Genomic DNA, 57671 nt, shown 5'->3' with positions numbered 1-57671 from the left:
TGGAGTCGACATTAAAAAGCTGTATATAATCCACATCACATATATCTTTTATTTCGGGGATATAAGATATAAGTTCCTCCGAGGAAGTATTTGGTTTCATTCCGTTTTTTGTCTTTATGGAAGCAATGGTGCCTCCGGTTGCAATAAGAAGTATTTTTTTCATTTATTTGATCCTTGTTTTTCATTTATTATAGACGTATTTAAAAACAATATTCCTGATCAATTTATATTATTATTTTTGCTCATAAAAACCAACATTATAAGAAGTCTTTTGTATTATTTTATCAAAAACAACAAGAACAGCAGGTAAAATAACTAAAACAAGTAAAAATGAAAGAATAGCACCTCGTCCTATCAAAGTACCAAGCTGACTCAGCACCAGATTTGTTGAAAATATACCTAAAATAATTCCCGCAACAGCCAAAATGGAAGCTGACGTAATAATCGATAATATACAAGATTTGATACTATTAAAGGCCGCTTTTTCTTTAGACATATCTTTTCTCATGACCATATATCTGTTAGTTAGTAAAATGGCATAATCTATTGTTGCTCCAAGCTGTACCGAACTAATTATTAAATATGAAATATAATGCAAGGTCGTATTCGTAAAAGCTGGTATAGCCAAATTAATCCAAATCGAAGCCTCTATTATAAATGTTAGGATAACGGGAAGGCTTAATGATTTGAAATTAATAAGCAGTATAATAAATACAAAACCAACCGCTAAAATATTTACTCTTATATTATCCTGCATTATGGTAGTCTTCAAATCCTTGGTGCTGACCAAATCTCCCGCTATCAAAGCTTTATCATCATAATATTTTTTACTTATTTTTTGTATATCATCTATCTTACTATCCCAACCGTCTATTTCTTCACCAATAAACAAAGTTAAAACGAAACGACTGTAATTAGTTGAATAAAGCTTTTCAGATTGATTGTTAGGTAAAATTTCATAAGGTATTGAAGCATCCAATGTATTTACATAACTGACTACAGAACTTACATAATTTAATTTTTTAAACTCATTACTTAAAGCAACTTCTTTATTTGTACTGTCCTTCGGTACCATAACAACCACAGGAGTAGACTGTCCGTATTTGGTGTTTATAGCATTTGTATCTTTTCCCATTTGTATAGCGTTTGTTTTATATATTTCACTTGCTCCGTAATAAAATTTATTGTTATTTTGAGCAAAAATACACGGTACCATAATAATAAGCAATAACGTCAATGCAGGTATACGAAGCCTCATAATAAATTTAATAAGTTTTGTGAAATCAGGATAAAAAGCCCTATGCGGAGTTTTGTCTATTAATTTATAAGTTTAAATGGAAAGAGCGGGAAGGAAACAAAGGACGCATATCAAACTGATTAGAATAGCCTTTACCATGACCCATCCCATATCGGGACCTATTTTAAATCTCATTAAAATCAATGCAGCAAATCCCGTAACCGTCGTAAGTCCGCTGGATAGCACAGAACTTAGAGATTGCTTAACGGCATTGACCATAGCATATTCTACATTCATCCCATTATCTCTGTTTTCACCAAATCTATGAAGCAAAAATATAGAATAATCCATAGATACTGCAAGCTGAAGTATACTTCCCGCTGCATTTGTTACAAAGGAAATAGTTCCGAACATCAAGTTCGTACCTCTGTTAATTATTATCGCAACCCCTATGGTTATCATAAATAATACGGATTCAAACCAAGAATTTGTAGCAAATATCAATAGAACAAAAACAATAGGTATTACAAAGATAATTATTTTCATTATATCTTTTGATGTATTAACGGGAGAAAGAACATCAGTAACGGCAGTACCGGACATTGCATTGTCACTGCCTATGATATCTCTGATATCTTCAACGGCTTCTGCTTTTTTATCCTCACTTAAAGTAATAGAGTAAAGAGCATTTTTATCCTTATACCATTCATTGATCAATTTATCATCGGCCATTTCCATAGGAGCGGAAATATTAAACTTATCATCCAGCCAAATTACTTCTTCAACCCCTTCTACATTTTCGATTTTATCTTTATATTCCAATGCATCTGCTATTGAAACATCATTTATCATAACTCTCATGTTTGGAACATTTTGCTTATACTCATCCTCCATAACATTGAGTGCCTTGGTCGAAGCAGCATCATCCGGTAAATAATCCGCAAAATTATAATTTACACCGACTTTGGTAGATAAAAATGCACATAACAAAGCTGATATAAAAAAGATGCCAATTACTAATTTTTTATGTGAAATTATAAAATTTGTATATTTATTCATATTATAGTCTCCTTGAAATGAACACTTGTATATTTTATTATTTATGTTATTATAAGAAAAATAGTCAATCGATACAATAATTAATATTTACTCATATGACTAATAATCAACAAATATTTATTTTTAGTTTATAGAAAGGATATTTTAATATGAATAAATCAAATAACAGAAGTGTAATAAAAACAAAAAAACTCTTAAAAAACGGACTCTTGGAATTACTTGACAAAAAAAGCATAGAAAAAATCACAGTTAAGGAACTGACTGATTATGTGGATATAAACAGAGGGACCTTTTATTTGCATTATAAAGATATATATGACCTTTTGGAAAATACTGAAAATGAAATGATCGATGATTTTTATGATATTTTACAATCTCATCAGGCAATGGAATTAAATGGAAAACCCTTTGAACTTCTTAAAGATATCTTCATATTTTTAAGTGAAAACGTTGAATTCGGAAAATTAATCCTGGGCAAAAACAGAAATTATAATTTTATAAACAAGCTAAAAAATATACTCAGAGAAAAATGTTTTAAAGACTGGGATTATTTTCTTACCAAAGAAAATAACGATTTATATGAAGATTATTATGAATTTATAATATCCGGAAGTATCGGTATAATAGAAAATTGGTTATTTTCCGATATGAAAAGACCCCCGAAAGAAATGGCTTTAATCACAGAAGATATCATACTTAAAGGAATAGATGCTTTAAAAAAATAAATATATAAAATAAACACATATTTATATCTATCTCAAATCTTTGATTTTTTAATTTTCTTCCGGCTCAGCCTGTAAAAGTTCGTGAAATATTTCAAATTTATGAATGAAAACCGCAAGAGTTTCTATCCTTTGAAATTTATTGATTTCGGTATAAAAATTGACAACGACTCCCGTTATTATTGCTGTCACAATAATAGAATACATATCAAGAAGGAACGAAAGTATTTTACCTATAAGAACAACGGCAAGTATATCACAAAATCACACGATAGAAACAACACTGTACGAATACCACAGACCGGATACAACAGAAGTTATACCCGGTTAAAATTTATATAATGATAAGCTTATATTTATATAAAAACAAATACTATGAGTATCTTATCTGATTTCGTCCTTTTTAATAAAAATTTTAATTTTATTATATTATTATCCCTTAAAATAAATAAAATATATCCAATATACGGTTTATAATGTAATCTCCATTGATTTATCCTATGATTTTTGTATATATATTTATAAATCCGGTAACAGTAACTATCAATACAAGAACAGGGGTTATATATCTAATGCAGAAAAGCCATATCTTTTTAAGCTTAAAAGGATGTCCCGAAGCTTCCATTTCGTCTATCAGTTTAGTCGTATCCCATTTCCAGCCTACATAATAACACATAAATATACCCCCTAAAGGAAGAAGTATGTTATCGGTTATCATACCTATAAAATCAAAAAATGTGTAGCCCAGTATACTTACATCAGCCAAAGGACCGAAAGACAGCGAAGAGAATATCCCAAGGAAGAATATCACTACAGTCAAAATACCTATTGATTTCTTTCTATCCCATTTAAGACTGTCTATAGTAAAAGAAGTGCTTACTTCTAAAAGTGCAATTGCACTGGTAAGAGCCGCAAAAAACATTATAAGGAAAAATAAAAGTGCGAATATGCTCCCCCCGCTCATGGAAGCGAACACTTTGGGAAGAGTCCCGAATATAAGGCTCGGTCCCTGTCCGGGTTCAAGTCCGAATGAAAAAACCGCAGGAAAAATCGCTATACCTGCAAGTATAGCCATACATGTGTCAAGCAAAGCAACATTGAGGCAGCTCTTTTCTATGTTCTCTTTTTTTGATAAATAACTTCCGTAAGTAATGGTTATCCCCATACATAAACTGAGAGAATAAAAGACCTGACTTAGAGCAGTATTTATGGAATCAAAAGTAAAGTTACCGAAGTTGGGTTTAAATATAAATTTAAGCCCCTCAGACGCTCCCGGAAGAGTAAGCCCCCTTATGATAACTATAATTATCAAAACAAATAACGTAGGCATCATTATTTTACTTGCTTTTTCTATACCGCTGACGCCGAAGAAACAAATCACTCCCGTAAGAAGCATGAATATAAAATGCCAAATGATAGGCTCAACGGGACTTGAAATAAACGCTTCAAAGCTTTCCGGAGCATTAAATGTAGTAAGATAGCTAAAGAAGTATTTTAACATCCATCCCCCGATAACACTGTAGTAAGAAAGGATCAAAAAAGCAGACAAAACCCCAAGTATCCCTACAATCTTTGCTCTTGGATTTATGATTTCATATGCCCTTACCGGATTATGTCTGCTCATACGTCCTATCGACATCTCCGTTATCATAACCGGTATACCCAGTATCAATATAAAAAATAAATATGCGAGAAGAAACGGAAATCCTCCGTTCTTACCCATTAAATATGGAAATTTCCATAGATTACCAAGCCCTATAGCAGCTCCTGCTGTCGCCAGCAGGAAACCGATCTTGCTTGCCCATTGATTGTTATTATTTTTCATTTTCGCCCTCCGAATTTTACACTAACATCTATTATACATAAACCGACAAAAAATGACAGTAAAACATCATAAATATATACATTTTTAAATAATATTTAGTATTCCTTGAAGGGTAGGATTAATTCTAAATGAATAATTTAAAAGATAAAATTTTTTATACAATCTTAATGGTATCAATAGACAGCTGAACACTATCTTAATGCATAAACGGATATAATAGTAAATGTAAAAAGGAAGTGAAAAAAGATGAAACATTTAAATTTTACTTTAAAGAATAATGAAGAAAGAAATATTATGATACATCCCTATATATCATATATATTAGCTGCAATATGCATACCGAGCTTTATAATCATAGGAGTTATGATAAGCGTTACATTAGTTATGTATCCATTATCCATAATATTTGGATGGGTATAATTATAAATTTCATTTTCCCCTAAAGGATATAGATAAAGCCTATATCCTTTTCATTATTTATTATTTCAATAAAATCCTCTCTCTGCTAAGGGGAAATTCATTCTCATCTTTGAATATATTACTTAACGACATTATCACAGGCAAGATAATAAATAATACGATAGAAGCCTCAGAGATAACAGCAGCAATGGAAAAGACTAAAACTATATAAAAAACCATCAATAAAAGTCTTTTAATATCGGTTTTATTTCTGTCCCTTTTAAATTTTCTAATAAATAACGAGCCATTCTTTTCTTTTAATATATTTATAAATAATACTCTCATAATAAAATCATTTAATAAATATATAAACGCATATAAAAGTGCGGGTATGACCGATTTAGGATAAATCAATACCCACTTCATGAATAATGGGATCAAAGAAAGAGTAAACAGCCAAACTATATTTTTCCATACGAAACTATTTGACACATATTCTATATCATCAAGCATTTTATGATGTCTGTTCCACTGCGAACCTACGATTATAAAGCTTGCAAAATATATTAAAATAGATTTTAAAAATCCAAACATCGTATCTAAATTTATAATACTCGGAAGAGGTATCTCCAAAACCATTAACGTCATTACTATTGCGATCAACGCATCCGAAAATCCTTCCAGTCTCGAAACCGATATTTTCATATATTATCTCCTATTATTAATTTTTAAAAAATCATTTCCAATTTAATAAGGTACCTTATTTATCTAGTATACATATTATTTTGTTAAAGTCAATATATAAAGGTACCTTTTTAATTGTTTATAAATATTAAAATAAAAAAGAAGATAATTTATCTTCTTTCATTCAATTATTTATTATTTAAAATAGTAATTTATAGCAAGTTCAAAACTTAAGAATATCACATTTAAATCAGCTAAAAATATTTATGAGGTGATAAAAAATGAGATATAAAAATTTAAATGACTTGATAGCATCAAGCTCCAGTTCCAGAAAATACTTCTTGTCTTTGCCTACTTCGGTACAACTTGGACTGCATGACCAAAACGATTATATTCATAGCTTGAACGATCTATGTACAAATGCGGAATATATATCAAAATCGGAATACATTTCAAAACCCGATTTACGTTAATATAATTCGTTATTACAGTAAGCTCATTTGATTTTCTTTTAAAGATTCAACTCTTCTTTCATATATTTTGTCACCTTCCCTTATTTCATCACATAATATTGGAGAAGCAACGTCATATAATTTAAGATTATCCACTACCATATTTTTACTAAAATTAGCATAACAATATCTGCATCCGTTCAAACATGTATTATATGAACCAATATCAATGCTTTCCATACATCCGCATATAGGTCTTTGATTTTTATTTTTATTTGCTTTAATTTTACAGCCAATAATATTTTCAATCAAGTCCTTATCTATGCAGTGACCGTGCCCTACTCCAAATTCACTTAAATCAATTTCTTCAGCACATGTTTCAATCATCATATTATTTTTTTTTGCTGTTATAGATAAATTTTTTGCAAAGAACATCATATCTTCTTTATTTAGTTCTTTCAAATTCAAATCTTTGGTATTTCTTATAGTCTTATCATATAAATCAATAAAACTTATAATTACCTTATTGGTATATCCTTTTAAATTATTTGATATTTTTTCAAAAGCTCTCAAATGATATTCCTTGTCATATTTATCACTCAGTAAAATAGGGTCATATCTCCAAATTACTTTATCTTTTCCTATCTTATAGGATAATCTTTTAAATACAGATATCAGTTCTTCGCTCTTATTAGGTAAATTAGGCTCTATATCCTTCCCGTAAGATGTCAAAGTAAACTGAAAATAATAATCATAACCGTTGAGTTCATCAAGCTTATCTATCATATTCTTAGGATTTTTAGTCCAAAAGACTATGCAGTCCACTGCATCTTTGGATAGGCTGACTTTGCTTATTTGCTTTTTATTAAACGGATTTCTGATATACACATATCCGTCTTTAATCCTATTTATAAACCAATCGGAATAGTAACTTGGTATATCCGTCCTCCTGCTGGCACTTATGATCATTTTACAAACTCACTCTCTTATTTTTTAATATGATAACACATTTATCATTTACATTAATTCAATTTTCAAACATATGAAAATTAAAATCTTATTTTATATTTAAAACTATTATATTTTGGAATTAATTACATAAATTATAATAACGATATTTCTACATATAGGAGCATAAAATGAAAAACAATATAAAAACTTTGATAATATCCATACTTATACCTCTTCTAACGGGAGGACTTGCGGGGTTATTGACAAGTAAAAGCATGGTCATATATAAACATTTAAATCTTCCCCCACTATCCCCGCCGGGATTTATATTTCCAATCGTATGGACGATTTTATATATTTTAATGGGAATAGGAGCATATTTTATAATTATATCAGATTCAAGCACAAGGACAGAAGCTCTCAGGACATATGCCCTTCAGCTGGTACTTAACTTTCTTTGGACGATAGTATTTTTTAATATGAGAAATTTCTTTTTGGCTTTTATAATACTGATTGCTTTATGGGCTTTAATAATAAAGATGATTATAACATTCAAAGAAATCAAACCACTGGCAGGATATCTGCAAATCCCATATTTACTTTGGGTCACTTTTGCGGGGTATCTGAATTTTATGGTGTTTATTTTGAATTAAAATAAAAAAAGGATAAGTTTTGAGCTTATTCTTTTTTGTTTTAATCATATATATTAATAAATTTTAAGTAATAACTATACTACACTAAGTACAAATATATAATTTAAATATCAATTCTTTAAAAATTTCCTAATTATCTATATATAAGTAATTAAAATACAAATATATTATTTTAAAATATAATAAACCTTTTAACTGTAACAAATAAAGCCAATAAAACAGTATTCTACTTCCAAGCAACAGCGCAGATAGTTTCACTGGTGCCTGAATAAGACTTACCTGTGACATCATCATATAAATCAATATATCTAAATCCCGCATTTTTAATTTCGGAAACTATAGAATCTTTTGTATATACCTGATTCCAAATATTATAGCATTCAAGATTTTCTTCGGTTAGAATCAAATACTGTTCTAAAGTATTTAACGTTTCTTTATATATATAATTTCGCTGAATACACACATGTTCTTTCTCCGACCAAAAACCCTTTTTATTGTATTCAATAATTTCTTTCTCTTCAAAATCATCAATAAATTTCTTTGTAAATCCGTCTAAAATCAAAATGCCATCTTTCTTCAAAGCTTTCCTTGTTTTATTTAATATTACAGCTCTGTCTTTAGGATGTAGAACTCCTAAGTCACAGTAAATCAAAATCGCAATATCAAACTCAGCTTCATAATCTATATCCAAATAATTTTGATAATGATATTCTATATCCATACCCTTTTCTTTTGCATGCTTTTTCGCATATTCAATTGAACGTTTTGAAAAATCTACTCCTGTAACATTAAATCCTTTTTTACAAAATAGTTCATCATATATCCCAGGTCCGCAACCTAAATCCAATAACTTTTTATTTTTAGTGACACTTAATAATCCGCTGATCCAATCAGCTGATTTCTTTATAAACTCATGATTCCTGGTCGCACCTTCGGACTTTGGATTTAAATGCTCTTTTAACATATATTTAGAAATATTTTCATCATTCCAAAACGCTGATGTGCTCTTTTCATATACATCAGGTTTATTCTTTATGTAGTTTATTAGTTTTTTATTTGTATTGCTCATGGTTGAGTTCCTTTAAATAATTTATTTTAATTTTATATTTATTTATTTATTAAGTAACACCACCGTCTCCACATGCCCCGTCTGAGGGAACATATCCACCGCTCTTATTTTTTCCACTTCATATCCCGCTTCGATAAAGAAAGGTAAATCCCTGATTAGAGATGTGGCTTTACAGCTTACGTATACGAACTTATCGGGCTTAAAAGAAATAATTTTATCTATTGCCTTTGGATGAATTCCAGCACGTGGAGGATCCAAAATTATAAGGTCGGATTTTACATCTATTTTATCTACTTCTTCGAGAACATCTCCGCAAATAAATTTACAGTTGTCTATACCGTTGAGCTGTGCATTTATCTTTGCCGCGTCAATAGCTTCTTTGACTATTTCTATCCCGTAGACTTCTCTTGCTTTGTCGCTTAAAATCTGAGTTATCGTTCCGGTTCCGCAGTATAAATCCAAAATCACATCATTATCTTCTTCGCCTATAAAATCTTTGACTACGGAGTATAGCACTTCACTTCCTAAAGTATTGGTCTGAAAGAATGAAAATGCAGAAATCTTAAAATCAAGTCCCAAGCATTTTTCCATTATATAATCTTTTCCATAAATTAGTTTTACTTTATCTGCTATTACGGCATCGGAAAAAGAGTCATTTATAGTATGAAGAATTCCGACTATTTCTCCGTCTAAATTTAAATCAAGAAGCAAATCTTTGTACTCGTTTATATTTATTTTTTCCTGTGATGTGGTAACTAGATTCACAAGTATCTGCCCGGTATACATAGCTTTCCTGATAACCAAATGGCGAAGTGTACCCTCTTTTGAAAATTTATTGTAATGCTTTATTTTCTTATCGGTAAAATATTTTAGCGTCATATTTAGTATACTTCTGTAATCTTTATCAACTATATGACAGTTATCGGTTGAGACTATATTATGATGTTTTCCCTTTTCATGCATACCAAGGCAAAGTGGACCGTCCTTTTCCATATCCCCGAAAGAAAACTCCATCTTATTACGATACTCCGTATCTTTCGGAGAAGAAAGGATAGGAAGAAACTCTTTGTATTCAATTCCCGTCTTATCGAATAAGCCTTTTATATAATCTTCTTTAAACTCAAGCTGTTTTTCGTAAGTTATATTTTGAAAAGAACATCCTCCGCAGACATTGAATTTATCGCACATAGGCTCTATTTCATAGTCCGCCTTTTTTATTATGCTGTTTATATTCCCTTCGGCTCTGTTCTTTCTTACTTTCTTTACGAACACTTCCGCAGTCTGCCCCGGTAGTCCTCCCTTTACAATAACTTTTTTATCCTCATAAAATCCCATGGATTTTTCCATAGAAATCTTTTCTGTTATATTAAGTTCAATAATATCTTTTTTCTTCATGTTTACCTCATTTAATTCAAATTCATTAATATATTTTACATTATAAGCAGAAAAAAGTAAAACTTTATAACAAAAAAACACAAGGGTCATCTCCCCTTGTGTTTTTTCTTCTTTTTCATCTGTCTGAGTTCAAAAAGTCTTTCTTCTTTTTGTTTTTTCTCTTCTCTGTTTTTACTCTTGACTTCAAGCTTTCTTTCTTCATACTGCTTTTTAAGTAAATCCTGAGATTTTGTAGAAATACTCTTCTTCTTCATTTCCTTACCGACCATACGCTTTAATCTTTTAGGGCTTAGTTCACTAATGTCTTTTTTAATATAAGTATCATCAGCCTTAATAAATTTAAGTTTGGAATAATTATTATTTAAATATTCCAATATTTCCCCGTCGGTCGGTTCTTTGCCGAAAGTCACTTTAACAACTTCCAGTCTCTTCTTGTATTTTCTTTCGATGACCCCCACGTAAAACGGATCTTCAAAGAAAACAGTAAGCTTTGATTTGACTTCATCCAAAGAAATCCCTCCTTAATTTGTATTAACAAAGAAGGGACAACCAAGGAGGCAGGTTACTTATAACTATAGTTACGTCCGGACTACCAACCGAACAGTGTTTTTATCTTTGCAACTTAAATATTATCCATTTATTTATGTAATGTCAAGATGAATATTATTCCCACCTAAAATACCTTATTGAAATTACACTGCATACTGTCATAATACCTACCATAATAATAAAAGGCAGTAATACATTTTGAAATTCCAAACCGAGCACAGCCGCTTTCAATATCTTTATCCCCTGTGTCAGAGGCAAAAAATTGACAACATCCTGCATGACTTTAGGCATTATTTCATAAGGAAGGGTTGCTCCGGAAAATATAAGCATAGGGAAATATAAGATGCTGGCAATTACCGAAGCCGTCTGAGTATTTGGAGCAATACCTCCTACCATTATCCCTATACTGAACATCGTAAACATCACAAGGGTAAATCCGCCAAGAAAAGCAAATATTGAGCCCTTGATTTCAAAGTCGAAGAACAGTGATGAACAAATATAAATCAGTATCAAGGATACAAAAGAATATATTACATAAATACTTACCTGCACCAGTAAAATAGTGACTTGACTTATGGGGGTTACTTTAAATCTCTTGAGTATCTTCTTATTCCTGTAATCTGAAATTACCAACGGAAGTCCCATCAATCCTCCGGCACATATCCCGATAGTAGAGATTGAACCGAAGGACTGTGATAAAAATGTATAATCAGCTCCCTCATAAGCCGGTTTATCTCCCAACACCAAACCCAAAACAACCAGTATAACAAGAGGCATGCATATTGAAAAAATAAACATATCCATTCCCCTTAATGATAATTGAAACTCCGTCTTGAGCATTTTACCAAATGTTTTCATGTTAATTCTCCTCCCCTGAATACCATAAATACGCATCTTCAAAATCTTCATAAGGACTGTTTTTAACGGCATCATCTACACTTCCGCTATAAACTTCCTTTCCGTTTTTTAGTATCAAAATATTATCACAAAGTTCTTCGACTTCATCCATAAAATGGGATGTAAGGAAAATCGTAAGTCCTTTTTTCTTTAAATCAAGAAGACATTTCCAAACATCTCTCCTCGCCTTTGTATCCAGTCCAGTGGTAAGTTCGTCTAAAAAAACCGCTTTAGGATCCGGTATCAGCGCCAAAACTATAAACAGCTTCTGTTTTTGACCTCCGGAAAGTTCGGCAATATAATTTTTCCTCTTATCATATAATCCGAACTCTTTTAAAAGGATATTATAATCCTTTGTATTTTTGTAAAGACTTTCTGTCTCTTCACAAAGTTCCCATACTTTTATCTTATCCGGATAATTTGTCTCCTGAAATTGAACTCCGACCGCTTCAAATATTTTCTTCCTCTCGCTTTTTGCTTCCATACCCAGAATAAACGCACTGCCGCTGTCCATGGGACGAGTACCCAGTATACATTCTATCGTAGTACTCTTACCCGCTCCGTTAGCACCTAGCAGTCCGAACACTTCTCCTTTTTTTACATCAAAGCTAAGACTTTTTACTACACTGACTCCGTTATAACTTTTGCTTAAATTTTTAACTTCAATAGTTTTTTCCAATATATATTTCCTCCTATATTTTTACAAAATAATAACACCATATAAAACTATGGTGTTAAAGTGGAGGGTTTTTTATATTCAGTTTTAAGTTTGATAATTTCCTTTTTTATAATCAACGCATTTTTCTTTGACTCACTCAAAGACTTAAGGAGTTTATCACAAGCTGTGATTATATCTTCATCGTTCTCTCTCATCCCTATTACTTCTTTTATATCTATATCAGGATCAGCAGACAGTTCATTAAGCATTCTTAAAATCGAAGACAAAGAATAATTTGCACATCTCAAGGTTCGAATTATTTTAAGTCTTTTTATATCTTCATCATTATATATCCTATATCCGTTTTCTTTCCTCTTTACCTTTATCAGTCCGTTCATTTCCCAGTTTCGCAAGGTATCTATGGAAATATCGAGAAGAGCGGATACTTCTTTTCTTTTTAGGACTTTTCCGCCTTCTTCATAGCCTTCTTTTAAAAGCTTATTGGTTATTCCAATGGCTTCTTCCGCATTTTTAATTTCCATATCTATCTGATTCAGATATTCTTTTACTAAAATTAATGATTTATCATAATTCATTTTGGCAGAAGTTTTTATGATTTCTATTGCTTTCTTCCTAAGACCATTTTGTAAAACCTCTATATTTAAAGCTCTTCTGGCAATTTTAAACTGTCTGATATGTAAATCCGTAAATACTCTATATCCGTTTTCGAGCCTGTTTACTTTAGGAATAAAGCCTATTTCTTCATAAAGCCTTACGGTATTCGGATGTATCCCAACTATTTTTGCAATCTCAGATGTTTTATAAATCTTCATTAATAACCTCCTTTTAGAACATTTTATCATCTATTCAAACTTAGGTGATATAGTGGAGGGTTTTAAATATCAAAGTATTTCGTCATAATCTTTTTTACATTCACTGCAAATCCTGTCATGAACGGATATTATCCCACCGCACTCACTGCACTTATATTTTTCTCTCTGTTCAAGGATAAATACTTCAATTCCTTTTTCTCTGACATTTAGGTTGTTTTCTATCAAACTTACCTTATATTTTTTATAGCTTCTCTCTAAATTTTTTATAAGTTTACATGGAAAATCACCGCATTCATAACAGTAAGAATATTCTTTTTCTTTTACACAATCTTTGATTTTACAAATTCTACAGTGGTTCGGTTTATACCTGTCCCCTTTTAAACAGCCATCGCATGCTCTTTTACTGAAACAGTGTCTGTAACAGACCATGCAGTTCATCCCGCATGGTGAAAACATTATTTCATCTAATACTTCATACATTTTCATAGCATAATCTCCTTTAGCGAATTATATCATAAAACAAATAAAATAAAAAAAGGTGCGATATTAAATCACACCTTAATAATTATTAATTTTCAAATTTACCGAGGAATTCTTTCATCCTTAAATTTTTAGAAGCAAAGACTTCGTCAGGGCTTCCCTGTTCAACTATATATCCATTTTCCATAAATATTATATAGTCTGCAACATTCTTTGCAAAATTCATCTCATGAGTAACTATGACCATGGTCATGTCCTCTGCCGCCAAGTCCTTTATGACTTTGAGTATCTCTCCCGTAAGCTCGGGATCCAAAGCCGATGTCGGTTCATCAAAAAACAAAATGTCGGGGTTCATGGCAAGCGCCCTTGCAATAGATACCCTCTGCTGCTGTCCGCCTGACAATTCGCAGGGATAAGCATTCTCTTTATCTTCAAGACCCATTTTTTTAAGAAGCGACTTTGCTTCTTTATAGACTTCGTCTTTATCTCTCTTCTGAACTTTTAAAGGAGCATTTACTATATTCTTCATAACAGTATGATGAGGGAATAAATTGAAATTTTGGAATACAAGTCCGTAACTTCCCTGATAATTTATCTCTCCGCTGTCTTTTGTTTCAAGGTTAGTCGCACACCTTAAAAGAGTGGATTTACCGGACCCCGAAGGACCGATTATACAAAGAACCTCACCCTTTTCTACTTTTAGAGAAATATCTTTTAATACTTCTACATCATCAAAACTCTTTTTAATATTTTTCATTTCAAGTAAACTCATGATATTCCTCCTTATTTATAATAGCTTAACTTCTTTTCTATACCTTCCATTATAAAGGCAACGATGAAGTTAAATATGTAATAGAACAGTCCCGCAGCAATAAAAGCAGCAACCGAAGACTGTGCAGCAGCGATTTGTTTCGCCATAGTAAACATTTCGGGTATCGCTATGACGAAAGATAATGAAGTATCCTTTACCAAAGTTATGACTTCGTTTGTCGTAGCGGGAAGGATCCTCTTTATTACCTGTGGGAATATGATAATAAAGAAGGTCTGAAACTTATTATATCCGAGTAATTTTGCGGCTTCATACTGTCCGTCGGGCATAGATTCTATACCTCCTCTGTATATTTCCGCAAAATAAGCAGCATAGTTCACGGCAAATCCTATAAGTACCGCAACCATTCTATAACTGCTGGAAATCTGCATACCGAATATATAATACGGTCCCCAAAATACAACCATAAGCTGTAACATAAGGGGGGTTCCTCTCATTATAGATATATAAATTTTAAACAGCCACCTTATAGGTGCTATTTTTGACATCCTTCCAAAGGCAACTATCAGCCCAAGAGGAAGGGAAAAAAGCAAGGTAAGCACAAATATTTCTATAGATGTTACCATACCGCTGCTTAAATCGGTAAACATTGCTCCTAAATTCATACAGTTATACTCCTAAATACTTTTTCAAGCTTATTTATTACTCTTCTACATACGTCTATTATAAATGCTTTAAAAATCATATTTTTCATAATTACACTATTTAAATTATAATATTTTTTATATTGATAAGTCCATTATCTAAGCCAAATCACCATAAAACAAAAAATATTAAAACCCTATCCCATAACAAATTTCACCCAAACAATTTAATAGTACTTATAAAAAACAACACTCATCATGCCAAATCCATAACTAATTCTCAATTAAATAAATAACAAAAGCAAATTTATAATTCTTCACTTTTATATAAACTCGTAATATACTTTAAATATAAATACTCAATATATGTAAATTTTTTATTCTCTTTTTATTATCGTTATATTTAACTTTTAATAGATATCTGTTAAATATAAATTTAATCATTTATATTCTTTTTATGTTATTAAAATAACACATATATAAACTATTTACCGATACAAAGTGAACCCGGAACACCGAAGTCTGCATATTTATCTGCAATCTTATTTACTGTTCCGTCTTTAGCCATTTCATCCAAAGTTTTTTGTACTTTATCTCTAAGTTCGGTATTACCTTTTTTGAAACCGACCGCATATTTTTCTGAAGAAATAACTTCATCAAGTACCATAAAATCAGAAGCATTCTTTCTTGAATTTATTTGATAATTTGCAACGCCTATATCCATTGCTATAGCATCACATGCACCTGATTCAAGATCCATAAATGCAGAATTATAATCCGCAACTTCGGTCAAAGTAGCAAAAGTAGAAGCCAGTTTCTTTTGATCTCCCTGTAGTGCAGCAAGTGCAGAAGAATCTTTTTGAGTTTCTACAGTTTTACCTTTAAGACCTTTGAAATTTTTGATCCCTGTTTTCTTATTTACTACTATTATTTGCTTATTATCTATGTATGGTTTTGTCCATGTATAATCATCTTCTCTTCCGTTCATTGTAAATCCGTTCCAAATACAATCAATCGTTCCGGAATCGATTTCCATATCCTTTGAATCCCAGTCAACAGGTTGTTTTTTCAGCGTCCAACCGTTACGATCACAAACTTCCTGAGCTAAATCAAGGTCAAAACCTATATAGTTTCCGTCATCATCTTTATAACCGTATGGAGGGAATTCCGCATCGAATCCTACCACAAATGTTTTGTCATCATTTTTTGCATTTTCGTCTTTGCTTCCGCATCCGAATAAAGTAAGTCCGGCTACCATGAATAAAGCAAGTACCAAAGCTAATTTCTTTTTCATAATCTTAATATCCTTTCACCCTTAAAATTTTATACGCCTAAAATACTTAAGCTCTTTTATATTAGCATAATCTCACATTTTTTTCAATATTCAAAATATTTATTAAATTAAAGTTTTGATATATATAAAAAAAGAAGATAACTTTAAAGTTACCTTCTTTCAATCTACCACAAATAATCTAAATTATTTATTGAATTTTTTCTTTTTTAAAAGAATATACATAACGGTTAAAGCCGAAATTGAAGAAACTGTAAATAGAAAATGCCATAAGCCGAGATTTCCTTCATCTGCTGTTTTTACTGATTTAACATTATCTTTATTACTTGAAGAATCTTCTTTCTCAGAGGAATGACCTACAGAATCTGAACTGTTTTTTATAGATTTTTCTTCCGATACAGAAGAAGTTTCATTACCATCATTTTTATCGGTTACTGCAGAATCGTCACTTTCGTTTTTATCTATACTACTTGTCCCTTTGTTACCGGTATTGTCACAAGAAGTATCACTGTTTTTATCACTATCAATATTGCCATTAGTATTTGTATTATTCTCAGCATCGTCCAACGCTATAACGTAAGGCGAAAATCCACTGACGTCTATAGAAACTTTACCGTCTTCTACTGTTGATTTATAAGTTTCTGTAAAAGTAATACCATCGTTTTCCTTATAATGAAGAATTATTACATCTTCTCCGTTATATTTTTCATCTACATTAAAACCAAGCTTGATACTTTTACCTTCTGATAATTCATTGCTTAAAGATATATCATAAACACCAAGTATAGTATTACCTTTTACTTGTTCGATTAATTCATCATAATTTTCATTATCCTTACCGATCTCTTTTACAGATAAATCAGTGTTCTCAGGAAGTAATCCTTCAACCCATATACCATTTTTATCATCTTCAAGCTTTTGACTTTTATCTTCAGTAACATTTTCATCGGGATTTTCTATATCACTTCCCCCTTGTTCATTGTTATCAGAAGGGTCTTTATCAGGATCGGTAACTTCCGGAGTATCATCCTTTACTTTTACGTTTACTGTTGCTGCGGCACTTTTTGAAGTATCAATAGTGGAAGTAGCTTTAACAGTAAGAGTTTCAGCACTTTCATCTTTTGAAATACTTAACGATCCCACACTGCTTATTTTCGTATCACTGCTATTTTGTCCGCTTACACTCCATTTTACACTTTGGGAAGGATTTCCTTCACCAGTTACAGAAACTCCAAAAGTCATGCTGTCTCCTCTGTATAAATCTATTTTAGAAGGATTTACAGATACTTTATCGACAGTAACTTTAATATTTTCTTTTACGATTATCTTTTGAGTTGCACTCTTGGTAACACCGTCATATGTATATTTAATTGTAATACTAGTCGTACCTGCACTCAAAGTATCCGTAGAATACTTGATACTCTTGGTTACATCGCTTGTTGAACCGTCGCTCCATTTAGCCTTTACCACCATACCCGAAGCATCAAATTTTTCACCTTCATTATAAGAGATTTTATTCGGAGGAGTCGTTATTGAAATTGAAGACAGAGATTTAGCCGCCTCTTCTATTTCATCTCCCTTATGTACGATTTTTACATAATCAGATGATATATATGCATACATATTATCATAATCGTATTTTCCGGATGTACTCAAATCAGTTCTTCCGGAATTTAATACTGCATCACTTTGTATTTTATAGAAGGAGTTTACAGCTTTTGTATTTAAAAGCAAAACTGCATAATTTGAATGTGTACCAGTATTATAAAGTATCTTAGAACTTGATGAAGTACTCGCACTATTTCTTACATTAACACTGTTATGAGTTGTGCATATCGTATCCTTTATCCCTATCGTATATTTTCCGTAATCTTTATTACTACCGTTTTTATCCAATGTCCAAGCAAGATTTGCAGCTTTTTCTCCCCAATAAGGGTCAGAAGCATAACTTACGTTAATACCGCTTCCTTTATTACCCAAAAACCCTCCCTTACTTCTCCAATCAGAAGGGTCTAAATATCCTTTAGACATATAAGATTCAGCAAATTGTTTAATACATTCATCTATACTTGCGTATGTATTGGCACTGGTTCCGGGAGATGAGTCCACTGCATTAAGGCCAAAAAGATTATTCTTATCTTTACATATAGAGCTTGTTCCCCAAGCACTTTCATTTCCCGCTACTCCTGCCATAACAAGAGCGTTTACACCATATTCATTTTGATACTTAATAAAGGTAGATGCGGTATTCTTCATCTTGGAAGAAGAACTTACTTTATTATTTATCAATGTATTAAAAGCACTGCTGCTATAATTGATCTTACTTCTAAGAGGAAGATACTGGTAATAATTATAATAAGGATCATCCTTATTTACAGAATTAGAACGAGTATTATTTTGATAATCAGAAATCATTTTGCTGTAACCGGTATAAAAATAATGTCCGTCATAACTATAATACGTAGTTGAACTCTTTAAATATGAAGGCGCAGGTCCGTTATCAAGAGACGTAGCATGTCCCGGTGTTGTCATATCCTGAGTAATATAATGAAGAAGTCTTCCTGATGATACTTTATAACAGCTTGAAGATTCTACACTTGAAAAATCTACTATCTGCACTTGATCTGCATTAACTTGACCAACCACACCGGAAAGCATAAATTTGACCTTGCCGCCACTCGTTCCCAGATACGCAGCATCTGCTCCGTAAGCACCGTTGGTATAACCTGATACCCCGGTGGAAACTTCGGTATAACTTGTTGTTGCATTTCCTTTGGTTCTAAAATTAACAATTTTATCAGATGTACTTCTTGAACTGTAAGAAGAAATATTTTTCTTATTTACTTTTCCATCAGAGTTATCTTCAATATCAAAAACATTTCCATTTTCATCCATACCGGTTATCTCTTCCAAACGATTTGGATTTTCATCTTTAAGAATAGACTCTGAAGCTTGGACTTCCGAATAATTTCCAAGCCCTAATACCAACGAAAAACATAATGGAATAGTAATAATAAATCCAGCAATTTTTTTTAATTTTGTCAATGTACTACCTCCTGCTAAAACAACTAAAATTCGACATATTTATGATTTAAATATACCAATTTTTACATGAATTATCAATTATATACATAAAAAATCACATAACTATCATCAAAAACACTATATTTTCAGAATATATAACTTTAGCATGTAATATTTTTAGTATAATTGATACACAAATATCTTTATATGAAAAACACATTTATTATCGAATATTTCCAAATATTTCATATACATAGATAAAATTAGATTTATTAAATTCATATGTATTTAAGGACTTTTCGGTAACAAAAAAGACACCTATATAGGTGTCTTTAAACAATTTACTTAAGCATTGGCATTTTTTCTCTTAAAGAAATATAATACACAAATCATTAAGATTATACCTACAGGAAGTGATATCAATGCACTTTGTGTAAATCCTGCCACTATGTAAGTTACAAAAGATATTACAGCCGCAGTAATAGCATAAGGAAGCTGGGTGGATACATGGTTGACGTGATTACACCTAGCCCCGGCTGACGCCATGATAGTAGTATCTGAAATAGGAGAACAGTGGTCTCCGCATACTGCACCTGCCATACAAGCAGAAATGGAAATAATCATAAGTGTAGGATTATTTGCAAATACATCAACGACTATAGGTATCAATATACCAAATGTTCCCCATGAAGTACCTGTCGCAAAAGCAAGGAAACAGCCAACCAAGAATATGATTGCAGGAAGGAAATTCATAAATCCTTTAGCACTGTGCTGAACAAAGTCTGCAACGAATACACCGGCTCCCAAGCTGTCTGTCATAGCCTTTAATGACCATGCAAATGTTAAAATCAAGATTGCAGGAACCATAGCTTTAAATCCTTCCGGTATACAATCCATGCATTCTCTGAAATTAAGTACTTTTCTGAATACATATAAAGCAATGGTTATTACAAGAGCAAACATACTTCCAAGAGATAATCCTACCGAAGCGTCACTGTTAGAGAAAGACTCTACAAAGCTTGTACCTTCAAAGAAGCCTCCGCTGTAAATCATCCCAATCAAACAGCAGACAATTAGAGTCAAAACAGGTATCACAAGGTCGATTACTCTACCTTTTTCATTTACTTCGTCCTCAACTTCATCGACATATCCGGAATTTAATATAGAATGCAAATCTCCCTTTGAAGCATTATCTTCATGCTTCTTCATTGAACCAAAGTCCACTTTCATAAGTACCAAGCTGATCATCATTACTATAGTAAGAAGTGCATAAAAGTTATATGGAATTGCCTTTATAAATATGGAAAAGCCGTCTGCACCTTTTACAAAACCCGTAACTGCTGCCGCCCAGGAAGAAATAGGAGCAATTATACAAACAGGTGCTGCGGTAGCATCTATAAGATATGCAAGTTTTGCACGGGAAACTTTATGTTTATCCGTAATAGGACGCATAACGCTGCCGACTGTCAAACAGTTAAAATAATCGTCTACGAATATGAGTACCCCAAGTGCGATTGTTGCAAGCTGTGCGCCTACTCTGGTTTTGATGTGTTTACTTGCCCAGTTACCGAATGCGGCGGAACCGCCCGCCTTGTTCATGAGTGCAACCATTGCACCGAGAATTACAAGGAATATCAATATCCCCACATTGTAACTATCCGATAATACTTTGACTATCCCGTCATTAAGTATGTGTGTTACAGTTCCTTCAAATTGTCCTCCTGCGTAAAACACTCCTCCGATTAAAATACCTATAAACAGAGAACTGTAAACTTCTTTGGTGATCAAAGCAAGTATGATCGCAATAAGAGGAGGAAGTAATGACCATATAGTAGCGTACATAGCCGGTTTTGCCTCACTTGCTTCGGCACCTAAAATCGGAAAAGCCAGCATTATAATAAAAATAAAACTAGCAAGACCGGTATAGATCTTTTTCTTTGATGATTTCATATTAAACCCCTTTAATTTTTATACTTTGCAGCATTACGTTCATGAATTATCTTAATTAAAAAATAAAGACATATAAAAATCATTTTTAGTCAAACGCTGCCAACAACTAAAAAAGCCATAAATGACATACAAAAAAGTAAAACGCATTTATGGCAATTATTTGCTTTAGGATAGCGCTCCACATCTTTGTGACAGTACATTACATATTCTATAATATACCAGGACTTATTTCTTCGGTAAAAATAACCCCTTCGGCAGTATCCCCTTTCTTATATAAAATTACCGCAATTCCATTATATAATACTGATGAACACCGCACCTCTATCATTTTACACTTACTATTAATTTTTACCATGTTTATCGATTATTGTCAAGTTTTAAATGATTATGGTACTTAATATAAGTATCATTTACAATTAATTAAAAAATAAGAGGCATGATACCTCTTATTTTAATATTTCATTCATAGCAGACATTAGCTTATTGATGTCAAAAGGTTTGGTTATATGAGCATTCATTCCCGCTTCTTTTGCTTTTCTTATATCATCGCTGAAAGCATCTGCCGTCATTGCGATTATAGGAACTGTTTTACTGTCAGATCTTCCTGCATTTCTGATTTTTTCCGTGGCTTCATATCCGTTCATTATCGGCATCCTGATATCCATTATTATCAAATCATAATAATTCTCTTTTTTCATGATATATTTTTCATAAGCCTCTTTCCCATTCTCTGCCTTTTCTATACTCGCCCCGGTGTAACCGATTATTTCAAAAGCTATATCCATATTTAGTTTATTATCCTCTACAATAAGGATTTTCTTACCTTTAAAATCGTAATTTTTATTATCTACACTATCCTTTTTAACTGTTTTACTTTTCATATCAGACTGAGGCTTTAGATGAAGAACAACAGTGAATTCACTTCCAATATTAAGCTTACTCTTAACATAAATTTCGCCGTTCATCATATCAACTATATTCTTTACGATAGACATACCAAGACCGGTTCCCTCTACATTTTTAATAACTGATTCTTCGGACCTTGCAAAAGGTGTGAATATTTTACTTATGAACTCATCGCTCATCCCGATACCGTTATCTGTAAATCTAAATTCATAACTGTAATAATTTTTATACTCGGGCTCTATTTCTTTAATCAAAATATCTATTTTTCCATTTTCGGGAGTAAACTTAACCGCATTGCTTAATATATTTAAAAATACTTGATTGATACGAAGAACATCCCCAAGAACAAAAGCATGGGGCATCTCTTTTTTCAATTCAACGGCTATATGCTTATCCCTTGCAGCCGGTAAAATAATATTTAATACATCGTCGATAATATCATCCAAATCCAAAGGCTCTTCATTTAACGTTACTTTCCCGCTTTCGATCTTAGACATATCAAGCACATCATTTATTAAATCAAGCAAATGATTGGAAGAAGACGCAATCTTATCCAAACAATCATCAAGCTTTTCAGCGTTATCCTTATTGTTTTTAGCGATGACCGTCATTCCCATTATTGCATTCATAGGAGTCCTTATGTCATGAGACATGCTGGATAAGAAATCCGTCTTTGCATTATTAGCATTCCTTGCCATTTCATAGGCGTCTTTCAAAGCCTGATTATGAGCCTCCTGCTTAGTTTTGATATCACTTACATTCCTCATGGTAACCGTAACCATATACGGTTTATCATCTTTTATTTCAGATAGTATATAACCTACCCTGCTCCATATCTTTTTACCGTTATAATTACATTGATATTCTATTTCAAGTACTCCCTCATGTTCGATTAAAGCTTTTATAAAGTTCTTTTTATCCAGCAATTCAAGTAAATCTTTTTGCTCATCTTCAGATACATTTTCTTTAATAAAACAATCCGCATACTCAAAGAAATTATTTATAATATCAAAGTCACTGTCGTATTCATCTTTGATTTTAACTTTTACACATTGCTCACTTTCCAAATTAAGCTCAAACACAGCGTAGTACATATCACTGAGTGAATTTATCAGCCTAACTCTATCATGTTCAGCCTCTTTTAAAGTCTTGATATTTTCTATGTCACTTTCCGTAAACAGCTCTTCCAGTTCTTTTTTACTGTTATATAAATTTACAAAAGGAATATATATAAGTATATCAATGACTATCAGGGCAATTTGAAGTATGATACCATTAACACTTTGAGTAGAAAGGTATCCGCTTACCAATATAGGACAAGCCCAGTTTACATTTTGTGTGATTACGGGAATAAATCCTATAATGGTTGCAAAATAGCTAATTACTAAATTTACTACGGGAGCAATCAGGAAAGGAATACAAAATATAGGATTAAAAATAACGGGAACACCGTAAGTTATGATTTCATTTATATTGAAAAGAGAAGGTATAAATCCGAATTTTGATATTTTATGAACATTTTCTTTCTTTTTATTGATTATTAAAAATATTATTACAAGTGCTAAAGTAGCACCGCAGCCTCCAATATTAACAAAAGAATTCAAGAACACAGTATTGACAATTTCATGCGGTACAAGTCCATTGGACAAAGCCTGAATATTTAAATTTAATAAATCATTCAAATAAACATCATTTACTTGGTATAGTAAATACGTCCCATGAACTCCGAAAAACCAAAGAGACTGTATCATAAGCATATATACAATACCTTGAATAAGCTTATGGACCCCTATCAGCTGAAAAAAATCATATAATAAATCAGCTAAGATATTTTGAAGACTTCCGCCGCTTAAAGCAAAAATGATATAACTGAACACCGCAAATATAATAAGTATTATCGCTATCGGAAATATGGAAATTATCATTTTATTCAAAATAAAAGAGTTATCGCTGTCTTTTATTTTTAAAATATTAAGCCTGTTGATTTTGTCAAACAACTTCACAGATACAACAGCGGATAATATAGCCGAAAAAGTCCCCGGAGCACCTAAATATGAAATATCAAAGTTTTCACTTGATACTCCAAGCATAAGAAAAAAAGAAGCACAAGCTGCGAATGGAATAAAGCTTTTGCCGTTTTTAATATTTAAAATTTCCGCATAAGACCAGGATATGGAAAAAACCAGTAATATAGAAAAATATGATGTAGTTGCAGAATTTAATAAAGTTACTATATCAAATAAAAATCTAATATTTGCGCTTTGGAGCCAAGCTTGATAAGCGGGAATAGGAATAGATAGTATAACAGATGAAAATGAATATACCATTATTATAGGTATCATAAATATAAAACCACGTCTAATGGCTTGGATAAACTTGACTTGTTCGAACTTTTCAGCTAAATAAAGAAGTTTGTTTTTCAGTGCCTGCATCTTCATGAGTTGATATCCCCTTTTTTATATAAAGTAATTATAACATATGAAATATTCTAAGTAAAAGAAAAAATGAGCTCTATCATTAACTTATACCATTATGAACACTAAAAACAAAGAAAAAACATAGATAATGATATTTATTTACTATATATCATATAAAACAAAAGTCCGAACTTAAATTCGGACTTTTATAAATTTACTTTGTATCAGATATGATTTTATAAAATTCATCTACATTAAAAGGTTTAGAGAGGAAAGCATTCATACCTGCGTTTAATGCATTTTTTCTGTCTTCTTCAAAAGTATTGGCAGTCATTGCGATTATAGGGATTTGTTTTGCATAATCACTATCAATACTTCTGATTTCTTTTGTGGTCATAATCCCATCTTTTTTAGGCATTTTTATATCCATTAAAATCATATCATAATGATTATCTTCACTATCTTTAAACATTTTGACAGCTTCTTCACCGTTAGAAGCCCTGTCAACCTTTATATTATTCATTTCAAGAAGTGAAATAACTATTTCCGCATTCAAATCATTGTCTTCGGCAATAAGTATCCTCTTATCTTCCAATTTTGAAATATCATTATTTGATATTTCTTCTTCTACATCTTTTTCATTAACAATAGGCAGATTTAATGTAAAATAAAAATCGGAACCTTCTCCCTCTTTACTTTCCACCTTAAGCTCTCCGTCCATAAGTGTAACCAAATGATTACATATAAATAATCCGAGTCCCGTACCGGCTTCATTATTATAATTTATAGAGACCTGTTCAAAAGCATCAAATATTTTATTTAATTTATCTTCTTTGATACCTATACCATTATCTTTTATGCTAAAGAATACATCAGATGTATTATCCTCTTTAACTTCTTCTCTGATAGTTAAAATTATTTCTCCGTTTTCTTCGGTGAATTTAAAGGCATTGGAAACTATATTTGAGATGATTTGTTTAATCCTTACACTATCACCCATAAAATATTTATTCTTAAGTTCAATATCAAAAGTAAATTTAATATTCTTCTCTTCTTTTTTAGATATAAATAATTCATCTATATCCTTTGTAACCTTAAACATATCAAAACACTGATTGTTGATTATCATTTTATAATTTTGAATTTTAGACATGTCAAGGATATCATTTACCAAAGACAGCAAGAATTGCGCGGATGAATCGATTTTCGCTAAATTCTTTTTTAAATGTTCGGGTAAATCTTTATTCATCATATTGATATTTGTAAGACCTATGATTGCATTTATAGGTGTTCTTATCTCATGAGACATCAACGAAAGGAATTCCGACTTAGCTTTAGATGAAGCTTCCGCTTCTTCCACTTTGACTTGCATTATATTATTTCTCATCTTGAACCAAATAAACAATATTACTATTATCGATATCAAAACTATAAATCCTACGATAATTACAATGACCAAAGTTGGATTAGAATAATAATATGATTTAAAGCTCACTTTATTTTCCCCTATGGAAACCATATTATCTTTCTTTATATTCCCTGCCTCCGCTTCGGAAATATTATTTACAGTCTTATTTAAAACATTATATAATTCGGGATCAGAACCCTTTTTTAAGGCTAAAGATAGTCCCGGCTGAGCATTTTCACTGGAAGTATATATAACATTAGGATAATAGTTTTTCAAATATAAACTTTCCATGATAGAAGACGGCATTATTGTTTGGCTTACCTCGCCCTTATTTACCGCATCCAAACAATCTTCAAAACTATCATAATACTCCAGCTTTATTTTTTTATCAGTAGAATTTGTATTTCCGCCTTTTATAACGGCTTGAGTTATGTTTTCCAACTCAGTATCAGCATTTTTATTTTTAAGTATTACCCCGTCAATATTTATATATGACTTTGTGAGGATTAAATTTTGTTGATCGGCAAAATAACTGTCATCAAAGAAACCTCCGAGGATATCCGCCTTTCCATCCTTTACAAGATTTATTGCATCCTCATAAGTTTTAGCTGTTACGTAGGTAAACTTAAGTCCGCTTTTTTTAGATATCAGTTTTATGATATCCGGTATTATTCCATTTACTTCTTTGTCTTTATAACTTATGGGATATAATTCTTCGGATACTGCAACCTTGATTTCTCCCGCATTTTTTATAAATGATAAATCACTTTTAGAAAAGCTTATCGTGTTGATATACTGTTCCGGAAAATATTTATTATAAAGTTCGTCAGCAAAATTAGGGTTTGCGGCATAAATCTCTTCCATTGCATTACTGAGCTCTTTGCATATTTCTTTTTGTTTGGATGAAGTAACTATATAATAAGGATCTGCCGCAAATTTAGCCGCTACATTATAATGATCTTTCATGTAAACATCTGAGCCAAGCATCAAATCGACTTCTTTATTTTCAAGACAGGATTCATATTTATCAACCCCTAAATATTTTATCTTACATTTTATATTATTTGAATCAAGAAATATCTTAAGTCTTTCTATTTTATAATCAGCTTTTTCATAAACACCTATAGTTTTGCCGTTCAGAGTTCTAAGGTCAAAACTTTTTATGCTTTCATCATCTTTTGGATAAATGAGGAGTGAATAATTGCTTCCCATAGAATATTTAGGATAAGAAAAATATTTTTCCAATTCCTTTTGATATAACATTCCGCCCATTATATCATATTTACCCTTCATCATCCCGCTCAAAAGTGTATCTGCATCCCCTGTAACAAATTCATACTCCAAGCCGGTATATTTGGATATCTCCATTAACCATTCGTATACACTCCCTCCGTATGAACCGTCCTCATAAACTTCATTTATACCCGGACTTTCAGGAAATGCTACCTTTAATACTTTTGCCTCTTTAGCAAAAACATTTGTGGGTATATATAAAATTAATAATGATATAATTACTGCAAGAATTCCAATTCCTATTTTCTTACACAAATGTCTCATAAAATAATCCTATCCTTAAATCTATTTATTACATCAATAATAACATAATATTTAACATAAGACAAAGTTTTAATTATAAAAAAATAGAGCCAAATCAAGACTCTATTTATATTTTTAATCATGCTTTTTTATATATATCAAAACAGCTAATATTATTACAAGAGAAGCAATACCGATTCCGGCATACAAAAAAATATTATTACTATCACTTGTATCTACTATATTGGTCTTATCCGATGAATTGTTATTAACATTTGATTTTGTATTATCTGTATTTTCGCTGTTATCAGAAACAGATACACCTTTATTGCTGCTAGGTTTAAACACAGCTTTGATACTATGATTTTTATCTATATCTTTAAACGTATATTTTTCTGCTGCTTTAATTTTTTTACCGTCTATAAGGATATAATCTACTTCATAACACTTATCCGGACTTATATAAAAAGTCTTATTATCACCTTTTTTGACTTCTATATTTCCCAAAGGAGAAATAGAACCATGTTTCGATGATGAAGCTTTTACCATAAATTTTGATACTGCTTCACTATCCTTATAAGATAGGGCATATACAGAGAATTTATCACTGCTTACTGTTATGGTGTTTTCTATATCATCCTCATCTTTTAAAATATCAACACTATGAGTACCGCCTTCTTCATGAAGCCTTACTATAAAGAATGCTCTAAATGTACCATTACTCGATAATATATCCTTAGGTATATCAAAACTTAGTTTGATCGGATAACTTAAATTTGATATTACAATAGATTTATTATTGCCCCCTGAGGATATTACTTCTTTCTTAACACTTATATCAAAATAGTTTGAAATATCTATATCTTTTACAGTTTTGTTTATTATATTTTCATAACTGTTATTTGAGTTTATATTTTTAATGTCCAAACACAATTTAATTTTTGTATCGGGGTCATCTCTTATTATTTTAATATCATCAGAAGTTAAATTGTCGAGAAGTATAGAGCTATTATTTACATTTATCGATTGATTTTCACCAGTAACTTCCAAGTCTATCTGAGGAACCTTAGATAAAGCTTCACATAAATCCTGCTTGTTTTCATAAGTCACATTTTCTTTTGAACTGTTATCCAAAGTTTCGTAGTTTTCTTTGATATCTAAAATATCATCGATTTCTTCGGCTGTCAAATTTTTATCATCACTTACGGAAGGAAGAGTATTTATCATATCTTCGACATCATCGGGAGTAATCTTTTCAAAACTTACTTTTATATCATAAGACTTTTGTATATCCTTTAATGTATATTTATTATCTTTAACATCAGAGGTAATATCTTTATCATCTAATTTCAAACTTCCGACTTTATATCCTTTATCGGGAGTAAATGTCATGGTAAAATCATTTCCCTGAGTAACAGTCGCGTCTCCTGCAGGAGAAACCTTGCCATGTTCACCGGATGAAATATTTAACATAAAATCCTTTTTATCTATGCCTTCTATTTTAGAACTCCCCGTTACGGTTTTATAATTAGATATACCATTAGGATTATTTTCGGGAGTATACGTCCATTTATATTCGTTTGTACCTTCTTTTAAAGTCTGTCCCTCATCCCAGCTTATAACTCCCTTGGTATCGGTATCACCGAGACTTATTTCCGGTAAATCCTTTGTAACAGTCATATCAACTTTATTATTAAAAACCGGATTAACAGTCGGTTCCGCTTGTTTTAAAAGCACCGCAAAGGTATGCGTTTGTGTATTGAAAGGTTTGGCACTGGTTCCATCTACCAAGCAAGTCTGAATAGTAACATCACATGCAATGGCGTATCGTGGTTCTCTAACGTCGGTTATGGAAAATTCATTTTTATCAAATCCTTTAAGATCGGCTGAAGATGTACCGATAGTTGCATATCTCCAAGTATAGTAAAATACCACATCCCCGCTTTTTGCTTCCGATATAGGTTTATATAAAGGATGCGATGCTGTTACTTTCATAGTATGGGCCTTACCGTCATATACCAAATCGATATCATCGCTGAAAGAAAAAGTCGGATCGGCTAAAGGTTCTATTGCATAGAGAGTAGAAGATGTGACTTTGGTACTTACTTTTACCCCTTCCAAAGCAGTAGAAGAAAATGCCCACTTTTTATTTTCATTTCCTATTACCTTAGGAAGTTCATATGAAGTATCTGTTACGTAACTATCATCATCATTTCTTACAAAGTTTAAAGCATGATTGTACAGTCTTTCTATACTGTTATAATTCCAACCGTTTCCGTCATCAAACTTCAGGGTTACAGGATAACCTAATTTTGGCTTATCCGAGCTATTAAGTATATTATATAAGTTTGTGTAATTGGAAGAACTGCAAACAATAGCAGTTAAATTGCTGCTGCTTGAAAATGTACTAGAAACTATATAATCACTTAAAGCAGAATATGCATTATCTGGTATATATACTGTCGTAAGTTTCGTTGAAGCAAAAGCATTTGCTCCAATAGTTTGCACAGTATCAGGTATTTTTAATACTCCCGTCAAACCGCAATATCTAAAAGCAGAATTATTGATTTTAGTTAGACTGTTCTTTGGGAATGTAACATTAGCAAGTGCATTTTGATACGAAAAAGCAGTCGCATCTATTATGGTTACACCTTCGGGAATTACAACACTCGTAAATCCGTTATAACTATTAGACTGTCTGAATGCACTGTTATTTATCGCAGTGACCCCGCTTGGGATTACAAGCTCTCCGGTAAAGCCCGAGTTACTGAAAGCATAATTTGAAATAACATTTAAGCTATTTGATAAACTCAAACTTCCCTTCATCGATGAACATCCGCTGAATGCATAAGTACCGATAGAAGTAACGGAATTTGGTATCACCAGTGAACCTGAAATACTTTTACAGCCGTCAAAAGCATGGTCGGATATTGTAGTTAAAGTATTTGGAAGTACTATACTTCCTTCCATTATTGAATTATTATAAAATGCCCACTGACCTATACTTTTCAGACTCGCACATTTAGATAAATCAAGATAAGTAAAAGCATAATCAGATTTGGAAGGGATGTTAAAAGCATTATCACCTATTGAAGTGACATCCACACCGTTTATGCTTCCGGGTATTTCAAGTCTTATATTCAGTTTTTGTTCATCACTTAAACCGGCTATATAACTGCTTTTAAGCCCTGTTATTTTTCCGGATGAAAAATTATAATCGCTTTCACTCGGAACTGCATAATCATTTATAGACATCAAAGAATTCTTCTTTGTTTTATTTTCTTTTTTTATAACATTATTATCATCAGCCTTTTTCGGCTCTTGGGATATAGCCTCCTCTGCTGATTTATTATTGTTCTCTTCTATTATATCTTTATCATTATTATTAGTTATTTCGTCCTTATTTTTATTTTCATTGATGTCATTTGGTGGTGAAGATATATCACTCTTTTGTTCTGTGGTACTATCATTTGTTTTTATATCATCATTAACTAAGCTTTCCGCAAAAATAGGTGTAACATTTACGCTAACAAAAAATAACGCAGTTAATATCATACCTAAAAGCTTCTTAATATAAGTATTCATTTGTATATCCCCTTAATTCAATCGTATCTCAGTTACATAATTATAACATTTACAGTGAAAATAATCAAATACATAACCCATAATCGATTAGCAATTTATACCATATTATGCATATTCGATAAAAAGGTTGAATAACTTATAAATTACTTATTTTTATTATATTTTATATATAATAATGCTTATTATATTATAATCAAAAGAAAGCTGTTTTTCTAAAATGCAAAAGAATAACAGCAAGATTTATGACATATTTTTATATTTTATATATTAATATAATAAACGAGGTAAATAAAATGATAAATAATATTGAAGTAATAAAACAAGTAATAGGATATATAGAAGAAAATTTAGATAAAGAAAAACTTGATCTTGATAGTATTTCTAAAGCAGTAAACTATTCAAAATATCACCTCCACAGGATTTTTTCCTTTTTATCAGGTTTAACAGTACATGAATATATAATAAGAAGAAGGCTTACAAAAGCTGCAGCATTACTGGTAAATACCGATAGACCAATTATAGAAATTGCTTTAAATGCGGGATATGAAACCCAGCGTTCTTTTTCAAAAGCTTTTAAAAATCTCTATGGACAAACTCCCAAGGTCTATAGGAATAATAAAGAACACTTTCCTATTCAGTTAAAATATGATATCGATAATGATGATAAAATACCGGTAGATATTATATTAAAAATAGAAAGAAAATATATTGATAATGTTAATCTTATAGGATATGAGGAAAACACGAAAAAAGGATTTAAAATAATTGGAAAGTGCTGGAGGAGACTTCACCAAAACAAAGGACAAATAGAAAATAGGATCGATTTTGATTATCTTATAGGAATAAATGATTATACTAATTTTGAAAAAACAGAAAATATGACTGATTTCAAATACTTTGCGGGAGCAGAAGTAAAGGATATAAATAAAATCCCAAAAGGAATGACAGTAAAGAATATCAAAAAAAGCAAGTATATCGAGTTTACACTGAGAGGTAAAAACGAAGACAGCATGGAACCGGTGTTTGATTATATATATAAAAAATGGCTTCCAAAATCAACATGCATTTTAAATGAAGAAAATCTATATGACATAATAAAATACAATGAACATCAGGATGAAAAAGGAGAAAATCATATAGAAGTCCTCATCCCCATATTATAGCCCCATAAATACAAACTATTAAATAACACAAAAAAGACGTTTCATAAGAAACGTCTTTTAAAAATCTATTTGTTTTTCTTATCGTTTTTAATTCTTGCCTGAGCAGCAGCAAGTCTTGCGATAGGAACTCTGTATGGAGAACATGATACATAATCAAGTCCTACACTGTCAAAGAATTCGATACTCGCAGGGTCCCCGCCCTGTTCACCGCATATACCGCAGTGAAGTTCTGGATTTACGCTCTTACCTTTTTTAACAGCCATATCAACAAGCTGACCGACACCTTCGGTATCTATAGTAGCAAATGGGTCTTTAGGGAAAATACCTTTTTCAAGATATTCTTTTATGTAAACACCCGCATCGTCTCTACTGAAACCATATGTCATTTGTGTTAAATCATTGGTTCCGAATGAGTAGAACTCAGCTACTTTCGCAAGCTGATCTGAAGTTAATGCAGCCCTTGGTATCTCAATCATAGTACCTACTTTATAGTCTATCCTGATACCATTTTCTTTGAATAATTCATTTACTGTTTCTCTTATTTTATCTACTACATATTTAAGTTCCAAATAACTTCCTGCCAAAGGAACCATGATTTCAGGAGTTATATCAAGTCCGTCTTCCTGTTTTGCTTCTATAGCAGCCATGATTATAGCCTTAGTCTGCATAGCAGCTATTTCAGGATATGTAACGGCAAGTCTGCAGCCTCTATGCCCTAACATTGGGTTTAATTCATGAAGTTCATTTACTCTTGCCGATAATTCTTCATAAGTCATATCCATATCTCTTGCAAGCTGTTTTATATCGTCGTCTTCCTTAGGAAGGAATTCATGAAGAGGCGGATCTAGAAGTCTTATAACAACCGGCTTTCCGCCCATTGCTTTGAATAGACCTTTAAAGTCGTTTTTCTGCATTGGAAGGATTTTAGATAATGCTTCTTCCCTTTGCATCAATGTCTTAGAACAAATCATCTTTCTGAATGCAAAGATCCTGTCAGCTTCGAAGAACATATGCTCTGTTCTGCAAAGACCGATACCTTCCGCGCCGAAGTTAGCCGCTACGGTAGCATCTTTTACTGTATCAGCATTTGTTCTCACCCCAAGTCTTCTGACTTCATCAGCCCAAGACATGATTTTATTAAAGTCTTCGGATAAAACAGCGTCGACTGTTTTTATCTTACCTTCGTATACATTACCCGTAGAACCGTTTATAGATAAATAATATCCTTCATAGAATAATCTTCCGCCGATTTCAACGTATTTTTCTTCTTCGTTTACATGTGCTGCTTCACAGCCGGCAACACAGCACTTACCCATGCCTCTTGCAACAACGGCTGCATGAGATGTCATACCGCCTGTAGCGGTCAAAATACCGTTAGCGGAATTCATACCTTCGATATCTTCCGGAGATGTTTCTTTTCTTACAAGTAATACTTCTTCTCCTCTTTCTTTTGCTTCAACAGCGTCTTCGGCAGAGAAATAAATCTTACCGCAGCCTGCACCAGGAGAAGCAGGAAGACCGTTAGTAAGAGGGATTGCTTTAGCAAGTTCTTCAGGGTCAAAACCTCTATGTAATAATTGATTTAAAGTAGTAGGGTCTAATCTAAGCAAAGCTTCTTCTTTTGTGATAAGACCTTCTTCTTCCATATCTACCGCAACTTTCAAAGAAGCCTGAGCTGTTCTCTTTCCCGAACGAGTCTGTAGGAAATAAAGCTTTCCTTCTTCGATAGTAAATTCAATATCCTGCATATCAAGATAATGATTTTCAAGTAAGTTACAAGCGTTTACAAATTGTTCGTAAACTTCCGGCATTACATCATTCAAAGTTTCGATATGCTGAGGAGTTCTTATACCCGCAACAACATCTTCACCCTGTGCATTCATAAGGAATTCACCGAATATCTTATTTTCACCGGTAGCAGGATTTCTCGTAAACGCAACCCCCGTACCTGATGTTTGACCCATATTACCGTAAACCATTGATTGAACGTTTACAGCAGTACCGATACGATTTGGTATATCATTTAATTTCCTGTAAGCTATAGCTCTAGGATTGTTCCAAGATTTAAATATAGCTTCAACAGCTGCCATTAATTGTTCCCTTGGATCATCAGGGAATTTATATCCTTTTTGGTCTAAGAATAAATCTTTATATTGTTTTACGATTTGTTTTAAATCAAAAGCGGTAAGCTCGGTGTCGTATTTATACCCCTGCTGTTTCTTTCTGCTTTCCAATATATCTTCGAAAAGATTTCTATTCATACCAAGTGCAACATCACAAAACATTTGTATAAAACGTCTGTAACTGTCATATGCAAATCTTTCGTTGCCTGTCTTCTTAGCCAAAGCTTCAACCGTTACATCATTAAGTCCCAAATTCAGGATCGTATCCAGCATCCCCGGCATGGAAATTTTTGCTCCCGAACGTACAGATACCAATAATGGATTATCAGTCCCGCCAAATTTCTTTCCCGTGATTTGTTCTAGTTCAGCCAGTTTTTGATAAATTTGGTCAACTATTTCCTTATCGATTTCACATCCTGTTTTATAATAATCAATACAAGCCTCCGTAGTGATTGTGATACCTTGTGGTACGGGAAGTCCTATATTGGTCATTTCAGCCAGATTGGCTCCCTTTCCGCCAAGTAAATCTCTTTGGCTTGCGTCGCCTTCTTTGAAGGCATAAACAAATTTTTTAGCACACATTTTTTACCATCCTCCTTATAAAATGTTATATGACATTACACAGTAATTTAAAACTGCAAATAATATATAATAAGCTGCCGAAGCAGCATATTATCGTTTTATATAACTATAATCAACTTGAAATCCGTCATAAGCCGGGATCCTTTTTTCATTATATCTTTTTATTACTTCTCTCGATTCGTGAGCAACAACCCCGTTTTCTTTCTTACGTCTTGCAAAATCTCTTAAGTTATCTATTGCCTGCTTTGTATTAAAGCCCGTCTTGATACATATGACACTGCATATGTATTTGACTTCGTATTTACCGCTTTTTGAAAGCTCTGCTATCGTATCCTTATATTTACCGAAATCCTTAAGCATAAAATCCGTTATATTATTAAGGTCCTGTACATATATCCTGGCATTTATGAAGTCCTTTGTTTCAAAACATTTTGCCCTTTTCATTACCGTTGTTTTAAAAAGCTCAATTATATCTTCACTGTTTTCGATCTGAGCCATTGTAAGAGCTTCGATCGTCTTTTTCTTTTCTACTCTTCTTCTGAGTCTGGCTTGTTTTCTTTCTGCTTTTTCCCTGTTATGCATATCAATTCGTTCTTTTAATGACATACTATACACTCCTTATATATCCTATTTAAACTTTTACATAAATAATATATTCTTATTTTACTATATTTTTTAAACAATTACAACCAAAAAGCCCCTAAAACAATATTACATCTGTCATAAATTTTAACCGATATGACAGATGTAATAAATATTTTTTATTTAATTCATTATTTTTGATTGTTTTTTTGACTAAAATTCAACCTTTTTAGAAATATAATCAGCTAAATCGTCAATTTTTACTCTTTCCTGTTCCATAGTATCTCTGTCTCTTACTGTTACTGCTCCGTCTTCTTTTGTATCAAAGTCGATAGTAACGCAGTACGGAGTTCCTATTTCGTCCTGTCTACGATATCTCTTACCTATATTTCCGGCTTCGTCGTAATCTACCATGAAATACTTAGCAAGTTTAGAATAAACTTCGGTTGCTTCTTCCGATAATTTTTTGGTAAGAGGAAGCACCGCTACTTTATAAGGTGCAAGATAAGGATGAAGTTTGAATACATTTCTCGTTGTTCCGTCTTCCAAAGTCTCTTCAACATAGTTATCGCAAAGAAGTGTAAAGAACAATCTTCCCGCACCTACACTAGGTTCTATACAATATGGATGGAATTTTTCATTGGTAATAGGGTCAACGTATTTCATATCTTTACCGGAAAACTCTTCATGAGATTTTAGGTCAAAGTCGGTTCTGTCCGCAATCCCCCATAATTCTCCCCAACCGAATGGGTAGTTATATTCGATATCCGTCGTAGCATTTGAATAATGAGATAACTGCTCTTTTGCATGGTCTCTGAATTTGATATTTTCTTTGTCTATCCCCAGAGAAACAAGAAAATCAAAACAATACTGTCTCCAGTATTCAAACCATTTCATTTCGTCTTTAGGTTCACAGAAAAATTCAAGTTCCATTTGTTCGAATTCTCTTGTCCTAAATATAAAGTTGCCCGGTGTTATTTCGTTTCTGAAAGATTTTCCTACTTGTCCTATACCAAAAGGAAGTTTCTTTCTTGTAGAACGCTGAACGTTTTTAAAGTTTATAAAAATCCCCTGACAAGTTTCCGGTCTTAAATAGATAGTATTTACGCTGTCTTCCGTAACACCTTGGAAAGTCTTAAACATTAAATTGAACTGTCTTATCCCCGTAAAGTCATGCTTACCGCAGTTAGGACACACTATATTGTTATCTTCGATATAGCCTTCCATTTTTTCATTGCTCCAGCCGTCCGCATTGGGATCTAAACCTTTCTTTTCAAGATCATCTTCAATCAATTTATCCGCTCTGAAACGAGCTTTACAGTTTTTACAATCCATTAAAGGGTCGTTAAAATTCTTAAGATGTCCGCTTGCTTCCCAAACCTTGGGATTTACAAGGATAGCACTGTCCAAAGCTACATTGTAAGGACACTCCTGAATAAACTTTTTGAACCATGCGTTTTTTACATTATTTAAAATAAGAGTTCCTATGGGACCGTAATCAAAGCTGTTTGCAAGTCCTTCATAAATTTCCGACCCCGGAAATATTATCCCTCTCATTTTTGTAATACTTATTATTTCGTTTAAACTAAGCCTCTTTATCATTTTTTCCTCCATATTTTTTAACCACATATTATTTTAATTCTAACATATCTGAAAGAAATTTAAAACTATTTGTTTTTCTATGCAGAGTATATGTTATATAATTATTTAAAATCACAATCATATTATTGCACTCCTCCAAAGTAAATTCATCAAAACTCATATTTTTAATATCATTTACATTTACATAAGTAAGTTTATTTATTAAATTAAGCTGAGATAATGTAATCTTATTCATAGAAAAATGCTTCATTGTACATTTGCCGCAAAGTATACTGCCGCTGTCAAAATCAAGGATATAATATTCACCGTTAGTAGCAGAGCATATGCTGCATCCGCTGAAGTCCGGGATTATCCCTGAAATACCAAGTAATTTTAACATAAAAGCAAGAGTAATGAAAGACAGCTTCTCCAATTTTTCTTTTTGAAGCAAATCTAAAATATAAATTATTAAATTAAATGTAATGGGTTCTTCCATTTTATCTTCATAAAAGATATCCACAAGCTCAGAAATATAACTTGCAAAAGAAAGCCTTTCCAAATCGGTCTGAAGACCGGGAAAACTCTTTATATAGTCTGCACTTTTAAGAGTATAAAAATTCTTTCCGGGATACAAACAAAAATAACTATATGAAAAAGTTGAAGTCTGAGCAATGACTTTACTCTTCTTTGAAGCAGCATTCTTAGCCATTACGCTTATCTTTCCTCTTTCCTTGGTAAAGACAGTAAGTATCCTGTCATTTTCGGAAAACTTTATATTTTTAAGTACTATACCATGAAATTCTCTTATCATATTTTCCTCTATCCAAGACTATTTTTTCCAACTTCCGGGTGCAAATAACAATAGAATAGGAAATAATTCAAGTCTTCCCGCAATCATATCAAAAGATAAAACTAATTTTGAAAAATCCGACAAAAAACTATATGATGTTGCGGGACCAACAAGATTAAGACCCGGACCTATGTTGTTCATTGTTGCGGCAACCGCACTGAAATTAGTAGAAAAGTCATAATTATTTAAAGATATAAGAAGGAGCGAAGCTATAAATATTATCATGTATACAAATAAATAAGCACATACATTGTGAAAAGTCTTCTTTTCTATTTTTTTGCCGTCCATCTTCATTACTTTTACTCTTCTGGGATGTATGAGCATGGAAAGTTCGTTGACGGCATCTTTACATACTATTATAAATCTGCTTACCTTTATACCTCCGCCGGTACTGCCTGCGCATGCTCCTATAAACATGAGAATAATAAGTATTGTCTTCGAAAGTTCCGGCCATAAATTAAAATCTACACTGGAAAAGCCAGTCGTTGTCATTATGCTTGCGACTTGAAAAAGAGCATGATGAAAAGCCATTCCCATTGATTTAAACTGAGAGGAGATATTAAGTGCTATTATAATCGTAGCCGAAATAAGGATGATGAGATAATATCTCACCTCTTCGTTTTTAAGTACATCTTTTATTTTTTTACCTAAAATAAGAAAATAAACATTGAAGTTAACTCCGAACAGAATCATGAATATGGATATGACCAGCTGACAATATGTATTATAAGCAGACATTCCCGCATTGCTCATGGAAAATCCACCTGTACCCGCAGTAGCCATGGAATTAAGCACCGCATCAAAAAGAGGCATACCCCCTAAAAGAAGAAATATAATTTCAAGCACAGTCATTGAAAAATAAATCCCATATAAAATCATCGGTGTACTTCTAAGCTTTGGCATAAGTTTTCCGACCATAGGACCCGGAGATTCGGCTCTCATAAGGTGCATATTCTGCCCCCCGCCGATCAAAGGAATAACCGCAATGATAAATACAAGTACCCCCATACCTCCAAGCCAGTGCATAAAAGATCTCCAAAACAGTATACATTTACTTAACGCATCTACATTATCCACTACACTCGCACCTGTAGTTGTAAAGCCAGAGGCACTTTCAAAAAGTGCATTAAAAAATCCCGGTATTTCACCGCTTATGATAAAAGGAAGAGCTCCCATCACCGCAATAATGATCCAGCTTAATGCAACGATAGAAAACCCTTCTTTTGCATATATGGTTTGATTTTTAGGTTTTCTTATAATACAAAGTATACCAATCAATGTACTTATTACGGATGTAAGAAGAAATGCGGTCCATGTATTTTCTTTGTATATTACAGCTACTAAAATAGGTAATAATAAAACAAGTCCTAGGAGTATGAATACCCAGCCGGTTATATGCTTGATCATACCTTTGTTCATAAATTACTTCTCCAATTATTTTAATATATCAGTTAAATCTCTTAATTTCTTATGTGTTGTAACAACTATTACACTATCTCCGATTTCTATCGTATCATTTCCGGACGGTACGATAATTTTACCATTTCTGTTGATACTTGCAATCAATAAATTTTCCTTTAAGGTAAGCTCTCCAAGTTCCTTCCCTGTTACTTTGGAATCTTCACGCACTACAAATTCTAGAGCTTCGGCTTTTCCTCCAACTATCTTATATAAAGATTCAACATTACTTCCCAGGGAATTTTGGATCGCTCTTACATATTGTATTATATATTCACTTGTCAGATACTTAGGCCTTATTACACTTCCGATCTCCATTTTATCTATTATATTATCAAATGTAAGTTTATTTACTTTTGTCAGGATCTTTGCATTGGATACGCTTGCGGCATATAAAGAAAGTATTATATTCTCTTCATCAAGTCCCGTGAGAGAGGCAAATGCATCAACTGTTGCAAGACCTTCTTCAAGCAGGAACTCCTTATCAAGACCGTCTCCGCACAATATAGTCGCACTTGGAAGGATATCACTGATTTCCTCACACTTAGCGGGGTCAACTTCGATAATTTTAACGGATATATTGCTGGCTATAAGCTGTTTGGCAAGATAAACCGCTATACGTCCGCCCCCGACTAATATTGCAGTTCTGCCCATTTCCATGGGAACATCAAAACTTTTGAACATTCTCATTGCATCTTTTGGCTTAGCTAGAATATATATTTTATCCAAACTGTTTAAAACGAAATCTCCGGAAGGAATGAATACTTCATCTTCTCTTTCTACCGCACAAATTTGATAATCACTTTTACCTATTCCGCAAATATTTTTTACAGCCTTACCGTTAAGCTTTGAAAAAGACGGAAGTCTCAATTTATAAAGCTCGGCTCCGCCTTTGGCAAATCTGTTTATTTCTATGGCCGCGGGATACCTTATAAGCCTTGACATTTCACTTGCAGCCGTAAGTTCCGGGTTTATGGAAAGTGATAAACCAAGATCATCTTTTATCAGATGTATGTCTTCGGAGTACTCCGGATTTCTTACTCTTGCGATTGCATTTTTAACTCCTGATTTCTTCGCTATCAAACAGCAGTATAGATTAACTTCATCACGATTGGTCACTGCTATAAGTAAATCTGCACTGTCTACCCCTGCTTCAATAAGTACAGAACTTGTGGCACCGTTTCCTTCGATAGTCATAATATCAAGTTTATTACTTAAAATCTCAAGCTTATCCGCTTTTGTATCTACTACGACAATTGAATGTCCTTCTTCATTTAAATGCTCGGCAATAGTACTTCCTACTTTACCGCAGCCAACTATTATAATATCCATTATTACCTTACCTGAAAAATATTTGATTTAATTTATTATATCATTACTTCGACAATTTTCAACATTATTTAAGAGTAACTATAGTAGCTCCGTCACCGCCTTCGTTTAAAGCGCCGAACCTAAATTTTTTTACATATGAATGATGTTTTAACAAGTCCTGAACGGCATTTTTAAGCACCCCCGTGCCTTTGCCGTGGATTATCGTTACCATTTTCAAGTTTGCAAGATAAGCGTCATCCAGATACTTTTCCACTTTAAGTATCGCATCATCGGAGTACATTCCCCTTATATCAATAGAAGTATCTATTGTCTTAGCCTTTGTGTTTGAGAATTTGACCGCAGTCTTTTTTATATGTTCCTTTTCCTTGTTTGAGTGTTCTATCTTAGAAATTGGGATTTTAGTCTTTATTATACCCGCCTGGATAAATACGTTATTTTTATTATCAAAACCCAAAATGCTTGCATATTGATCCAAACTCTTTATATAAACTTCTTCCCCAATTTTAAAGTCTTCTTTCCTATTTTTCTTGTTCCCCTCTTTTTTAAGCTCGTGAGAAGGTATATAAGAATTTAAAAGCGCCTCTTTTTCTTTTATCTGCTTCTTTATATTTTCCGCTTCTTCTTTGAATTTAGAATTATTGGCATTGACATTCTTTGGGATACTTATTTTATTTAACCTGTTGATAAGCTCTTTAGAGTCTCTTTTTGCCTCTGCTATAATATCCTTTGCTTTCAAAGAAGCTTCCATCATGATTTTGGATTTATTTTCTTCTATATAAGCCTTTTCACTTTCAAGCTTTTCATTGAGCTTTTTGTTTTCTTTAAGTAATCGGTCGATTTGAGTTTTTTCTTCCTCTACTTTTACCGCTTTTTCATTAAGCTCTTTTATCAAGTCTTCGACTTCTCTGTTCTCTTCGGTCAAATATCTCTTCGCATCTTTTATGATACTATCTTTAAGACCCAATTTTTTAGATATCTCAAAAGCATTGGATTTTCCGGGAATACCGAGTATCAATCTATATGTCGGAGACAAAGTCTCAACGTCAAACTCAACACTTGCATTCATTACATCTTTTTTTACTATCGCATACTCTTTTATCTCACTGTAATGTGTCGTAGAAAAGATCCTGGCACCTATATTTTTAAGACTATCAATAATAGCTATTGCAATACTTGACCCCTCCGTCGGGTCTGTGCCGACACACAGCTCATCAAGTAATACCAAAGTTTTATCATTTGCATTATTTACTATATCTACGATATTGGTCATATGCCCTGAAAAAGTACTTAAACTTTGTGCAATGCTTTGATTATCCCCTATATCGGCAAATATCTTTTCATATATAGGAAGCCTGCTTCCGTCATTTGCGGGGATAAAAAGTCCGGACTGGAATAACAGTGAACATAGCCCCACTGTCTTTAACGTAACGGTCTTACCTCCGGTATTCGGTCCCGTAATTATTAAAGCCCTAAATTCTTTATCTAAAATAATATTTGAAGGAACGGCTTTATCCATTTCTATCAAAGGATGTCTTGCTGATTTTAAAACAATTTCTTCATCAGAACTTATTTCCGGCTTATGATAATCATTTTTGATAGAAAATCTTGATTTTGCATTTAAAACATCAAAGTAAAGAAGAATGTTTTCATTTACATTTAAATTACTCGCATTCTCTTTTATTTTACTTGAAAGTATCCTTAAAATAACTTCTATTTCTTTTTGTTCTTCTACTTCGAGTTCCTTTAATTTATTGTTTAAATTAACAATAGCTTCAGGCTCTATAAACAGCGTAGCTCCACTTTGAGAAGTATCGTGGACTATACCTTTTACTTCACCCCTGTACTCGCTCTTAACGGGAACAACGTATCTGGAATACCTTATTGTTACTATATTTTCGCTTAAGTATTTCTGATAAGTCTTAGAATTTATTATACTGTTCAGCTTTTCTCTTATTTTATTGTTTGTATTCTTTATGTTTCTTCTAATATCGTATAAAGTACTGCTGGCTTTGTCACTTATGGTTTCACTGTCTATTATCACTCTGTCGATTTCCTTTTGTAGAAATGATAAATCTTCTATATTATCTGCATAATCTATCAAGATATCAAAATTATCCTCTTCGCTGATATTTGATAATATATGCTTTTTGACCATCGCAGCACACTTTATACTCTTTGCAATATTGATAAAATCTTCGTTTATAAGCATACCGTCTTTGGTTGCTCTCGACACTATATCCTTATTTATTTTATATCCGTAAATAGGGATATCAGCATAAGAAATGGAAAACCTGATAAGTTCATCAAGTTCATTTAACTTATCTTTTATCAAATAAACATTATCGGTAGGTCTTAAATCCATTATTTCTTCTTTTGCTTCATCAGAGAAAGCATATTCGCTTATCTTGGAAATAATCTTATCAAATTCCAAAGCTTTTAAAGTTTTATCGTTCATTTTATTTTTTTCTGGTTCTCTTTCTTGTCCTCATATATTTTGTATTTTTATTCATTGGTCTTGATTTGTTGTTCTTCTTTTTTACAACCTTTATTTTTTGTCCTTTGTCATTGGTGGAAGGTCTCCTTTTCGGTACCCTCGACCCGTAAGTCTTTATTTCATTTTTAAGCCTTGCTCTTTTTAAATTTTTTCTATGCTGTATCCTTTTCTTAGTTCTATATCTTGATGATAGTACAAGTGCCATGATTATCAAACATAACAGTGAAATCATTATAAGTGCATTTGTAATTATGATATCTCTCGTAGAACGCATATCAACATCATTCTTTGAAAAAGCGTCTACGCTTTTAAAGAATTTTCCATTTAGATATACATTGATTTTGCCTATTTTATCATCTTCGCTTATAGAGTTTACCAATTCATAATCTTCGGTATTTGTTTTCTTTAGATACTTTGAGCTTGGTTCGAATGAAATCGTAAAATTATCCTCGGTATATTTCTTATCAGCATATACTTCAATATCTTTATTTACTTTTACCTTGAATGCACCTTGCTCTCCGAGTGCAAGGTTTCTTACGGTGTACTTATATAAAGTATCCCCCTCTTCTTCGATAGTAAGCTTGGCTGTCTCCTCATTTCCGTATTTAAGTAAATCTCTGGCAAGACCGAACTGCTGAGCAGTTGTCGGAGAATGAAGTACAACGGCATAATATCTTATACCCTGATCATTTTCACTTGAGCCTACGACACATTTTCCGGCTTCCCCGGTATATCCCGTCTTATCTCCCTTGGCGGGTTTATAGAAGTATTTGCTTCCTCTTAATATAAGAGCATTGTGTCCGGACCATCTGTGAGTTGTTTTATTTGTTGTCGTTTCATAATATGTAGAATCAACCACTCTATTATAATAGCTGAAATCATCGGCATAAGCGGCTAAAAGTGCCATATCGTGAGGAGTTGAATAATGATTTTTATCATGAAATCCATGGGGATTGTTGAAATGAGTTTTGCTCATCCCGATTTCCTTGGCTTTTTTATTCATTTCTTTCACAAATACGTTATATGCCTTATCTTTACTTATGTTCTTATCTTTGTTTATTACTTTCCCTACATTACAGGCTAAAACTATTGCAGCATCGTTGCCCGAGGGAAGCATCAATCCATACAGTAAGTCTTTATAAGAAAGAGTTTCGTTTTTATAAAGACTTGCCGTTGAACTTCCTGCGGGAAGCCTGTTAAGTTCACTTCCCGTAGTTACTTTTTTATTTAAATCTTTTATATATTCCAGTGTCAATGCGGCAGTCATGATTTTTGTCGTACTGGCAGGATACATCTTCTTATTTCCGTTGTGACTGTAAAGTTCACTTTTTGTGGAGTCCTCGTAAAGATATAATCCAATAGACGAGTCTTTACTTACTTTCGGAGCAGCCGCATATATATTTGAAGTAATATTTAATAATAATACAACGACTATTAAAAAGCTTGATAATGTTCTTTTTAATATGTTTTTATTCCTCATATTCTTCCTTTCTATAATCAATTAAATCTAAAATAATGTTATTTCTTTATTAAAGTTATCTTTGACTTCATCTATTTTAGATTTGTTTCCGGCTACACATTTAACCGATTTATCAATAAAATCATTAAACATATCATAATGTCTCTTTAAATCATCATTCGTAGTCGTTAGGACTTCTTTTCTTCTTCTCTTAATATTATCATATGTGTCAAGAGTATATTTTCTTGTTACATATTCCCTTAGTTTACTGTATACATTAAGAGGAGTATCCATATCCGAAATCGTTCCTATTATGAGCTTACTGATTTCTTCATCGTTTAAATCAATATTTTTTATATAATCAGGTATCTTGGAGTACATCTCATAAGTTCTCGCTACGTTAGGGTCCCTATATGAAACTAACCCTAGATTGCCGAACTTATCCATATGAATGAACGAACCATATGCTCCGCCCATAACCCTTACATTGTTCCAAAGGTATTCCGTAGATAAAAATTTCTTTAAAACAAGCATTGAACCTTCATATTTATATCCAAGTTCACTGTAACTTGCACCTTCGCCAACATAATTTACCATTGAAGGTAGATAAATAACAGTATTATCATCTGACTTCTTATAATCTATATTTATCTTTGTTTCATTACTGCATGGATATTTTTCAATAAATTCTTTAGCATGTTTTAAACTTTGTTTTTTATTATCTTTTCCTACTGTTATGATTACATCTTTTCTGGAATTTATTATTCTTTGAACCAGTTCTTTAAGTCCTTTTATTATATCATTTGCTTTTTTATCAAAGTTATCATTTAAATCTTTGATGAAATCATAGAATGGAATTCCATTTAAATGTGTTACAAACTTAGACTTTCTATTTATATTAGCGAGAACTTCATTAAGGACCATTCTGTGAGTGGCACCCATAAATCTCGACTGCATTTTAGAAACTTCTTCCTTAACGACATCTTTTAATTTCGCCTTATTATCAAAATCGGTTCTGATCAATAACTCTTCCATTATTTCATACATCTTGTCTTCTTTACTTGAAAAAGCCTTGACAGAACAAGTAAAGAAAGATCTGAACTTATCATGTTCCTTCATATTCTGATATGGGGAAATCGTAAATAAAATATCTCCCAAATTCTCGTTGATTTCATTATTCAAGCTTAACATATCAAAATTTTCTGTATTGAAGTTTTCAAAGCATTTAGTAAGAAGAGATAACATATGAACTTCTTCTTCATTATTTATCGGAACTTCATAATTTATATCAAGATAAGTAATTCCTTTTGTATCATCAGTTCTTATATAGATGTCATTATTATCTACATGCTCTATTTCCACATCATTTACTACTGATGGATTCACATCTATATCACTGATTGAAATCCTCGGTATCAATGCCTTCGTTTCTTCACTGTCCGGAGTTTTCTGCATTTCAAGCAAATTATTTGTATCTTTTATCAGTTCATCTATTTCTTTATCCGATAAGCTTTCCTTATATTTTTTTAGTTTATCACTAAGCTTATTATCTTCCTCATCAGATAAATTTTCTTTTGGAGATAAAATCACATAATTATATTTTTCGTTTTCTAGAATATATTCTTTGATTACATCTTCAAGAAGCCCGTGTTCAGCTTCTTCTTTGATTTCATTTAAAGCATTTTCATATTTTAAAAGAAGCATCGGATCCCCGTCATATAACCAGCTTTCCATAACTGTAATGCAGTATAACAGCCCCTTAGGATGACTTCCTGTATCCCCTTCTTTTAATTCAAATTCAAAATTATTGATAGCAGCTCTTATAATATCTCTGTCTATACCTTTATTTACTATATCTTTGAATGTGTTTATAATGACATCTTTAAATTCGTCTATTTTATCTTTTTTTGCATTCTTTGCGGAAATACTAAGTACCGGCTGAAGTATACCGTTATTATAATCAAGCATTACTTCATCGGCAATATCCGCATCTAAAAGTGCTTTTTTTAAATAAGATGAATCCGAGTCAAAGAGTATTTTTTCAAGTATATTAAATACAAGACCAAGCTTTAAATCAAGAACACTTCCAACACTGTAGTTTAAAGAAAGCAAATATTTATTATCGCTGTCTTCCCCATCATTAACCGAATAAAATTTTTCAACTCTTTTTTCCACACCCGAAAAATCAGTCTGTTCGGTAAGTTTGGAATCAACCTTCATTTTATCGTAGTTTTCAAGGTAATTCTTATCCAAATATTCAAGGTGACGTATAATATCGGTATCTCCGTATATATAAATGTAAGAATTGCTCGGATGATAATATCTCTTATGAAAATCTAAAAAAGTGCTGTAGTCTAAAGTCGGGATATATTTAGGGTCTCCGCCTGACTCATAAGAATAAGCAGTATCTTTATATAAATTAGATTCTATATTTCTTGCCAAAATATCTTCCGGATCCGAAAAAGCCCCTTTCATTTCATTGTAAACAACACCGTTATATTTTATATCGTCATTTTTATTTTCGATATGATAATGCCAGCCTTCCTGTTCTAAAATCTCCTTCTTATCATATATCAAAGGATTGAAGACCGCATCCAAGTATACGTCCATAAGATTTCTGAAATCAGCTTCGTTCAAGCTTGCAACAGGATACATAGTCTTATCCGAAAATGTCATGGCGTTTAAAAAAGTATTCAAAGAAGACTTCATAAGCTCTACAAAAGGTTCTTTCAAAGGATACTTTTTAGACCCGCAAAGCACACTATGCTCAAGTATATGTGCACTTCCCGTATCATCTACGGGCGGAGTCCTGAAAGTTATACTGAACACCTTATTTTTATCATCATTGGATACAAATAATAACCTCGCTCCAGATTTTATATGTTCAAATTCATAAGAAGTTGAATTTATTTCATTAACTTTTTCTATATTTTTAAGCAGAAAATTAGAATATGTTTCATTTTGTTTAAGTTCCATCACTACCTCCATAGGATTTTCATTCATAAATGTATATTATATATAATTTTGCTCATTTTATAAATACTTTATTATTATTATTTTTATAAAATTATTATTTATTATTATAAAGTGATAATATTGTTAAAATTTTATTAAATATTGCCAAATTACAACATATGCTATTGATAAAAAAAGTTTAACAATATATAATGGTAAAGAATATGCGAAGCATATATTACGGAGGTAAGAAATGGGCGATAATAACAGGAAGACTCAAGACGACATGCAAAGAAAAGTCAAAATGAGAAGAAAAAGAGTCAAAGTTAAAAAACCTAAAGATAATATAAGTGAAAGCACTTCACAAAAAGGTATTTTAGGTAAAAAGAGGTTTGGTAAAAACAAACCTAAAGGACCGAAGGGTAAAAAAATCACAGTTAAAAGAGTGATCGCAGCCATAGTAACGCTGGGCATAGTATGCTTTATAGGCGGCTTTTCGCTTATGCTGGTATGGATGGCTCAAGCTCCTGCTTTGGACTTGGATAAATTCGATTATGCAAGCGCAAGTCACTTGGTCGATAAAAACGGAAAATACTACCAGGAACTGCAAGGCTCGGAAAACAGAGAGCCGGTATCCATTGATGAGATACCTGAAATCGTACAGTTAGCATTTGTATCTATAGAAGATAAACGTTTCTATGAACACGGAGGAGTTGACTTTATAGGTACGGCAAAGGCTATTGTCGGAGTTCTTACATCGGGAAGTACAGACGGACCGGGCGGTAGTACAATAACTCAGCAGCTTATAAAACTGACTCATTTAACGAGTGAAACTTCTATTAAGCGTAAAGTTCAGGAATGGAAATTATCTATAGAGCTTGAAAAGAAACTTTCAAAAGAAAAAATACTTGAAGCATATTTGAATAAAGTAAATATGTCTCAGGCTTGGGGTATCCAGGCAGGTTCAAGATACTTCTTTAAAAAGGATGTAAGTCAGCTTTCCATTGCACAAGCGGCAGTCCTTGCTTCTATAATCAATGCTCCTAGTTATTATAATCCACTGAAATACGAAGATAAAGACGGTGACGGGGATTATACATTAGTAAAGGAAACAAATTCAGAAGGTAAAAAAGTCCTTGCTTATGATGAAAATAACAAGGAAAGAGCATTGGCAGTAGTTAAACAAATGTATAGTCTAAATCATATTACTCAAAAAGAATATGATATAGCAGTAGATGAACTTAAAAATAATAAAATAGGACTTAAACAAAATAAAAACCAAGGAGTATATTCTTACTTTACGGACGCGGTTTATGAACAAGTTGTCAATGATATAGCAAAAAAATACAACTATTCAAAAGAAGATGCATCGAGTTTTGTACTTAATAACGGACTTACAATAAAAACTACACTTGACCCTGTAGTACAAAATGCACTCGAAAAGACAGCGGAAAATGATTCGATATTCCCTTCTCAGTCTTACTCGGCAAGTGCTGCAAGCTCGGCAATGAGTAAGAAAAAAGGCGAAAAAATAGAATATAATCCTGAAGTAGGAATGACGGTAATACAAAACAAAACGGGATATGTAGCAGGTATTGTCGGAGGAAGAAATAAGACTGCGAGCTTATCAATGAACAGAGCCACACAAAAATTCCAGCCGGGGTCTTCAACAAAACCTCTAACGACATACGGTCCGGGTATTGATTCCGGACAGATAACCGCAGGTACAGCATTCAACGATACATCAATAAGTATCGGAGGGTGGAGACCTAAAAACTCAGGCGGCGGTAATCAAGGTATGATGACAGTCAGAAAAGGTCTTACAAATTCTACCAACACAATCGCTGTACAGGCTATGATGCAGACAGGTGCTGAAACTATAGTGCCATATGCAGAAAAATTAGGACTTGACATAGTAAAAGATTCGGACACAAATGACCTAAACCCTGCGGCTCTTGCTCTTGGTGGTTATACACATGGTCAAACAACACTTAATATGGCAAGTGCATACACTACATTTGCAAACGGCGGGGTAAGACAAACTCCGATAATGTATACTGAAATCACGGATAAAAACGGTGATGTTATAATAAGTAACAAATCTGAAAAAGTAAAAGTATTTGAAAAAGGTACCGCATTCATAATAACAGATATACTAAAAGACGTTGTAAAGGGCGGTACAACATACATTTCAATTGACGGAACACAAGTTGCCGGTAAAACAGGTACCACTGATGAAAACAGGCATGCTTGGTTCTGTGGATATACTCCTGAATATTCCGGAGCTGTATGGTACGGATATGACCAAAATGTAGTCACGGTAGACGGAAACACTTATCACTTAAATATCGGTACGTACGGGGGATCTACAAACGGACCCGCTGCATTTTGGAAAAATGCCTTCAGCGAAATATATTCCAAGAAAAAAATATCTAACAGTCAGTTTGCAAGTCAGCCTGATGATGTATATCAAGCAGCAGTAGACGGTGTTTCAGGCAAAAGCCCTACGTCCCTATCGTCTCAAGATCCAAGAGGTTCAAAAGTATATTCGGAATACTTCTTAACCGGAAAAGGACCTAACGGAAAAGATGACATCCATGTGTCCGCAAGTATCTGTTCGGCTTCAAAGAAAAAAGCTACCAAATACTGTCCTAAAGATTTAGTTAAGAAATCAGTATTGCTTGATTTAAGCAAAATAACTTATCCGCCGGGAGTGACAGGTAAAAACGAAGTAGGCTCCCAGGCTAAATACAGTCTTAAAGGAAAATGTGATATCCATAATAAGGGAACGGCACAAGCACTCACAATAACTATTTCCCCCGGAACTATCAATGTAGGAGAAAGTGCTACAGTGACTACTAAGATAACATTAGCAGACGGCTCTACTAAAAATGTAAACGCAAAAATTTCATCAAGCAGTTCGGGAATAGCTTCAGTATCCGGTAATTCAGTAAAAGGTGTAAGCGCCGGGAATGCAACGATTACGGCAAGTTATTCACAGGAAGGTGAAACTCTTACAGCTAAAGCGGGAATAACAGTTAAAGGTGCAGCAGCACCTACGGTACAGTCTTACGGACTTGATTCAAATTCCGTTACGGTAAATAAAGGCAGCGGTTATTCTACTCCGTCAGCAACCGTAACATTATCTGATGGTTCGACGGATTCAGCTACAGTAACAGTAACCGGAGAAGGCGGCTTTGACAGAAATACACCGGGAACTTATACTATTTCCTGCTCAATCAGTTATAACGGAGTAAAGCTGGGAAGTGCACAGTTCACCGTAACAGTCGTTGATAACAGCGGCGGCGGAGAAGAAGGCGATGATGACGATGAAGATGATAAAAAGAAAAACAGTCTATCATCCAATATTATTGTAAATAATCAAAGTGCTTCTAATTACAGTATAGGATTTAGTTCTTTATTAAATGAAATATTTAAATAAAACAAAAACACCTGCATTAATGCAGGTGTTTTTTTATTATAAAAATTCTTTATTTTAATTAAAGTATATTTGTACATATTTTGGAAAAAAATATATTACAAATAAATGGAGGATATTATGGATAATTTTTTAGACGCATCTTTTTTAGTTATATGGAGAACTATTCTCTCTGTAGTTGTAATATTTTTACTTGCAAAAATCACGGGACCAAGACAAATAACACAGCTTACTTTTTTAGATTATATAGTAGGTATAACGATAGGTTCCATAGCAGCGGAAATGGCTATAGATACTGAGATACCTTGGTACCTTCCCATAATTGCAATGGGCTTATATACTTTGATGACAATACTTAGCGCATTTATAGCAGATAAAAGTATTCAAGGAAGAAAACTCTTTACAGGAATACCGGTAATACTTATCAATAAAGGCAAGATCATAGAAGAAAATCTAAAAAAATATAATTACGATATTAACGATTTACTAACACAGCTTAGAATAAAAGGATATTTTGATATAGCAAATGTAGAATTTGCGATTTTAGAAACAACGGGAGATATAAGTATACTTCCTAAAGAAAGTTACAGACCTACGATATTAAAGGATATTTCCGTTCCGACAACACAAAGCAGTTTATCCGCAAATGTAATCATCGACGGAAATATAATGGAAGCTAATTTAAGAAATATGAAAAAAGACAGAAAATGGCTTGATAATGAAGTTAGTTCAAGAGGATATAAAATAAAAGATGTTATTTTAATGACACTGGACAGTGAAGATAATATAAATATCCAATTAAAAAATCAGAACATCAAAGACGACGAAGACAATTATTTTTTATAGATTTGAAGGTTTAATATGAATAAATTACACAAAAGCTTAAAAATAAATACAGCGATAATCAAAAATCAATTCAATAATGATGATACGATAAGGTACAGACATTTTAACAATCAAGGAATTGATTATTTATTGATGTTTATAGACGGAATGTCAAACAGCGAAAGAATAAATGAGGACATAATAAAAGCAATACTTGAAAACAAGAAAATCGTCTTTAAATTTAACATAATAAAAAAACTGGAAGACAAAATACTCTATTCAAATGATGTAAAAGAAATAACTACCTTTGAAGATATGTTTTCCGATTTACTCTACGGAAATACTATCCTTTTAATAGAAGGGCAGAATACAGCACTAAGCATAGATACCAAAGGTTTTATGATGAGGTCAATAATGGAGCCTCCTACAGACAGGATAACAAAAGGTCCCAGGGAAGGATTTCAGGAAAATATACTCACCAATCTTTCTATGCTCAGAAGAAAAATTCAAAGTCCTAATTTAAAATTTGAATTTTCTTCTTTAGGTAAAATAACAAAAACAAAAACTTGTCTGGCATACGTCGACGGTCTCGTGGATAAAAAAGTACTAAAAGAAATAAAAAGAAGACTAAAAAAAATTGATATAGATTCGGTCCTTGATGTAAATTACGTCTTGGAATCTATAAAAGATGATAAACGCTCCCCTTTTAAAACAGCGGGAACATATGAAAAGCCGGATATCGTAGCAAGCAAAATACTTGAAGGCAGGGTCGCTTTATTTGTGGACGGAACGCCTATAGTTATGACGGTCCCGTATTTATTTATTGAGAACTTCATGTCCGGAGACGATTATTATTTAAATTATTACTTCGCTTCCTTTACCAGAATGATAAGGATAGTAAGCTTTTTTTTGGCGATATGTATCCCAGCGCTTTATCTTGCCATAATAACTTTTCATAAAGAAATACTCCCCAGCAATCTTGCAATAAGTATCATTGGGGCAAGAGAAGGACTCCCCTGCTCTTCCTTTACGGAGTGCATACTTATGATAATAATATTTGAAATTTTGGGAGAAGCGGGAAACAGGAGCGGCAGCGGTGCAAGCACTGCTCTTGGGATTGTAGGAGGGCTTGTAGTCGGACAAGCCGCAGTGGAAGCAAGACTTATAAGTGCACCTATGATAATAGTAGTGGCTCTTTCAGCAATAAGCGAACTAATGATACCAAGCGTAAAAGGTTCTACTATAATCTTTAGATTTATTTTTATCATACTATCATCTATGTTCGGACTTTATGGATTTATTATCGCATTTTTATTTCTTATAGTTCATATATCAAGTCTTGAATCCTTCGGGATGTCTTACACAGCAGATGTAGCATTCCACTCTCCTCAGCAGTTCAAAGATAGTTTCTACAGAGCGCCGTGGTTCAAAATGAATACAAGACCTGTAGATATGTCGGAAAAGACGGATAGGAGGGAATGATATGAAAGGTAAAAAAATATTATCTATAATACTTTTAACATTTATGATTCCCCTGCTATGTTCATGCTATGACTACTCGGAACTTGAAAGAGAAATATTGATATTTACTTTAGGGGTAGATAAAGTATCAGACGGATATGTAGTAAGTGCGGAAACTCTGGACGCAAGCGATTACGGCGGGGAGCTTAACGTAAAACCGGAAGTAATAACATCAAAGGGAGATTCAATATATGAAGCCCTCAGTATACTTGACGGGAAGTTCAATAACAAAGTAAATCTTACTCACTGCGAACTTATTATAGTCGGGGAAAAATACGCAAAAGAAGACGGGATTTACGATATCTTAAACCTTGTATATGAAAAAAATAATCTAAGATTTAATACTATTTTTACTACAACCTATGGCTCATCAGCCGAGGAAATATTAATGTCAAAAGAAGGTCATGAAACTTTTCACGGTTTTGAGATCCTTGAACAGCTGAGCAAGAATAAACTTTTCAGTGATAATTCCAGGGCATATAAAATCATAAATTCAATTGAAAACTCCGGTATAGAACTTACTCTTCCGGTTATAAAGGTTGCCAAAAGCGAAGAAAAGAAAAACTTTTATGCAAATAAAATTGCAGTCTTTAAAGGAGATAAGCTTGCGGGATATATTGACGACAAAGATGTAAATTATTATTCTCTTTTAATGAACGAGAAAAATTCAATTCAAATTAAAATGAAAGAAGAAGACAACCTTATCAATGCAAAGGTTTCATTAAAGAAAACAAGAACAAGTATTAAAAATAATAGATTAAATATTGATATGGATGTAAATGCATATATTGAAAGCAACGAGAAGAAAACTACATCAAAAGAAAAGTTGAAAAGTGCTTTGGAAAACAAGTTAGAAACAGATTTAAGTAACTTTATAGAAGAGACTCAAAAGAGGTTTAAACTTGATATATTCGGCTACGGATATCATTTAAACAATTATAAAGAAAAAAAGAACAATCAAAACTGGAATAAGTTTTACGAAAATTTAAATAGAAATATTGAAGTACACGTAACACTTAAAGAAGATATGGAGGAGTAAAATGGATAAACTATCAACAAAAGAAATGACATCTATGATGATACTTTACATGCTCGGTACGGCAATTATGACAGGCTATACATTCTACACGACTCCTCACCCGCTATATATAATAATTTCTTTCCTAGCGGCTTTGATACCGATAATAACATGCACCAAAATAATAAAAAACAACAAAAAAAATTTATTTACGGTAATAGACGACAGTTTTAATAAATTTTTTTCTAAGATTATAAATTTATTTTTTGTGATATATGCATTTATACTTGAAATATTTTATTTGAGATATTTCATTATATTTACAAAAAATAATATTTTGATAAAAACCCCTGTAATAATTACTACAATAATATTTTTATTGTTGATTTTTTTGACCCTTAAGAGAAATATAATTACCCTTGGGAAATTATCTACATTTTTGATACCAATAAATATTATCGTTATTTTATTTGGAATATTATTCTCGGTTAAAATGTTCGACATTAACAATTTAAATTCGCTTTTAACACTGAATATGGATAATATATACGATAATTTACTATTAAGTATAATCCTCCCCTTCGGAGATATAGTACTCTTCGGGTTTATAATAAATAATATAAACAAAAATGAAAATATTAAAAAAAGCTATTCTATTGCATTTACTGTAAGCTTTATATTAATCATGCTTATATACTTTACAAATATATTTGTACTTGGATTTCCGCTTTTATTAAAAGTCCCATATCCTACTTTCATTACCGTCGGACTGTCCAGTATAGGAACTTACGTGACCAGAATGGAAATAATCGTTGCTTTTAATTTCTTTATAACTACTTTAGTCAAGATATCCGTTTGTTCCTATGCCGCAATGCTCGGACTGAAACATATTATGAATTTAAGCAATATTAAAGAGATAAATATAATTTATACAATAATAGTATTTTTTACTGTTATGATATTACCTTCAACCATTAATAAGCTACTATTATTACTTTTTAAATTCAAGTGGTACTTCTTATTTACTGCATTTATTCTTCCTATTTTAGTGCTTATAATCTCTAAAATAAAAAACAGAAAAACGACTTAAAATATTACAGTTAAAATACAAATAAAAAAGAGATAATATAAAACTATCTCTTTTTTATTTGTTAAATTATTTATAAATCTAAGGTTATTAAATAATTACATATTATCAGTAAGCAGCATAAGAGCGGAAAGAGCAGCGATAGGAGCCGTTTCACACCTTAATATCCTCTTGCCAAGTCCCATTAAGGTAATATCGTTTTCTTTAGCATACCCGGCTTCCAAAGCGTCAAATCCCCCTTCGCTTCCTACGATAAAAGCAATATCATTTAAATTTTCATACTTGAAATCCTTAAGGCTTTCTCCCCCATTTTCGTAAAATAAAATTTTCATATCATAATCTTTTATTTCTTTTACTGCCTCTTTAAAACCAATCATTTCTCGTACTCTTGGAATAATACCTCTCCCGCTTTGTTTGGCGGCTTCAAAAGCGATTTTATTATATCTTTCTATCTTTTTCTTCATAGATTTTTTATCCGGTCTTGAAATACATCTGTTAGTCATTATAGGTACTATTTCATATATCCCAAGCTCCACGGCTTTTTGAACTATGGTTTCAAATTTATCCGATTTTGGAAGCGCCTGATACAGTGTGATTTTAACGTTTGGTTCGGTATCATTTTCTTTTTTTGATATTATTTTCCCCTGAACATTTTCACTATCTATTATCAGTTCACACTCATAGTCATATCCGTTCTTATCGCATATCGTGATATTATCCCCTTCTTTCATCCTAAGGGATTTTATTATATGTTTACTGTCTTCTTTATCCAAATAAAATTTATCATTTTCTTTATTTATGCAAAAAAATCTAGGCATTTTTATCTCCTTAAACAAAATATAAATCATTATACTATAATTCTATTTTTTTTTAAAGTCAGTGGAAAATAACTTCCATTAACTTCCTTGTTTTTTAATGGATAAATAGAATAACTTTACTATCCTCGGTAAAAATTTATATAGTGACAAAACTTATTAACCGGAGGAAATAAAATATGATACGTAAAGTAGAGATCTGCGGTGTGAATACCGCAACATTACCAAATTTAAACAATAAAGAAATCGAGGATATGTTAATAAGGATTAAGAATGGTGAAGAAGATTTAAAAAACGAATTTATCAGATGCAACTTAAGACTAGTTTTAAGTGTTGTTCAGCGTTTTTCAAACAGAAATGAGAATATGGATGATTTATTTCAGGTTGGATGTATAGGACTTATCAAAGCGATAGATAATTTTGATGTGAAGTTCGGAGTTAAATTCTCGACTTATGCGGTACCTATGATAATCGGTGAAGTCAGAAGATATTTAAGGGATAACGGAACTATAAGAGTAAGCCGTTCGCTTAAAGATATGGCTTATAAAGCTTTAAAATACAAAGAAGCTCATAAAGATACAAATCCGACCAACAGAGAAATAGCAAAAAAGCTGGGAGTTAAGGAAAAAGACTTGAATTTTGCTCTCGATTCAATAGTAGAACCCTGTTCTTTATACGACCAAATGTATAACGATAACGGTGACAGCATTTCACTTATCGACCAAGTGGGAGACGAAAAAAACAGAGAAGAAAACTGGACGGAAAAACTTTCCTTAAAAGAAGCTGTTGAAAAGCTAAAAGGCAGAGAAAAAGAAATAATCCTTAAGAGATATTATTTGGGAAGAACTCAAATCGAAGTTGCCAATGAAATAGGAATAAGTCAGGCACAAGTTTCAAGACTTGAAAAAAGCGGGCTGAGAAAAATCAAGAATGAAATTTAATAATGAAGATATGACGATTTTGTCATATCTTTTTATTTTATGCCCTATCCACC

42 protein-coding genes and 1 riboswitch (1 of these 43 running past the window's edge) are annotated in these 57671 nt (G+C 32.4%); of the genes, 11 read left to right on the top strand and 31 right to left on the bottom strand.

Annotated elements, in window-relative coordinates; translation table 11 throughout:
- The 3 genes from Q0516_RS10575 to Q0516_RS10565 form a co-directional block, all read right to left on the bottom strand.
- Positions 1-163, bottom strand: partial view of an asparaginase gene (locus Q0516_RS10575; RefSeq protein ID WP_294467364.1) — the 5' end (the start) only. The gene continues 839 nt to the left of window position 1, outside the view; only the first 163 of its 1002 coding nucleotides appear in the window; its start codon is at positions 161-163; its stop codon lies beyond the left edge, outside the window.
- A gap of 69 nt (positions 164-232) precedes the next feature.
- Positions 233-1258, bottom strand: coding sequence for an MMPL family transporter (locus Q0516_RS10570; RefSeq protein ID WP_294467361.1), 1026 nt, complete (start codon positions 1256-1258; stop codon positions 233-235).
- Positions 1259-1330: 72 nt separating this feature from the next.
- The gene (locus tag Q0516_RS10565) at positions 1331-2296 is read right to left on the bottom strand and encodes an MMPL family transporter (protein ID WP_294467356.1); all 966 of its coding nucleotides are present in this window, start codon (positions 2294-2296) and stop codon (positions 1331-1333) included.
- A 149-nt stretch (positions 2297-2445) separates the two neighbouring features.
- Here Q0516_RS10565 and Q0516_RS10560 point away from each other — a divergent pair, with 149 nt between their 5' ends.
- A complete protein-coding gene (locus Q0516_RS10560) occupies positions 2446-3021 on the top strand; it encodes a TetR/AcrR family transcriptional regulator (protein WP_294467354.1) in 576 nt (191 codons plus the stop codon).
- A gap of 157 nt (positions 3022-3178) precedes the next feature.
- Positions 3179-3349: a hypothetical protein gene (locus Q0516_RS10555; RefSeq protein WP_294467349.1), complete on the top strand. Its 171-nt coding sequence runs from the start codon at positions 3179-3181 to the stop codon at positions 3347-3349.
- A gap of 162 nt (positions 3350-3511) precedes the next feature.
- Here Q0516_RS10555 and Q0516_RS10550 read toward each other — a convergent pair whose 3' ends face one another.
- Positions 3512-4843 carry a sodium-dependent transporter gene (locus Q0516_RS10550; protein WP_294467345.1) on the bottom strand — a complete coding sequence of 444 codons (1332 nt, stop codon included), beginning with the start codon at positions 4841-4843 and terminating at the stop codon, positions 3512-3514.
- A 246-nt stretch (positions 4844-5089) separates the two neighbouring features.
- Between Q0516_RS10550 and Q0516_RS10545 the strand changes: the two genes are divergently transcribed.
- Positions 5090-5263, top strand: a complete 174-nt coding sequence (locus tag Q0516_RS10545; RefSeq protein ID WP_294467342.1) for a hypothetical protein — start codon at positions 5090-5092, stop codon at positions 5261-5263.
- Positions 5264-5323: 60 nt separating this feature from the next.
- Here the strand turns inward: Q0516_RS10545 and Q0516_RS10540 are convergent, their stop codons facing one another.
- The gene (locus tag Q0516_RS10540) at positions 5324-5947 is read right to left on the bottom strand and encodes a TMEM175 family protein (RefSeq protein WP_294467338.1); all 624 of its coding nucleotides are present in this window, start codon (positions 5945-5947) and stop codon (positions 5324-5326) included.
- A gap of 464 nt (positions 5948-6411) precedes the next feature.
- The gene (locus tag Q0516_RS10535; protein WP_294467336.1) at positions 6412-7347 is read right to left on the bottom strand and encodes a DUF1848 domain-containing protein; all 936 of its coding nucleotides are present in this window, start codon (positions 7345-7347) and stop codon (positions 6412-6414) included.
- A gap of 170 nt (positions 7348-7517) precedes the next feature.
- Here Q0516_RS10535 and Q0516_RS10530 point away from each other — a divergent pair, with 170 nt between their 5' ends.
- On the top strand, positions 7518-7982 hold the full coding sequence (locus tag Q0516_RS10530; RefSeq protein ID WP_257479919.1) for a TspO/MBR family protein: 465 nt from the start codon (positions 7518-7520) through the stop codon (positions 7980-7982).
- Positions 7983-8208: 226 nt separating this feature from the next.
- Here Q0516_RS10530 and Q0516_RS10525 read toward each other — a convergent pair whose 3' ends face one another.
- The 15 genes from Q0516_RS10525 to Q0516_RS10455 form a co-directional block, all read right to left on the bottom strand.
- Positions 8209-9051: a bifunctional 2-polyprenyl-6-hydroxyphenol methylase/3-demethylubiquinol 3-O-methyltransferase UbiG gene (locus Q0516_RS10525; protein ID WP_294467333.1), complete on the bottom strand. Its 843-nt coding sequence runs from the start codon at positions 9049-9051 to the stop codon at positions 8209-8211.
- 42 nt (positions 9052-9093) lie between these two features.
- Positions 9094-10446 (bottom strand): 23S rRNA (uracil(1939)-C(5))-methyltransferase RlmD, encoded by a 1353-nt coding sequence (gene rlmD, locus Q0516_RS10520; protein WP_294467331.1) that lies wholly within the window; start codon positions 10444-10446, stop codon positions 9094-9096.
- Positions 10447-10532: 86 nt separating this feature from the next.
- Positions 10533-10955, bottom strand: coding sequence for a YjdF family protein (locus tag Q0516_RS10515; RefSeq protein WP_294467329.1), 423 nt, complete (start codon positions 10953-10955; stop codon positions 10533-10535).
- Between the two features lie 154 nt (positions 10956-11109).
- Complete coding sequence (locus Q0516_RS10510; RefSeq protein ID WP_294467327.1) at positions 11110-11853, bottom strand: ABC transporter permease; 744 nt, start codon at positions 11851-11853, stop codon at positions 11110-11112.
- 1 nt (position 11854) lies between these two features.
- Entirely contained in the window at positions 11855-12571 is a 717-nt protein-coding gene (locus Q0516_RS10505) for an ABC transporter ATP-binding protein (RefSeq protein ID WP_257479869.1), read from the bottom strand.
- 47 nt (positions 12572-12618) lie between these two features.
- Positions 12619-13383, bottom strand: a complete 765-nt coding sequence (locus tag Q0516_RS10500; protein WP_294467322.1) for a MerR family transcriptional regulator — start codon at positions 13381-13383, stop codon at positions 12619-12621.
- A 69-nt stretch (positions 13384-13452) separates the two neighbouring features.
- Entirely contained in the window at positions 13453-13869 is a 417-nt protein-coding gene (locus Q0516_RS10495; protein ID WP_294467320.1) for a DUF3795 domain-containing protein, read from the bottom strand.
- An 82-nt stretch (positions 13870-13951) separates the two neighbouring features.
- The gene (locus Q0516_RS10490) at positions 13952-14635 is read right to left on the bottom strand and encodes an amino acid ABC transporter ATP-binding protein (RefSeq protein WP_257479866.1); all 684 of its coding nucleotides are present in this window, start codon (positions 14633-14635) and stop codon (positions 13952-13954) included.
- A gap of 11 nt (positions 14636-14646) precedes the next feature.
- Entirely contained in the window at positions 14647-15297 is a 651-nt protein-coding gene (locus Q0516_RS10485) for an amino acid ABC transporter permease (protein ID WP_257479865.1), read from the bottom strand.
- 463 nt (positions 15298-15760) lie between these two features.
- On the bottom strand, positions 15761-16570 hold the full coding sequence (locus Q0516_RS10480; protein WP_294467316.1) for an amino acid ABC transporter substrate-binding protein: 810 nt from the start codon (positions 16568-16570) through the stop codon (positions 15761-15763).
- 183 nt (positions 16571-16753) lie between these two features.
- On the bottom strand, positions 16754-19612 hold the full coding sequence (locus Q0516_RS10475; protein WP_294467315.1) for a glucosaminidase domain-containing protein: 2859 nt from the start codon (positions 19610-19612) through the stop codon (positions 16754-16756).
- A 324-nt stretch (positions 19613-19936) separates the two neighbouring features.
- Positions 19937-21541 (bottom strand): Na+/H+ antiporter NhaC family protein, encoded by a 1605-nt coding sequence (locus tag Q0516_RS10470; RefSeq protein WP_257479863.1) that lies wholly within the window; start codon positions 21539-21541, stop codon positions 19937-19939.
- Positions 21542-21704: 163 nt separating this feature from the next.
- Positions 21705-21873, bottom strand: a riboswitch (Lysine riboswitch).
- 114 nt (positions 21874-21987) lie between these two features.
- Complete coding sequence (locus tag Q0516_RS10465; protein ID WP_294467312.1) at positions 21988-24885, bottom strand: PTS transporter subunit EIIC; 2898 nt, start codon at positions 24883-24885, stop codon at positions 21988-21990.
- A gap of 193 nt (positions 24886-25078) precedes the next feature.
- Positions 25079-27829: a transporter substrate-binding domain-containing protein gene (locus Q0516_RS10460; protein WP_294467307.1), complete on the bottom strand. Its 2751-nt coding sequence runs from the start codon at positions 27827-27829 to the stop codon at positions 25079-25081.
- 114 nt (positions 27830-27943) lie between these two features.
- Entirely contained in the window at positions 27944-31393 is a 3450-nt protein-coding gene (locus Q0516_RS10455) for a leucine-rich repeat domain-containing protein (RefSeq protein ID WP_294467303.1), read from the bottom strand.
- Positions 31394-31686: 293 nt separating this feature from the next.
- On the opposite strand from Q0516_RS10455, the gene Q0516_RS10450 reads away from it, so the two are divergent.
- Positions 31687-32556, top strand: a complete 870-nt coding sequence (locus tag Q0516_RS10450) for a helix-turn-helix domain-containing protein (RefSeq protein ID WP_294467300.1) — start codon at positions 31687-31689, stop codon at positions 32554-32556.
- A 65-nt stretch (positions 32557-32621) separates the two neighbouring features.
- On the opposite strand, the gene ppdK is transcribed toward Q0516_RS10450, so the two are convergent.
- The 9 genes from ppdK to Q0516_RS10405 form a co-directional block, all read right to left on the bottom strand.
- Positions 32622-35261 (bottom strand): pyruvate, phosphate dikinase, encoded by a 2640-nt coding sequence (gene ppdK / locus Q0516_RS10445; RefSeq protein ID WP_257479858.1) that lies wholly within the window; start codon positions 35259-35261, stop codon positions 32622-32624.
- Positions 35262-35351: 90 nt separating this feature from the next.
- Positions 35352-35867 carry a hypothetical protein gene (locus Q0516_RS10440; RefSeq protein ID WP_294467294.1) on the bottom strand — a complete coding sequence of 172 codons (516 nt, stop codon included), beginning with the start codon at positions 35865-35867 and terminating at the stop codon, positions 35352-35354.
- Between the two features lie 189 nt (positions 35868-36056).
- A complete protein-coding gene (locus Q0516_RS10435) occupies positions 36057-37445 on the bottom strand; it encodes a glycine--tRNA ligase (protein WP_294467291.1) in 1389 nt (462 codons plus the stop codon).
- Positions 37446-37473: 28 nt separating this feature from the next.
- Positions 37474-38235, bottom strand: a complete 762-nt coding sequence (gene recO / locus Q0516_RS10430; RefSeq protein WP_294467288.1) for a DNA repair protein RecO — start codon at positions 38233-38235, stop codon at positions 37474-37476.
- An 18-nt stretch (positions 38236-38253) separates the two neighbouring features.
- A complete protein-coding gene (locus Q0516_RS10425) occupies positions 38254-39693 on the bottom strand; it encodes a TrkH family potassium uptake protein (protein WP_294467286.1) in 1440 nt (479 codons plus the stop codon).
- A 15-nt stretch (positions 39694-39708) separates the two neighbouring features.
- Positions 39709-41064: a Trk system potassium transporter TrkA gene (gene trkA / locus Q0516_RS10420; protein ID WP_257479853.1), complete on the bottom strand. Its 1356-nt coding sequence runs from the start codon at positions 41062-41064 to the stop codon at positions 39709-39711.
- A gap of 64 nt (positions 41065-41128) precedes the next feature.
- Positions 41129-43519, bottom strand: coding sequence for an endonuclease MutS2 (locus tag Q0516_RS10415; RefSeq protein WP_294467280.1), 2391 nt, complete (start codon positions 43517-43519; stop codon positions 41129-41131).
- Position 43520: 1 nt separating this feature from the next.
- On the bottom strand, positions 43521-45038 hold the full coding sequence (locus Q0516_RS10410) for a D-alanyl-D-alanine carboxypeptidase family protein (protein ID WP_294467279.1): 1518 nt from the start codon (positions 45036-45038) through the stop codon (positions 43521-43523).
- A gap of 27 nt (positions 45039-45065) precedes the next feature.
- On the bottom strand, positions 45066-47993 hold the full coding sequence (locus Q0516_RS10405; protein WP_294467276.1) for an insulinase family protein: 2928 nt from the start codon (positions 47991-47993) through the stop codon (positions 45066-45068).
- Between the two features lie 232 nt (positions 47994-48225).
- On the opposite strand from Q0516_RS10405, the gene Q0516_RS10400 reads away from it, so the two are divergent.
- The 5 genes from Q0516_RS10400 (at position 48226) to Q0516_RS10380 (ending at position 55865) form a co-directional block, all read left to right on the top strand.
- On the top strand, positions 48226-51414 hold the full coding sequence (locus Q0516_RS10400; protein ID WP_294467273.1) for a transglycosylase domain-containing protein: 3189 nt from the start codon (positions 48226-48228) through the stop codon (positions 51412-51414).
- A gap of 117 nt (positions 51415-51531) precedes the next feature.
- Positions 51532-52257, top strand: a complete 726-nt coding sequence (locus Q0516_RS10395; protein WP_294467270.1) for a DUF421 domain-containing protein — start codon at positions 51532-51534, stop codon at positions 52255-52257.
- A 15-nt stretch (positions 52258-52272) separates the two neighbouring features.
- A complete protein-coding gene (locus Q0516_RS10390; RefSeq protein ID WP_294467268.1) occupies positions 52273-53718 on the top strand; it encodes a spore germination protein in 1446 nt (481 codons plus the stop codon).
- Between the two features lies 1 nt (position 53719).
- A complete protein-coding gene (locus Q0516_RS10385; protein WP_257479846.1) occupies positions 53720-54796 on the top strand; it encodes a Ger(x)C family spore germination protein in 1077 nt (358 codons plus the stop codon).
- Position 54797: 1 nt separating this feature from the next.
- Positions 54798-55865: an endospore germination permease gene (locus tag Q0516_RS10380; protein WP_294467265.1), complete on the top strand. Its 1068-nt coding sequence runs from the start codon at positions 54798-54800 to the stop codon at positions 55863-55865.
- A gap of 95 nt (positions 55866-55960) precedes the next feature.
- On the opposite strand, the gene Q0516_RS10375 is transcribed toward Q0516_RS10380, so the two are convergent.
- On the bottom strand, positions 55961-56680 hold the full coding sequence (locus Q0516_RS10375; RefSeq protein ID WP_117532283.1) for a 16S rRNA (uracil(1498)-N(3))-methyltransferase: 720 nt from the start codon (positions 56678-56680) through the stop codon (positions 55961-55963).
- Between the two features lie 176 nt (positions 56681-56856).
- Here Q0516_RS10375 and sigG point away from each other — a divergent pair, with 176 nt between their 5' ends.
- On the top strand, positions 56857-57618 hold the full coding sequence (sigG, locus tag Q0516_RS10370; protein WP_007048891.1) for an RNA polymerase sporulation sigma factor SigG: 762 nt from the start codon (positions 56857-56859) through the stop codon (positions 57616-57618).
- Positions 57619-57671: the final 53 nt, after the last annotated feature.

This window comes from uncultured Anaerofustis sp. (assembly GCF_938029165.1).
GTDB lineage: Bacteria > Bacillota > Clostridia > Eubacteriales > Anaerofustaceae > Anaerofustis.
Note: the sequence above shows the minus strand (reverse complement) of the source record. Positions and strands in the feature narration are given on the sequence as shown.

What these genes read in the sequence shown, in the direction of transcription:
- Q0516_RS10570 (WP_294467361.1), bottom strand. Translation starts at nt 1,258, where the DNA reads ATGAGGCTTCGTATACCTGCATTGACGTTATTGCTTATTATTATGGTA.
- Q0516_RS10565 (WP_294467356.1), bottom strand. Translation starts at nt 2,296, where the DNA reads ATGAATAAATATACAAATTTTATAATTTCACATAAAAAATTAGTAATT.
- Q0516_RS10560 (WP_294467354.1), top strand. Translation starts at nt 2,446, where the DNA reads ATGAATAAATCAAATAACAGAAGTGTAATAAAAACAAAAAAACTCTTA.
- Q0516_RS10550 (WP_294467345.1), bottom strand. Translation starts at nt 4,843, where the DNA reads ATGAAAAATAATAACAATCAATGGGCAAGCAAGATCGGTTTCCTGCTG.
- Q0516_RS10545 (WP_294467342.1), top strand. Translation starts at nt 5,090, where the DNA reads ATGAAACATTTAAATTTTACTTTAAAGAATAATGAAGAAAGAAATATT.
- Q0516_RS10540 (WP_294467338.1), bottom strand. Translation starts at nt 5,947, where the DNA reads ATGAAAATATCGGTTTCGAGACTGGAAGGATTTTCGGATGCGTTGATC.
- Q0516_RS10535 (WP_294467336.1), bottom strand. Translation starts at nt 7,347, where the DNA reads ATGATCATAAGTGCCAGCAGGAGGACGGATATACCAAGTTACTATTCC.
- Q0516_RS10530 (WP_257479919.1), top strand. Translation starts at nt 7,518, where the DNA reads ATGAAAAACAATATAAAAACTTTGATAATATCCATACTTATACCTCTT.
- Q0516_RS10525 (WP_294467333.1), bottom strand. Translation starts at nt 9,051, where the DNA reads ATGAGCAATACAAATAAAAAACTAATAAACTACATAAAGAATAAACCT.
- rlmD (WP_294467331.1), bottom strand. Translation starts at nt 10,446, where the DNA reads ATGAAGAAAAAAGATATTATTGAACTTAATATAACAGAAAAGATTTCT.
- Q0516_RS10510 (WP_294467327.1), bottom strand. Translation starts at nt 11,853, where the DNA reads ATGAAAACATTTGGTAAAATGCTCAAGACGGAGTTTCAATTATCATTA.
- Q0516_RS10500 (WP_294467322.1), bottom strand. Translation starts at nt 13,383, where the DNA reads ATGAAGATTTATAAAACATCTGAGATTGCAAAAATAGTTGGGATACAT.
- Q0516_RS10495 (WP_294467320.1), bottom strand. Translation starts at nt 13,869, where the DNA reads ATGAAAATGTATGAAGTATTAGATGAAATAATGTTTTCACCATGCGGG.
- Q0516_RS10490 (WP_257479866.1), bottom strand. Translation starts at nt 14,635, where the DNA reads ATGAGTTTACTTGAAATGAAAAATATTAAAAAGAGTTTTGATGATGTA.
- Q0516_RS10485 (WP_257479865.1), bottom strand. Translation starts at nt 15,297, where the DNA reads ATGAATTTAGGAGCAATGTTTACCGATTTAAGCAGCGGTATGGTAACA.
- Q0516_RS10480 (WP_294467316.1), bottom strand. Translation starts at nt 16,570, where the DNA reads ATGAAAAAGAAATTAGCTTTGGTACTTGCTTTATTCATGGTAGCCGGA.
- Q0516_RS10470 (WP_257479863.1), bottom strand. Translation starts at nt 21,541, where the DNA reads ATGAAATCATCAAAGAAAAAGATCTATACCGGTCTTGCTAGTTTTATT.
- Q0516_RS10465 (WP_294467312.1), bottom strand. Translation starts at nt 24,885, where the DNA reads ATGAAGATGCAGGCACTGAAAAACAAACTTCTTTATTTAGCTGAAAAG.
- Q0516_RS10460 (WP_294467307.1), bottom strand. Translation starts at nt 27,829, where the DNA reads ATGAGACATTTGTGTAAGAAAATAGGAATTGGAATTCTTGCAGTAATT.
- Q0516_RS10455 (WP_294467303.1), bottom strand. Translation starts at nt 31,393, where the DNA reads ATGAATACTTATATTAAGAAGCTTTTAGGTATGATATTAACTGCGTTA.
- Q0516_RS10450 (WP_294467300.1), top strand. Translation starts at nt 31,687, where the DNA reads ATGATAAATAATATTGAAGTAATAAAACAAGTAATAGGATATATAGAA.
- ppdK (WP_257479858.1), bottom strand. Translation starts at nt 35,261, where the DNA reads ATGTGTGCTAAAAAATTTGTTTATGCCTTCAAAGAAGGCGACGCAAGC.
- Q0516_RS10440 (WP_294467294.1), bottom strand. Translation starts at nt 35,867, where the DNA reads ATGTCATTAAAAGAACGAATTGATATGCATAACAGGGAAAAAGCAGAA.
- Q0516_RS10435 (WP_294467291.1), bottom strand. Translation starts at nt 37,445, where the DNA reads ATGATAAAGAGGCTTAGTTTAAACGAAATAATAAGTATTACAAAAATG.
- recO (WP_294467288.1), bottom strand. Translation starts at nt 38,235, where the DNA reads ATGATAAGAGAATTTCATGGTATAGTACTTAAAAATATAAAGTTTTCC.
- Q0516_RS10425 (WP_294467286.1), bottom strand. Translation starts at nt 39,693, where the DNA reads ATGAACAAAGGTATGATCAAGCATATAACCGGCTGGGTATTCATACTC.
- trkA (WP_257479853.1), bottom strand. Translation starts at nt 41,064, where the DNA reads ATGGATATTATAATAGTTGGCTGCGGTAAAGTAGGAAGTACTATTGCC.
- Q0516_RS10415 (WP_294467280.1), bottom strand. Translation starts at nt 43,519, where the DNA reads ATGAACGATAAAACTTTAAAAGCTTTGGAATTTGATAAGATTATTTCC.
- Q0516_RS10410 (WP_294467279.1), bottom strand. Translation starts at nt 45,038, where the DNA reads ATGAGGAATAAAAACATATTAAAAAGAACATTATCAAGCTTTTTAATA.
- Q0516_RS10405 (WP_294467276.1), bottom strand. Translation starts at nt 47,993, where the DNA reads ATGGAACTTAAACAAAATGAAACATATTCTAATTTTCTGCTTAAAAAT.
- Q0516_RS10400 (WP_294467273.1), top strand. Translation starts at nt 48,226, where the DNA reads ATGGGCGATAATAACAGGAAGACTCAAGACGACATGCAAAGAAAAGTC.
- Q0516_RS10395 (WP_294467270.1), top strand. Translation starts at nt 51,532, where the DNA reads ATGGATAATTTTTTAGACGCATCTTTTTTAGTTATATGGAGAACTATT.
- Q0516_RS10390 (WP_294467268.1), top strand. Translation starts at nt 52,273, where the DNA reads ATGAATAAATTACACAAAAGCTTAAAAATAAATACAGCGATAATCAAA.
- Q0516_RS10385 (WP_257479846.1), top strand. Translation starts at nt 53,720, where the DNA reads ATGAAAGGTAAAAAAATATTATCTATAATACTTTTAACATTTATGATT.
- Q0516_RS10380 (WP_294467265.1), top strand. Translation starts at nt 54,798, where the DNA reads ATGGATAAACTATCAACAAAAGAAATGACATCTATGATGATACTTTAC.
- Q0516_RS10375 (WP_117532283.1), bottom strand. Translation starts at nt 56,680, where the DNA reads ATGCCTAGATTTTTTTGCATAAATAAAGAAAATGATAAATTTTATTTG.
- sigG (WP_007048891.1), top strand. Translation starts at nt 56,857, where the DNA reads ATGATACGTAAAGTAGAGATCTGCGGTGTGAATACCGCAACATTACCA.